Origin of the sequence: Pseudomonas sp. NPDC087185 (assembly GCF_044744955.1) — a bacterium.
In the GTDB taxonomy this organism is placed as follows: Bacteria; Pseudomonadota; Gammaproteobacteria; order Pseudomonadales; family Pseudomonadaceae; genus Aquipseudomonas.
Genome location: NZ_JBIUZK010000001.1, coordinates 340,484 through 393,561, shown reverse-complemented (window position 1 = coordinate 393,561; position 53,078 = coordinate 340,484). Strand labels below are relative to the sequence as shown.

Below are 53,078 nucleotides of genomic sequence, written 5' to 3'. Positions count from 1 at the left end.
CTGAAAATGGCTGAATTGCTGAGCAAGGAACAATACGCGGCCATCGCCGCCGACCTGCAACTGCGCACCCAGGCGTTCATCGACGGTGAATTCCACGATGCCATCTCGGGGCGTACCTTCGTCACCACCAACCCGGCCACCGGCAAGCAACTGGCCGAGGTGGCCGCTTGCGACGTGCAAGACGTCGATGTTGCCGTGGCGGCCGCCAAGCGCGTATTCGAAGACGGCGCGTGGTCCAAGTTGCAGCCCGGCGAGCGCAAGCACATCCTGCTGAAGTTCGCCCAGCTGCTGGAAGACAACAGCCACGAACTGGCGGTGCTGGAAGCGCTGGACAGCGGCAAGCCGGTCAGCGAGTGCCAGAACGTCGATGTGCCCGAAACCATCCATACCCTCCGCTGGCACGCCGAGCTGATCGACAAGATCTACGACAACACTGCCCCCACCGGCAACGCGGCCGTCACCATGGTGGTGCGCGAAGCCATTGGCGTGGTCGGCCTGGTGCTGCCGTGGAACTTCCCGCTGCTGATGCTGGCCTGGAAGATCGCCCCGTCGCTGGCCGCCGGTTGCTCGATCGTGGTCAAGCCCGCCAAGGAAACCACCCTCAGCGCCCTGCGGGTGGCCGAACTGGCCCACCAAGCGGGCGTGCCTGCCGGCGTGTTCAACCTGGTGCCTGGCGGTGGCCGTGAAGTGGGCGAAGCCATCGGCCGCCACATGGACATCCCGATGGTCAGCTTCACCGGTTCCACCGACACCGGCCGCCTGTTCCTGAAGTACTCCGCCGAGTCCAACCTCAAGCGCATTGTCCTGGAGCTGGGTGGCAAGAACCCGGCCGTGGTCATGAACGACTGCGAAGACCTCGACGAGGTGGCCCAGTTCGTCACCGCCGGTGCGTTCTGGAACATGGGCGAGAACTGCTCGGCATCCTCGCGCCTGATCGTGCACAAGGACGTCAAGGATGAGCTGCTGACGCTCATCGGCAAGCACCTGAAAGACTGGAAGCTGGGTGACCCGCTGGACCCGGAAAACCGCCTGGGCGCGATGGTCAGCAAATCGCACTTCGAGAAGGTCAGGTCGTACCTGGAATATGCTGGCGAGCAGAAACTCAACGTGGTGCACGGGGGAGAGACCGAGCAGGGCGTGTTCGTGCAGCCGACCATCGTCGATGGCGTGGCCCGCGACAACAAATTGTTCGTCGAGGAAATCTTCGGGCCGGTGCTGAGCGTGACCAGCTTCGAGACGATCGACGAAGCGATCGAGTTGGCCAACGACACTATCTATGGCCTGGCCGCCTCGGCCTACACCGGCAGCCTGCGCAATGCCTTGCGCCTGTCGCGGGAAATCCGCGCGGGCGTGGTGACGGTCAACTGCTTCGGCGAGGGCGATGCCTCGACGCCGTTCGGTGGCTATAAAGAGTCCGGCTTTGGTGGGCGTGACAAGTCCATCTGGGCCCATGACCAGTACACGGAGCTGAAGACCATCTGGATCAACGCTTCGTGAGCTGACTGCAGGGCGGTGCTGTTCTGACGGAGCTCAGCACCCGGCCGCCTTTGTGGTGTCAGGGCTTGCCGGCGATGAAGCCGGTTCAGACACCCCAACGGCGGCTTTTCTGTTACTTGAACTTGGGCCCCGAACGGGTGTTCAAGCCCTTGGCCATGCGGTCATACAGCACCACATTCACCGTCGCCGCCAGGTTCATGCAGCCCTCGGTGGGGATGTAGATGGTCTCTTCACACCACCCACGCACATCGGCATCCAGGCTGCCATCTTCCGGCCCGAAGATGTAGATGGCGCGATCAGGGTGGGTGTATTCAGGTAGCGGTCGCGCGCCTTCTACCAGTTCCACGGCAACCGGCGTGCAACCCAGCGGGATGATGCGCTGCAGGTCGTCGATGCCGATCAGCGGGATGTCGTAGTGCACACGCTTGGTGTCGGTGACGAAATCACGCGCGCGTTCATAGCGCTTTCCGGTGTAGAACACCGAGTTGACGCCGTAGCAACCCGCTGCGCGCATCACCGAACCGACGTTCTCCGCAGACTTGGGGTTGAACAGGCCGATGCAGCTGTACCGTTTGTTTGCCACGTGCCGGGGCCCTTCGCAAAAAAAGCGCGATTATACGGGCTTGCCGGCGGCAGCGGTGGCTGTATCGACGGTCAGTCTTTCTTCAGTAAACCCGCAAGCCCGGCGAACGGGTTGTGGGTGGCCTTGGCGATGCTCGGGGTGCTGGTGGAGCCTTCGCTGAAGTACTGCTGGTCGGTGTAGCGCGAGTGCTCGTTGTCGTGGCAGTACAGGCACAGCAGCTCCCAGTTGGAGCCATCCTGCGGATTGTTGTCGTGGTTGTGGTCGCGGTGGTGCACGGTCAGCTCGCTCAGGCGCTTGCCGGCGAACTCGCGGGCGCAGCGGCCGCAGACGTGCGGGTACATTCTCAGGGCCTTGTCGCGGTAGCCCATTTCCTTGTCGCGCTTGGCATCGGCCAGGATGCGATCGAGGCGCGCAGTGGCGGCGGCGGAAGAGGTGGAGCTCATGGTGTTTCCTTTGTTCTGATCAGGCAGGTGACGGTTATGCCATTGAGTCTAGCGCGCTTGCAGGGCGGGCGGACAGGCGAAAAGATTCATTAAGGCGTAGCCTGTAGGAATGTTCAGACAGGAGGTTGCAGATGTTTCACGCGCTCCTCGCCGCACTGCTGCTCGCCAGCCTGCCCGTGGCACAGGCCGCCAGCACCCCGCCACGTATCACCACGCCGGTGCCCGGCGCGCCCGGCACCGCGACGCCCACGCCGTACCCACAGATCACCCCGAGTACCCCGCCCAAGGCCTATGACCGCCAGCCCGGTGCGCCGCTGCTGCCGCCCATCCCAGTGCCAGGGCCGCCGAAGGATCAGCCGTTGCCCGGTTTGCGCACCGAGCCTGCCAAACCGGCGGCGGATGACGACTAGAGCGAGAGGCGCTGGCCGTCCTGCATGCGCAGGCGCTTCGACAAGGCCACGGCCAGCGCGCGGATGATCCGAGCGGCGATGCGCGGTGCTTCGTTGAGCATCTTTTCCAGCGAGTCCTTGCCCAGGGTCAGCAGCTGGCAGTCGCTGGCAGCGACGCAAGTGGCCGAGCGGCGCTCGCCGTCGAGCACGGCCATCTCGCCGAACACGCGGCCACTGCGCAGGGTCGCGATTTCTACCTGACTGCCATTGCCGTCGGTCTTGCGTACGGAAACGACGCCGCGGTGCAGGATGCACATGAACGTGCCGGCGTCGCCTTCGTTGAAGATGGTTTCGCCCTCGCTCATGGTGGCGAGGCTGAAATAGCCGGCGGCGGTGAGGCAGTCGCTGGGCTGGAAGGTGTCGAACAGGCCGCAATCCATGAGCATGTCGCGGATTTCGGCGCTGAGGTGGGTTTGGTCGGGCATGTGTTGTTCTTCGTGTTGTCCGGTATCTGTTGAGCCCCTCCCACCCCGGTGGGAGCGGGCAGCATGCCTATGACAACATAAAACGTGTTTTACGCCACGCCCAGCTCATTGAAGACAAACGCATATTCCAGCGCGACATCTTTCAGCCCCTGATACCGCCCACTCATCCCACCATGTCCTGCGCCCATTTCGGTCTTGAGCAGCAGCAGGTTGTCGTCAGTCTTGCGCGTACGCAGGCGCGCCACCCACTTGGCCGCCTCCCAATACTGCACGCGGCTGTCGTTGTAGCCAGCGACCACCAGCATGGCTGGGTAGGCCTGGGCACTGACATTCTCGTAGGGCGCGTAGGCCTTGATCCGTTCAAACACCTCGGGCTCTTCAGGGTTGCCCCATTCGTCGTATTCGGTGACGGTCAGTGGCAGCTCGGGGTCGAGCATGGTGTTGAGCACATCGACGAACGGCACTTCGGCGATCGCGCAGCGGAACAGCGCGGGGCGCAGGTTGAGCACCGCGCCGATCAGCAGGCCGCCGGCGCTGCCGCCGCTGATGGCCAGGCGGTCGGAGGCCGTCACGCCCTGGGCGATCAGGTGCTCGGCGCAGGCAATGAAGTCGTTGAAGCTGTTGTGCTTGTGTTCCTGCTTGCCGGCGCGGTACCACGCTTCGCCCAGCTCGCCGCCGCCGCGTACATGGGCGATGGCAAAGCCCACGCCGCGTTGCAGCAGGCTGAGGCGGGCGTGCGAGAACCATGGGTCGAGGCTTTCGCCATAGGCGCCGTAGCCGTAAAGGTAGAGCGGGACGGTCTTGCCCTGGTCCTGCTTGCGGCGCACCAGGCTGATCGGCACCTGGGTACCGTCTGCGGCCGTGGCCCACAGGCGTTCGCTGACGTAGTCGTCGGCATCGAACTCGCCCAGCACCGGGGTCTGCTTGAGCACCACTTGCGCGCCCGTGGCCAGCTCCAGCTGACGTACCTGGGCCGGGCGGTTGAGTGCCTCGTAGCGCAGGCGCACGCGGCTGCTGGCAAATTCCAGGCTGTCCTGCACGTACAGGCTGTAGGCGGCGTCCGGCAGTTCGACGCGGTAGGCCGGCAGGCCTTGCGGACGCACTTCGATGATCGGCAGGCCGCCTTCGCGCAGGCTCAGGGTCAGCGCGCCGGCATTCAGGCTGAGGCCTTCGAGCATGATGTCGTTGCGGTGCGCCACCAGTACCTGCCATTGCTTGCGGGTGGGCACCTGGTCGGCCGGGGCCTGGTAGAGGGCGAAGTTGATGCCGTCCTGGTTGCTGCGGATGAACCAGCGCCACTGCCCATCGAGCTGGCCGTGGTCGGGGAAGTACTCATGGCCTTCTACACGGGGCGCCAGGCAGGTGAATGCCGCCCGCGGGGTTTCGGCGTCCAGCGCCCAGGCTTCGCTGGTGGTCTTGCTGTTGAGCAGCAGCACCAGCTGTTTTTCCGAACTCGAGCGGTAGCAATGCAGGAAGAAACGGCCGTCGGCTTCCTCGAACACGGTGTGCGCGTCGGCCTCGCCCAGGGTGTAACGGCGCAGGCGCCAGGGGCGGTGGGTGTCGTCCAGCTCGGCGAAGAACAGCGTCTGGCTGTCGTTAGCCCAGGTCAGGCTGCCGTCGCAGTCATCGAAGGGCAGGGCGGTCACGTTGTCGCTGGCCAGGTCCTTGACGTACAGGGTGTAGATTTCGTCGCCGGTGGTGTCGAGGCTGTAGGCCAGTAGGCGGTGGTCGGGGCTGACATTGAACGCGCCGAGGGCCAGGAAACCACCGTTGGCCAGGACGTTGGGGTCGAGCAGCAGCTGCTCCTGGCTTTCGTCCACCGTGTTGGAGTCGTCCGCCGGGCGTGGGCAGCGGTAGTGGCGCGGGTACTCGTCGCCCGCAGTGGTACGGGTGTAGTACAGGTACGGCCCCCAGGGCGAAGGCAGCGACAGGTCGGTTTCGAGGATGCGGCCCTTGATCTCTTCGAACAGCTGCTCGCGCAGGGGCGCCTGATCGGCCAGGCAGGCTTCCTGGTAGGCGTTCTCCGCCTGCAGGTAGTCGAGCACTTCAGGGGTGTCGCGCTGTTGCAGCCAGGCATAGGGGTCGGCGGCCTGGTCCTGGCGGGCAATGGGGGACTGGAGCGCGTTGGGCATCGGGGATCTCTTGGCTAGGGGGCGCCTGCGCCCGGAAAAGTGTTTATCATAGGCAACTCTTTGCCTGGCTTGCACGATCACCATGACCGAGAACGACTATACCCTCGCCTGGGGCCTCTACGCCGTTGCTGCCCTGGGCTGCATCTGGGTGGGTTTCAAACTCACCGGCTGGATGTGGCGCTGGCTGCGTGAGCCGCTGCGGGTGATCCTCGCGGTCCTGCTGCTGACCCCGACCGTGGTCGACCCCGGTAAGGACGCCATGGCCCCGGCCGTGGCCATCACGGCCCTGGACGTCGCCTTCAAGGTCGGCAACAACGCCTGGCGCGCCGTTTCCGACTTCGCCATGTATGGCTTGATCGCCTTTGCCCTTTACATTGCCTTCGTGCTGCTGCGCTGGCCGTTGGAAAAACGCGCCCGCGAGCGTCGCGAACAGGCTGACGCCGCCGCCAAGCGCCAGGCGGCCGAGGACGACGCCTTGGCGGTAGATGCCCCGCTGGCCGGCGAACGTCGCGACCGTTACCGCAATGACCCGCCGCCTGCCGCACCTGCCGGCGGCCGGGTCGAGCCACGTCTGTAAGCCCGGAGACCACCATGTGCGAACTGCTGGGCATGAGTGCCAACGTCCCCACCGACATCGTCTTCAGCTTCACCGGCCTGATGCAGCGCGGCGGGCGCACCGGCCCGCACCGCGACGGCTGGGGCATCGGCTTCTACGAAGGCCGCGGCCTGCGCCTGTTCCAGGACCCGGCGGCGAGCAGCGAGTCGGAAGTGGCCAACCTGGTGCAGCGTTACCCGATCAAGAGCGAAGTGGTCATTGGCCACATCCGTCAGGCCAACGTCGGCCGCGTGTGCCTGTCCAATACCCACCCGTTCGTCCGTGAAATGTGGGGCCGCAATTGGTGCTTTGCGCACAACGGCCAGTTGGGTGAGTTCAGAGGCGAGGCGACCTTCTACCGGCCCATCGGCGATACCGACAGCGAAGCCGCCTTCTGCGACCTGCTCAACCGCATCCGCGCCGCCTTCCCCGAGCCAGTCGAGGTGGAACAGCTGCTGCCGGTGCTGGTCGACGCCTGTGCCGAATATCGCGGCAAGGGCGTGTTCAACTGCCTGCTCAGCGATGGCGACTGGCTGTTCTGCTTCTGCTCGACCAAGCTGGTGCACATTACCCGTCGCGCGCCGTTTGGTGCGGCACGCTTGAAGGATGTCGACCTGATCGTCGATTTTCACACCGAAACTACCCCCAATGACGTGGTCACGGTGATTGCCACCGAGGCGTTGACCGAGAACGAGACCTGGCGGCGCTACGAGCCCGGCCAATGGGCCCTGTGGCGGCACGGAGAGTGCGTTTCGCAAGGCCAGAGCTAAGGAAGCTGCATGTTCAGAAGTTACCTGCGGTTGTTGCTGTTCACCTTCGGCCTGTTGGCCGGTATCCAGGTGCCTGGGCTGGTCAAGGACTACAGCCAGCGGGTCGAGGCGCACCTGTTCGAGTCGCGCCAGGCCCTCGATGGCTTCAAGCAGACTGCCGAGCGCTTCTTCAACGGCGACCTGCAGGCGCTGCTGCGGCATTACCGCAGCAGTGACGACCCGGTATTCAACAGCGATGCCAACAGCATCGAGAGCCTGATGATCCGCAACCAGTTGCTGGAGAACGAGTGGCAGGCGCTGCAGGGCTCGTGGGTCACCACGACCTGGCATGTGCTGGTGCAGCCGGACCCGCAGCTGCGCGAAGAGACGCTGAAGGGGTATAGCTACCAGATTTTGCTGGTGCCGGAGGCGATCGGCTGGGGTGTTGGCGCAGGCTTTGTGCTGGCGTTCGTGGTCGAGAGCCTGTTGCTGGGTGTTGGCTGGGTAATCCTCGGGGGGCGCCGCAAGGCGGTCAAAGAAAGCTGGCGCTGAGCTTCTGCGCCAGCTGTGCCGGCCTCTTTGCGGATTTACCCGAAGAGGCCGGCACATGCACTGCAAAACGATCAGACTAAAACAATCCGCTGGCCACCCACATCCCGCGCATACCGCTCCAGGACCTGCCGGCACACGCCGACCACCTCGTCCACCAGCGCCACCCCGGTCTGCCAGGCGACCACCAGCTCCAGGCTCGGCGGTGGCTGCAGGCCTTGCAGCAACACCAGTTCCCCCCGGCTCAACTCGGCATCCACCAATGCCGGCGGCAGTGCGCCGATGCCGAAGCCATCGCGCAGCAGGCGGGTGATTGCCGCCACCGAGTTCACGCAGTTCAGCCGGGGGCTTTCGACCCCCGCGCCTTGCAACAGGCTGAGCACTTCCTGGTGCGGCCGCGAGTTCTTCGAAAACGTCACGATACGCTCACGGGCAAGTTCGGCCAGCGAAGCGTAATCGCGGTGCTGGGCGCCACCTGCGGCCACCACCCAGCCCATGGGGTAGCGTGCCAGGTCCAGGCTGCGGATCGACTGCTCGCGCAGCAGGTCGGTCTGCAAAATGACATCGAGAAAGCCTTTTTGCAGCTGTTCGCGCAGGTTCAGCGCCGTATCGGCGACCAGCTCGATTTCCATTTGCGGGTAGCGTTCGGCCAGCTCGGCGACCAGTGCGCTCATCCAGGTGTGGATCACCGTGTCCATCACCCCCAAGCGAATACGCCCGACCTTGGCCCGGTCGCTGTCCAGCGACTGCTTCATGGCCTTGGCGGTGTCGAGCATGCGTTCTGCGTACTCCAGCACCTTGCTGCCCTCTGGGGTCAGGCTGACGCCGCGTGAGTCGCGCAGCAGCAGCTTGACGCCAAGGTCGGCTTCCAGCGCGGCGATGCGGCTGGAGACCGACGCCTGGGTGGTGAACAGCTTTTCGGCGGTGAGGCGGAAGCTCTTGAGCCGGGCGACCCAGACGAAGGTTTCGAGGAAACGAAGGTTCATGATCAGTTTTTCTTGTTCCAGACCGGCGGTTTTTCTCGTTGGACGCAGAGGGCGTGGGCTCTGAACATGACGCACAGGCCGCGACGCCAGACGTCGCCCATAAAACAATACCAACAAGCCGAGGCAAGCATGAACCCAAGCGGCGTGCAGCAACAGGTGCAATCCCCACCTTCGACCGGGCCGTTCGCCTGGTACCGCGACATCGACTCCCAGCAACGGCGCACCTTCTGGAGCTGCAAGATCGGCTATGGCCTGGACGGCATGGACACGCAGATGCTCAGCTTCGTCATCCCCACGCTGATCATGCTGTGGGGCATCAGCACCACCGAGGCCGGGCTCATCCACACCAGCACGTTGATCGCCTCGGCCGTCGGCGGCTGGGTCGCCGGCATCCTCTCCGACCGCATCGGCCGGGTGCGCACCCTGCAGCTGACGGTGCTCTGGTTCGCCTTCTTCACCTTCCTGTGCGGCTTTGCGCAGAACTATGAACAGCTGCTGATTGCTCGCACCCTGATGGGCTTCGGTTTCGGCGGTGAATGGACCGCTGGCGCGGTGCTGATCGGCGAAGTGATCCGTGCCCAGGACCGTGGCAAGGCGGTGGGCATGGTGCAGTCGGGCTGGGCGCTCGGCTGGGGCCTGACGGCGATCCTCTACGCGCTGCTGTTCTCCTGGCTGCCGGCGGAGCAGGCCTGGCGCGCGTTGTTCCTGCTGGGGCTGGTGCCGGCGATTTTCGTGATCTTCGTTCGCCGCCTGGTCAAGGACCCCGAGGTGTATCGCCAGGCCAAGGCCGTGGAAAAGGCCGAGGCGCCTGCGCAGTTCTACGAGATCTTTGCCCCTGGCATGCTCTGGACCACGGTGCGTGCTTCGTTGCTGACCACCGGTGCGCTCGGCGGCTACTACGCCATCACCTCGTGGCTGCCGACCTTCCTCAAGACCGAGCGCGGCCTGAGCGTGCTGGGTACCGGCGGGTACCTGGCGATGGTGATTGTCGGCTCCTACGTGGGCTACGTGGTCAGCGCATACCTGTCCGACATCCTGGGGCGCAAGAAGAACTTCATCCTGTTCGCCGTGGGTTCGTTCATCATCGTGCTGCTGTACACGCAGATGCCGGTCAGCGATGGCGTGATGCTGTGGTTGGGCTTCCCGCTGGGCTTCTTTGCCTCGGGCATTTTCAGCGGCATGGGCGCTTTTCTCACCGAACTGTTCCCCACCCGCATTCGTGGCTCGGGGCAGGGCTTCTGCTACAACATCGGCAAGGTCTTCGCGGCGATGTTCCCGTTGTTGATCGGCCTGCTCGGGCAGACGATACCGCTGGGGCTGAGCATTGGTGGCTTTGCCGCAGTGTCCTACGGCGTGGTGATCCTGGCGGCCTTGAGCCTGCCGGAGACCCGCGGCAAACACCTCCAGGCGCGCTAAGGTAGGCACATGAACATCGACACAGGAGCACGCCAGGTGAAACGCCTGCTACTCAATTGCGACATGGGCGAAAGTTTTGGCAGCTGGCGCATGGGCCTGGATGCCGAGGTAATGCCCTATATCGACTGCGCCAACATCGCCTGCGGCTACCATGCCGGCGATCCTGGCACCATGCGCCGCACGGTGGCCCTGGCGCTGCAGCACGGGGTGACCATCGGCGCCCACCCGGCATACCCCGACCTGGTCGGCTTCGGCCGCCGTTCCATGGCCTGCAGCAGCGAGGAGATCCGTGACCTGCTGCACTACCAGATCGGCGCCCTCGATGGCATCTGCAAGGTGCTTGGCAGCCGCGTGGCCTACGTCAAACCCCATGGCGCGCTGTACAACGACATGATGGCCGACCCGCTCAAGCTGCGCGCCGTGCTCGAAGCCGTGGCAGCCTACGACAGCGGCCTGCCGCTGATGCTCATGGCCACGGCCGACGACAGCGCCGCCCAGGCCCTGGGCGATGAAATCGGCGTGCCGCTGTGGTTCGAAGCCTTCGCCGACCGTGCCTACACCGCCAGCGGCCACCTGGTGTCGCGGCGCCTGCCCGGTGCGGTGCACCATGACCCGGCGCTGGTCATTGAACAGGCCCTGCGCCTGGCCCGTGCCGAAACGCTGGTGGCCGATGACGGCAGTGCGCTGCGCCTGCAGGCCAGTACCTTGTGCGTGCACGGTGACAACGACAGTTCGGTGGCGGCAGTGCGGCAGATCCGTCAGGCCCTCGATGCGCTGGAGCAGGCATGAAGTTGCGCATCGAAGCAGTCGCCATCGACAGCTTGATGGTGCGCCTGTTCGACGCCATCGACGAAGCCAACATGCCGTGGGTGCTCGCTGCCGGCCAGCGCCTGGGCGCCGCGTTCGGCGAGCACCTGGTGGACCTGGTGCCGTCCTACACCACGCTGATGGTGCAGTTCGATCTGCCACCAGGGCAGGCGAGGGCGCTGATTACCCAGGCGCTGGAGGGGCTGCAGCCGGATACCGGCAGCGGCGGGCGCCGGCATGAGATTGCCGTGTGGTACGACGCCAGTGTCGGCCCTGAACTGCCTGTACTGGCCGCGCGCAGCGGCTTGAGCGAGCAAGAGGTGATCCGCCTGCACAGCGAACGTGAGTACCCGGTGTTCGCACTTGGCTTTGCCCCAGGCTTCGGCTTCATGGGGCTGGTGGACGAACGCCTGGCGTCCCCGCGCCTGAGCACGCCGCGCAAGCGCGTGGCGGCCGGCAGCGTCGGCATTGCCGAGCGCCAGACAGCAGCCTATCCCGCCGTATCGCCGGGTGGCTGGAACCTGATCGGGCGAACGCCGGTGCGCCTGTTCGACCGCGACCGCGAAGGCTACAGCTTGCTGCAACCGGGCGACCGGGTGCGCTTTGTGGCGGTGACCCATGCCGAGTTCATGGCGCTGGGTGGAGATGACAGCCCGCTGGAGGCACTGGCATGACGCAGTTGAGGATCGAAGCCAGCAGCGCCTTGTGCCAGTTGCAGGACGCCGGGCGCTTTGGTGTGCGCCACCTGGGCGTGACCCAGGGCGGGGCGCTGGATTGGGTGGCGATGCAGTGGGCCAACTGGCTGCTGGGCAACCCACTGGGTGCGCCCGTGGTGGAGGTGGCGTTGGGCGGTTTCACGGTCGTGGCCGAGCAGAACTGCGTGCTGGCCCTGGCCGGCGCCGACCTGGACGCGCGGGTCGACGACCAGCCGCAGGCACCCTGGCGCAGCTTCGCCTTGGCCAAGGGCCAGCGGCTGACGTTGAAGCAGCCCAAGCAGGGGGTGCGCGCTTATCTTGCGGCACCGGGTGGGTTCCAGGGTGAGGTTGTGCTCGGCAGTTGCGCAACTGTTGTGCGTGAAGCGTTGGGCGGCGTCGATGGGCGCGGGTCTGCACTGGGCAAAGGGCAGATGTTGGCCTTTGCCGGCACGTTATCGCCTCTGCGTGAGGTGCCTGAGGCACTGCGTCCACGTTATCCGCAAAAACCTGTACTCGACCTGGTGATGGGCGCACAGATCGGTGATTTCAGTGGCATGAGCCTCTTCGAGGCGTTCAACAGCGACTGGACGCTGGACAGCCGTGCCGACCGCATGGGCATCCGTTTGCTTGGGCCACAGCTGGTTTACCAGGGCACGCCGATGATTTCCGAAGGCATTCCATTGGGTGCGGTGCAGGTGCCGCCGGACGGGCAACCGATCGTGCTGCTCAACGACCGGCAGACCATTGGCGGGTATCCGCGGCTGGGGGCGTTGACGCCGTTGGCATTGGCGCAGCTGGCGCAGTGCATGCCGGGGGCGGCGCTGCGGTTCAGAGCGGTGGTGCAGGATGAGGCGTGGCGGGAGCAGCAGTCTTACCTCGACCGCTGGCGGTGAAGCTACCGGCCCCCACAGTTACTCCACAGGGCTCAAATACAGTGGAGTAACTGTGGGAGCCGGCTTGCCGGCAAAGGGCCGGTGCAAGCGATATCACTTGGACAGGTACCGCATCCCATCCTCCAACCCCTGCAAGGTCAGCGGGTACATCTTGTCCTCGATCAGGTCACGCACCAGGTGCGTCGACGCCGTGTAATCCCAGGCCTGCTTCGGGTACGGGTTAATCCAGATGACCTTCTTGAATTTCTCCATGAAGCGCTGAATCCACACATACCCAGCCTCTTCGTTCCAGTGTTCCACGCTGCCACCCGGCTGGGTGATCTCGTAGGGCGCCATGGCCGCGTCACCGACGAATACCACCTTGTAGTCATCGCCGTACTTGTGCAACAGGTCGAAGGTGGAGAACCGTTCCGAGGTACGCCGCAGGTTGTTTTTCCACACCGATTCATAAACGCAGTTGTGGAAGTAGTAATACTCCAGGTGCTTGAACTCGGTCTTGCAGGCCGAGAACAGCTCTTCGCACACCTTGACGTGGGCATCCATCGAACCGCCGATGTCGAACAGCAACAACAGCTTCACGGTGTTGCGGCGTTCCGGGCGCATCTGGATATTAAGCAAACCGGCGTCACGCGCGGTGTGGTCGATGGTGCCGTCGATGTCCAGCTCTTCGGCGGCGCCTTCGCGGGCGAACTTGCGCAGCCGGCGCAGGGCCAGCTTGATGTTGCGGGTGCCCAGTTCGACCTGGTCGTCGAGGTTCTTGTACTCGCGCTGGTCCCAGACTTTTACCGCTTTGCCCTGGCGTTTGCCCGCCTCACCGACGCGGATGCCTTCGGGGTTGAAGCCGCCCGAGCCGAACGGGCTGGTGCCGCCGGTGCCGATCCACTTGTTGCCGCCGGCGTGGCGTTCCTTCTGCTCTTCGAGGCGTTTCTTGAACTCCTCGATCAGCTTGTCCAGGCCGCCAAGTGACTGGATCTGTGCACGCTCCTCATCCGTCAGCGAGCGTTCGAACTCCTTGCGCAGCCAGTCTTCGGGGATCAGCGCCTCAAGGTGCCGGTCGAGGTTTTCCAGGCCCTTGAAATAGGCGGAGAAGGCCCGGTCGAACTTGTCGAAATGGCGCTCGTCCTTCACCAGGATGGCCCGGGCCAGGTAGTAGAACTCGTCCATGTCGGCGAACACCACGCGCTGCTGCAGGGCGTTGAGCAAGTCGAGCAGTTCGCGTACCGACACCGGCACCTTGGCCGCGCGCATTTCATTGAACAGGTTGAGCAGCATGACCGGCCCCCGTCAGCGGTTGCCGCGCCGGCTCATGAAGGCCAGTCGCTCCAGCAGCTGCACGTCCTGTTCGTTCTTCACCAGGGCGCCGGCCAGCGGTGGGATGGCCTTGGTCGGGTCGCGCTCGCGCAGCACCGCTTCACCGATGTTGTCGGCCATCAGCAGCTTGAGCCAGTCGACCAGCTCGGAAGTGGAGGGCTTTTTCTTCAGGCCCGGCACCTTGCGCACGTCGAAGAACACGTCCAGCGCCTCGCTGACCAGCGATTGCTTGATGTTCGGGTAGTGCACGTCGACGATCTGTTGCAGGGTGTCGCGGTCGGGGAAGGCGATGTAGTGGAAGAAGCAGCGGCGCAGGAAGGCGTCGGGCAGCTCCTTTTCGTTGTTGGAGGTGATGATGATGATCGGGCGTTGCTTGGCCTTGATGGTCTCGTCGATTTCGTAGACGTAGAACTCCATCTTGTCGAGTTCCTGCAGCAGGTCGTTGGGGAACTCGATGTCGGCCTTGTCGATCTCGTCGATCAGCAGGATGACCCGCTCGTCGGCCTCGAAGGCTTCCCAGAGCTTGCCCTTTTTCAGGTAGTTGCGCACGTCGTGGACTTTTTCGGTGCCCAGCTGCGAATCGCGCAGGCGGCTGACCGCGTCGTACTCATACAGGCCCTGGTGGGCCTTGGTGGTGGACTTGATGTGCCAAGTGATCAGGCGTGCGCCGAAGGAGGCCGCGAGCTGCTCGGCGAGCATGGTCTTGCCGGTGCCGGGCTCGCCCTTGACCAGCAGCGGGCGTTCGAGGGTGATGGCCGCGTTGACCGCCAGTTTCAGGTCGTCTGTGGCGACGTAGTCGCGGGTGCCTTCGAACTTCATCGGGAATGTCCTCTGCGCGGTGCCTGTTCCGGCCTATCGCCGGCTTGCCGGCGATAGGGCCCGTTCAGGCACTGTAGGTTTGTCGTTTGTCAGCGACTATACCCCTGCCCTGGGCCGCTGCAAACGCAGACCGGGTATTCAGTCCCTGAATGGCCCGTCACGCACGTTCAGTCGGAATCAGGCTTGGGCTGCTCGTAGCGTGCATTGAAAGCCTGGATAAACCCGTTACGCAAAATCTGCAAAAACGCCTCGATGGCGCTGATGTCCTGCTGGTGCACGCTGCCGCTGAGCTCCACGCGGGTGGCAAACTGGTTTTTTGGCTGGTTCTTCAGCACCGTCTCGCTTGCCCCGACCAATGCTTCCCATACCGAGCGGAAAAAGCCCTTGTTCTTGTTCTCGACATCCTGCTGCCAGTTGAACACGTCGACATCGCGCAGCAGCGGCTTGATGTAGCCGTTGAGCCGGCCGTTTTGCGCCTGCGCCTCGATCACCACATCGCCGTGGCCGGCATTGAAGTCGAACTTGCCGTAGGCGCTGGCGAAGTCGTTGAGTCGGCGCAGTTCGATGCCAGTGGCGCGCAGACGGAATTCGAAGTCATCGAAGTCGCTGAACGGGTCGAAGGTGGCGCGGCTTTCGACCTTGGCGTCGCCCAGCAGCAGCGCGTTGGCGTCGAAGCTGGCATCGCGCCGGCCTTTTTCGTCGCGCACGTTGGTCAGGTTGCGAATGTTGGCATCCAGTTGCGTGGCCTTGAGGTCGACCGGTGGTTTGGAGTTGAAGTTGCGGAAGGTCAACGTGCCATCCTCGATGCGCACGTCGTTGAGGGTGATCGGCAGCAGTTTTTCCAGCTGCTGGCGCCAGTCGGTACCGCGACCGGTCTGCGAGGCCTGTTTGCTGCCGCCGTCGACGAAATTCAGTTCGGGGCGCACGAAGGTCACTTCGGCCACCACAGCCTGGTCGTACCACAGTGAATGCCAGCTCACCGACAGCTCGATCAGCGGCGCATCAAGCAGTGGCACGGGCACCTTGCCAGTGGTCTTGACGATCTTCAGCCCGTTGATCTGGTAAGCACCGCGCCACCAGGCCAGGTCCACATCGGCGACCTGGCCACGGTACTCGCCCATGTTCGCCAGCTTGTCGTTGAGGTAATCGCGCACCAGGTATGGCAGCGCCAGGTGCAGGGCCACCAGCAGCACGACCAGGCTGGCCAGGCCGACCAGCGGCCAGCGATAACGGGCTTTCATCGCGGCGTTCTCCAAGGCGGGTTGTGCGGTTGACCGCAGGCCGCCTGGGCGAGTTCGAACGGGCTTTACGGGCCACCGGGGCAGGCTTACCCTTTAAGTCTTTCCCTGCTATTTCATGCCAAGGACCCTGCCATGAGCCGTATCTACGCAGACAACGCCCATTCCATCGGCAACACGCCGCTGGTACAGATCAACCGTATCGCCCCGCGCGGCGTGACCATCCTGGCCAAGATCGAGGGGCGCAACCCGGGTTACTCGGTCAAATGCCGGATCGGCGCGAACATGGTCTGGGATGCCGAAAGCAGCGGCAAGCTCAAGCCCGGCATGACCATCGTCGAGCCGACCTCTGGCAACACCGGTATCGGCCTGGCCTTCGTCGCCGCCGCCCGTGGCTACAAGCTGATCCTGACCATGCCGGCCTCCATGAGCCTGGAGCGGCGCAAGGTGCTCAAGGCCCTGGGTGCCGAGCTGGTGCTCACCGAGCCTGCCAAGGGCATGAAGGGCGCGATCGAGAAGGCCAACGAGATCGTTGCCTGCGACCCTGCGCAGTACTTCCTGCCGGGCCAGTTCGACAACCCGGCCAACCCGGCCATCCATGAACAGACCACCGGCCCGGAAATCTGGAACGACACCGACGGCGCGGTCGACGTGCTGGTGGCCGGCGTCGGCACCGGCGGCACCATCACCGGCGTGTCGCGCTACATCAAGCACACCCAGGGCAAGTCGATCCTCTCGGTGGCGGTGGAGCCGGTGTCCTCGCCGCTGATCAGCCAGACCCTGGCTGGCGAAGCGCTCAAGCCTAGCCCGCACAAGATCCAGGGCATCGGCGCAGGCTTCGTACCGAAAAACCTCGACCTGTCGATCGTCGACCAGGTCGAGACCGTGACCGACGAAGAATCCAAGGCCATGGCCATTCGCCTGATGCAGGAGGAGGGCATCCTCTGCGGTATTTCCTGTGGCGCGGCCATGGCGGCAGCGGTGCGACTGGCGGAAAAACCGGAAATGCAGGGTAAGACCATCGTCGTAATCCTGCCTGACTCTGGCGAACGCTACCTGTCGAGCATGCTGTTCAGCGACCTGTTCAGCGAGCAGGAAAACCAGCAGTAATCAGCCCTGCCGCTGATCCGGCGCAACGTTCGGCGGCCTGGTTTATTGCAAAATCTTCATGAGTGAGATCCCGCCCAGGTTGTTTTTACATGGGCGGGATGGGTTTATGATGGCCGGATGATTTTTCTGGAGGCAGGCAGCGCTGGCCTGGTTCCATTCCAAGGAGTGTTGCATGACCTTTTCCTTCGTCGCCAAGGCGGGTGTCCTGCTGGTGTTTTTCGGCAGCGTGCTGTACGTGCACCTGCGCGGCAAGGCGCGCCTGCCGGTGCTGCGCCAGTTCGTCAACCATTCGGCGCTGTTCGCCCCGTATAACAGCCTGATGTACCTGTTCTCGGGCGTGCCGTCCAAGCCTTACCTGGACCGCCAGCGCTTCCCTGAACTGGATGTGCTGAAGGACAACTGGCAGGTGATCCGCGAAGAGGCCATGCGCCTGTTCGACGAGGGTTACATCCGTGCGGCCGAGAAGGACAACGACGCAGGCTTCGGTTCGTTCTTCAAGAAGGGCTGGAAGCGTTTCTACCTGAAGTGGTACGACAAACCGCTGCCGTCGGCCGAGGCGCTGTGCCCCAAGACCGTGGAACTGGTCAGCAGTATCCCTAACGTGAAAGGTGCGATGTTCGCCCTGTTGCCCGGTGGCAGCCACCTCAACCCGCACCGCGACCCGTTTGCCGGCTCCCTGCGCTACCACCTGGGCCTGTCGACGCCGAACTCCGACGACTGCCGCATCTATGTCGACGGCCAGGTCTACGCCTGGCGTGATGGCGAGGATGTGATGTTCGACGAAACCTACGTGCACTGGGTGATGAACGAAACCGATGTTACCCGGGTAATCCTGTTCTGCGACATCGAGCGCCCGCTGAGCAGCCCGCTGATGACCCGTATCAACCGCCAGGTCAGCGCCTTCCTCGGCCGCGCCACCGCACCGCAGAACACCGATGACGAGCGCGTGGGCGGGATCAACCAGGCGTATGCCTGGAGCAAGCGCTTCAGCAACAAGATCAGCACCCGCGTGAAGCAGTTCAAGCGCGCCAACCCCAAGGCCTACCGCATCCTGCGGCCGGTGCTGGCGGTGGTGGTGGCGTACCTGCTGTATCACTGGTTGTTCTGAGGTATCGGTGCCTGTTCGGGCCCCATCGCCGGCAAGCCGGCTCCCAGAGGTACTGCACAGGACTCCAAAGCTTTGGCGTACCTGGGGGAGCCTGCTTTCAGGCGATGGGGCCCGATCGGTATCACAGAAGGCCAGCTATTGCCCAGCCTCTGAATCACCGCTATATTCCGGTGCATCCACTTCCCCGAAGACCCTGTTCATGCCAGCCATCCCTTCCACCACACGCTTTGCCATCGCGCCAGTCGCGGGCATGGTCGTGCGTGGCAGCCAGCAGCCGGTCATGATCAGTCATTACCCACCACCTGTCAGTGGCGTCGTCGGCGGCGTAGCTCCGCCTCGCTGCGTGGTCGTGTTGGGCTGATCGGCTTCTGGCCGCATCCCGTCACACGCGCAACCTACTGAACACGGTCGGCTACTTCCCCTAATGAAGGTCACGCCCACCGTTCGGCTTATTTGCCCGAATACAGGTGCAACCATGTCTGTTTTTTGCAAAGCTTCCGTGGCCTCGGCGGCCACTACCAGCCTGTTCGTCCTGCTATGGAGCAGCGGCGCCATCGTTTCCAAACTCGGCCTGGCGCAGGCCAGCCCGTTCGCCTTCCTGCTGCTGCGCTCGGCGCTGGCGCTGACCGGGTTGCTGCTGATCGGCCCGTTGCTGGGATTGCGCTGGCCGCGCACACGGGGGGCGATGCTGCGCGCCCTGTGCACCGGCTGCGTGCTGCTCGGTGCCTACCAGATCTTCTACCTGCTGGCGCTCAATACCCATGTCACCCCCGGTGTGATGGCCACGGTGATGGGCGTGCAACCGATCCTCACCGTGATGCTGATGGAGCGCCAGCACGCCTGGAGCCGGCTGTTTGGCCTGGGCCTTGGGCTTGGCGGGCTGGTGATGGTGGTCTACCAGGGCATCAATCTCGGTGGCGTGTCGCTGGCCGGCATGCTGTTTGCCTTGCTGGCACTGGCCAGCATGACCATCGGCTCGATCCTGCAAAAGCGCATCACCGACAACCCGATGGGCACACTGCCGCTGCAGTACCTGGCAGGGTTTGCCCTGTGCGCGGTGTTCGCGCCGCTGCAACCGCTGCACGTCGAGTGGAGCGCCGGCTTTATCGGCGCGCTGCTGTGGATGGGGCTGGTGGTTTCGCTGTTGGCGACCTTGCTGCTGTACCGGCTGATCGCCAAGGGCAACCTGGTCAATGTCACCAGTCTGTTCTACTTGGTGCCGGCGGTGACCGCGGTGATGGATTTCCTGATCTTCGGTAACCGCCTGGCACCGCTCAGCCTGCTGGGGATGGGCCTGATCGTGGTCGGTTTGCTGTTCGTGTTCCGCAAGCCGGCGGCGCGGTTGGCCGAGGCGTAGGCGCTTAGCGGAACTCTTCGGGGATGGCGTGGCGCAGTACGCCTTCCTCGAAGTCCAGGGTGCCGGCTTCACGCTGAGTCAGCAGGTAGTAGAGCAGGGTGTCGAGTGCACGCATTGGCGGCACTTCGACGGCCAGCATCCTTACCGCCTGTTCGACTTCGCAGGGGCATCCGAAATCTTCCAGTGCAGCGCGGACCTGTTCCAGGTCGCCCGCAGCTTTTACCCGTATGCGGAACACCGAAGCACCACCGCTTTGCTGCAGGGCTTCGAACCAGGACTGCTCGCCGTCTTCACGGATGCTGATGGTGTCACCGGGTGCGATCCCGTAGGCATAGAAGGGGATGCTGTCGACCTGGTAGCCAGCTGCGGTCGGCTTTGCCCAGAGGCCTTCGACCGACGCAGGTGGGTAACCTTGGGCATCCTGCTCCAGGCGCCAGAGCACGATCTTGTAGGCTGGGGTTTGCTCGGGGGGCATGGGGCGTTACGCGTCAGGAGGGCTGCCTATCGTAATGCGGTTTGGTTGTGTTGTCTGTACCGGCCTCATCGCCGGCAAGCCGGCGATGAGGCCGGTACAGACAGAATCAAAATTTCAGAAGTAATAGCCGATGTTGATATTGGTCCGGTAATACCAGTCATTGCTGCCGACCGAACCGGTGCTTGTCCACCCCGTGCCATTTTCCGCCCCACCAAACGGGTTGGCATTGCGCGCCCAGGTCAGGTCGACCCAGGCCATGATCGGCATGGCCAAAAACTGCGCGCCGACGGTGAACATCTGCGAATCGTCCCAGCCATGCTCATCCTTCATCATCCGGCTGTAATCGGTGTAGAGCTTGATCTTCTTCAACTGCCCAAGCTTTGGGGTGAACACGTCATAACCAACGTTGACTGCGGCGATGGTCGCCTTGGCGGCGATCAGGTAGGCCGGGGTCAGGCCGTTGCCGCCCATCAGCACCGTATTGTCGCTGACGCCGGCCGGGTTTTTCGGGTCGTATTCATAGCGGATCGCCTGGCCGGTGACCGTCCATGGGCCCTGGTTGAACAGCGCGTGCACCCCGCCTGCCCAGTAGCTGCCATCGTCATGGGTAGTGGCGTTATACAGCCCGGCAGCGGCAAGCGAAGCACCCAGCTCGGTCTTCCAGCCATCGCCGCTGAAGGTACGGGCTACGCGGGCGTTGACCTGGTTGCGTTTCTCGTTGTCCTGGCGCGACTGGGTGACCGGCACGGCGTTGTCGTTTAGATCGGCATACCGCCCGACTTCCGGCGAATAGCGCAGGCTCGACGGCAGCATGCGCGGGAAGTAGCCCAGTTGCAGGTCCCACTGCGCATCCTTGTAGCTGTACTTCAGCCCCGTGCCGGCGCTGACGCCGTAACCCATGAAGAACGGGATGTGATAACTCCAGCCGAACTGTGGGTAGGGCTCCAGGCCGAAAGGCTTGAACGGGGCACCGAGCTGCAGGTTGGCTTGCGGGCTGAAGCGGTAGCCGAGGTAGCCGCGGTCGATGGAGCGCTTGCCGTCGTCCTGGAACCAGTAGCCGACATCGCTGAACAGCTGGCGATGGCTGGCTTGCACATCGATGCGGAAAGTGTCGAAGAGGAAACGGCCGTTGTTTTCGGTGGTGTCCCAGTGTTCGTCGCGGTAGTTGACGCGCAGGGCGCCGCCGATGTCCAGGCTGCTCTGGCCGTCGTCGCTGCGCCAGGCGATATGCGGGAACGGCTTTTTCGCGGTGGGTGGCTGGTCTGGGGCGGCCGGGCCGGGTTCGGAGGCGATGCTTGCGCAACTGCCGAGAATCAGACCGAGGCTTATCACATATCTATTCATGCCATGCCCTGCAAGGTTGGGTGGTTTTCTGCAGGCAAAGGGGGAGCGTCGCCCGTTGCTGCGGGATTTTTGTTTTATGGGTGATATGTTGTTTAACGCAGGGAATGGAGCAGGTTCTGTGCCAAACTTTCAATTAAATAAAATGTTCAGCTAAAACAATTATTTATATTTGAAACGGCTGGATTTGTGCCGTATCTGGAACAGGCTGGAAGTTTGGTTACTGTTATGCCCAGTCATTGTGCAGCGGTGCACTATTTTGCCTTTGGTGTATCAGTTCGGGCCTCATCGCCGGCAAGCCGGCGATGAGGCCCGACTGAAGAGGACAAATCCAGGCTGAAAAAAACCGGCCTCTGGGGCCGGTCAACATTACGCGTGAGCCAATCATTCACTTCACAGATCAAGCACCAACCGCCGGCTCTTGCACCCGGAAACACACACCATCATCGATGTGTTCGCCGCCCGCTCAGCCTTGGTCAGCACCCCATCGCGGTGGTCCACATCCCCTTCCAGTACCCGAGTCTCACACGAGCCGCACACCCCCTCGCGGCAGCTGTACTCGATATCGCAACCCGCTTCGAGCAGCACATCCAGCAGGTTCAACCCAGGCTCGACACTGACCGTCCTGCCCGACTTGCTCAGCTCGACGCTGTAACTGTCCTGGGCGTCTTCCGACGGTGCCACTTCGGCAGCGGTGAACCGCTCGATATGCGCGTGCGGGTAGCCCAGGCGTTCGCAGGCCTGCTCGAAGGCATCGAGCATCGGCGTTGGCCCGCAGCAGTAGAAGTGCGTGTCGGCAGGGCGCCCGGCCAGGTAACCGGCCAGGTCCGGCAGGCCGCCTTTCTCGTCGTTGAAGTGGTACAGCACCTTCGCACCCAGCCCGCCGATCTCTTCAACCAAGGCCGCCTCGGCGCGCGAGCGGGCACAGTAGATCAGCTCGGCCGAACGCCCCAGTGCCAGCAGCTGGCGGAACATGCAGTAGATCGGCGTGATGCCGATGCCGCCCGCCACCAGCACGCTGTGGCCGGCGCGGGTGTCGAGGGCGAAGTTGTTGCGCGGCTGGGAGATCTGCAGCTGCGTGCCCACCCGCAGTTGCTCGTGAACATAGCGCGAGCCCCCGCGGCTGGCGCGGTCACGCAGGATGCCGACCACATAACGGCCCTGGTCGCTCGGCGCGTTCAGCAGCGAGTAGCTGCGCACCAGGCCGTTGGGCAGGTGCAGGTCGATGTGCGAGCCGGCCTCGAACGGCGTGAACACCGTATCGCCCCACGGGCGCAGCTCGACGCTGATGATGCCTTCGGCTTCATGGCGCAGGGTGTGCACCCGCGCACTGATGGTGGAGGAGTTGGACATCGGTCACCTCAGTTCAGGCCAGTTGCCGGGTTTCGATCAAAGCCAGCTGTTCCTTGGCCTTGCCCTTCAGGTAGCGGCGCAGGCGCACCACGCCCAGGTCGTGCTGGTAGAGGTTTTCGCGTTGGTTGGCGTCGAATTCCATGAATTCCAGCAACACCCGGTCCTGCTCCAGCACCGCCCAGTGGCGCGCTTCCAGGCGGTTCTTGTAGAGGAAGCGCCAGGTGTCGCGCTGCCAGCCGCTCAGCCGCCGGGTGCGCCAGTGAAAGACTGCGGACAGGGCGCGGCTGCTAGGGGTGTAGCTGGCGACGATCGAGAAGTTGCCGCCCGGGCCACCGGTCTTCGGGTAGGGGATTTCCAGGCGCAGCCAATGGCAGCCGTTGTCGAGGAATTCGGTCCAGTCGAAGTTGACCCCGCGCTGGCCTTCCTTCTCGAAGAAGAAGCCCTGGTCGGTATCGCGGGTGACGAACTTGGCAGTGGCTTCGCCCTCGCTCATGGAGTGCGACATCTTGTGCAGGTAGGTGCCGTGCATCGGGTCCATGACGTTGTCGAGCACGTAGCGGTAATCGCCTTTCCACTCGGTGTAGCAGAGGAAGCTGCTCCACTCGGGCGAGCTCAGCTGTTCGGGCAGCACCAGCTCGGGCGGTGTGTCCAGGTTCGGTTCGGTGGCGTTGAACAGGAAGATTGCGCCGGCGGCTTCGCGGGTGTGGAACATCCGCGTCGGGCGGCTGCCTTCGAGCTTGCAGCCGGGGCTGCCGGGCACTTTGGTCACGGTGCCGTCACAGCGCACTTCGACGCCGTGGTACGGGCACTGCAGGCGGTCACCCAGCACCGGCCCCTGGGACAGCGGCGCACCGCGGTGCGGGCAGTGGTCTTCGAGGGCGTGGACGCTACCGTCGTTATCGCGCCACAGGGCGATTTTGTAGCCCAGGCGGCGAATCGAGACGGGTTTTTCGCCGAGCAGCTGCGACGGTAAAACCGGGAACCAGAGGTCTTTCAGGCCGTTGGCCAGGTGGTTTTCAACAGGGTCGACGGTGATCTGCATGTTCATCTTGTTCTACCTCCGGCGGGTCATTCGCCCAGCCGTGCCATCAGGGTTTTGAAAGTGTCTTCGGTCCATTCACCGCTGTTCAGCGGGCAGGGCGGGCCGGCCAGGTTCAGGTGCGCGATCAATTCGCCCAGTTCGCTCACACCATTGCCGTAGGCGCGTTCGATCGAGTCGCCGAGCAGGTCCTCAAACGGCGTATTGGGGCGTTTGCGGGCCTGGTGCGGCTGCAGGTAAACCTCGGATGTGCTCATGGAGTCGGCCTCAGTTGTTCTTGGGTTTGTCGGTGAGGAATTTGCCTTGCGGCGCTTCGGCGTGCTGCTGGCGCCGGGTGTTGCCGTCGATGCCGCCGGCGATCGCCCATTCGGCGAATACCGTGGGGCCGGGCTCGAACTCGCGAGGCTGCCAGTCGCCGGTCAGCTGGTCTTCGTCGGCGTAGTACTCGACCAGGGCGCCAGCAGGGTTCTTGAAGTACCAGAAGAACGCCGACGACACCGGGTGGCGGCCCGGGCCGATTTCGGTGGCCCAGCCGCAGCGGGAGATGTGCATGCCGCCGCCGAACACTTCGTGCAGGTCACGTACGGTGAAGGCCACGTGGTTGAGCCCGGCGCGTGGGGCCGGCAGCTGCAGCATGAACAGGTCGTGGTGGCCGCCTTCCTCGGCAGTGCGCAGGAAGGCGCCGCGGTTGGGGTAGCGGTCGGAGGCCTGGAAGCCGAAACGCTCGTGGTAGAAGGCTTCGCAGGCATTCACATCCTTGACGAAGAACACCACGTGGCCCACTTCGATGGGGGTGGCGCGCTCGTAGACCGGCGCGGGCTTGTTGATCCGGCCTTTGGTCTGCCAGGTGTTGTGGCCGCTGCACTCGATCTCCAGCGCACGCTTGCGGGTGACCTGCAGGCGGATCGCCAGGCCGTTGGGGTCGGTGCAACCGATGCGGCCGTTGCCTTCGAAAAAACCCGGGTCGTTGGCGATGCGCTGGCTGTACAGCGCCAGGTCCGCCTGGCTTTCGACGCCCCACACCACTTCGCGCACGGTCGAGCCGGGTTCGATGGCCGGCGGCAGGCCGGGTTTGTCGATGGCGGCCAGCACCACGCGGCAGCCGTTGAGGGTTTCGAAGACCACCTCGTCGGCCTGCTCGCTGACGTTGTTCAGCCCCCAGTCGGCGAAGAAGCGCGCGCAGGTGGCGAGGTCCTCCACGCCATAGGTGACTTCGTCGATGCCCAGTACGCTCATTGCCCTGCCTCCACGCCGGCCCAGGCCAGCGGTTGTTGGTTCATGCCCCAGTAGAGGCTCTTCTGTTCCATGTACTGCAGGATGCCCAGGCGGCCTTTTTCGCGGCCCAGGCCACTGTCACGCCAGCCGCCGAAGGGCGTCGAGATGGAAAACTGTTTGTAGGTGTTGATCCACACCGTGCCGGCCTGCAGCTTGCGGCCCAGCGCCCAGGCGCGTTTGTAGTCGCGGCTCCAGATGCCGGCGGCCAGCGCGTAGAGGCTGTCGTTGGCCTGGGCCAGCAACGCGTCCTCGCTGTCGAACGGCATGGCCACCAGCACCGGGCCGAAGATTTCTTCCTGGCACACCTGCTGGTGGTTGCCCAGGCCTTCGAGGATGGTCGGCGGGTAGAAGTAGCCCCGGTCGAACAGGCCACCGCTCGGGCGCTCGCCGCCCAGGCGCAGGCGGCCGCCTTCGGCCAGGCCCAGGGCCACATAGCGCTCCACCGATTCGCGGTGGCCGGCGCTGATCAGCGGGCCCATCTGCGTGCGCTCGTCGGCCGGGTCGCCCAGGCGCAGTTGCGCGGCGGCGGCGGTCAGGCGAGCCATGAACGGCTCGTACAGGGCGCGGGCGACGAACAGCCGCGAACCTGCGATGCACGCTTCGCCCGACGAGCTGAAGATGCCATACAGCACACCGGCCACGGCATGGTCCAGGTCGGCGTCTTCAAGGACGATGGTCGGCGACTTGCCGCCCAGCTCCAGCGACACCGGCATCATCTTGTCGGCGGCGATATGGGCGATGTGCTTGCCGGTGCGGGTGCCGCCGGTAAACGACACCCGCTTGACCAGCGGGTGGCGGGTCAAGGCATCACCCAGCAGCGAACCCTTGCCCGGCAGCACGCTGATCAAGCCCTTGGGCAGCCCGGCGTCTTCGCAGATGCGCGCCAGTTGCAGGGCCAGCAACGGGGTGATTTCCGCCGGTTTGATCACCACCGCATTGCCGCCGGCCAGGGCTGGGGCAACCTTTTGCGCCTCGCTGGCGATCGGCGAGTTCCACGGGGTGATCGCCGCGACCACGCCCATCGGTTCGTACACGCTCATGCTGACGAAATCGCCGCGTGACGGGGTGATGGTTTCTTCCAGTGTTTCGCAGGCGGCGGCGAAAAACTGGAAGGTGCCCGCCGCGCTGGCGACCAGGGCGCGGGTCTCGTTGATCGGTTTGCCGTTGTCCTGGCGCTGCAACTGCGCCAGCTCCTCGGCGCGCGCGCGGATCAGCTCGGCAATGCGGTACAGCACGGCGGCGCGCTCATGCGGTTTGCGCTGGGCCCAGCCGCTGTGCAAGTACGCCTGGTGGGCGCCCTGCACGGCGGCTTCGACATCGTCCAGGCTGGCCGCATTGAGCCAGGCCACCGGCTCGCCGGTAGCGGGGTAGCAGGTGGCGTAGCGCTCACCGCCGCCCAGGCGCCAGGTGCCGGCAATACAAATGGGTAAGGTCTGTTCCAGTGTCATTGGCAGTCCCCTAGATGGAAATGGCATGGGCGTGGTTGCCAAGGGCGCGCACCACGCTGTAGACGGTCAGCGCCGAGGTCTTCGGGTTGGCTGCCAGCGGCTTGCCGCGCAGGCTCATCTCGAAGCGGCCAAAGGCGCCGCGGGCGTCGACCTGGTGCACGTTCTCTTCGCTGTGCGGGTCGGCGATCAGGGTCACGCGGGTGCGGTCCAGGCCAAGCCCGGCCAGCGACAGGGTGGCCGCGACGTTGGCGTTCTTTGGGTAGAGCCGCGCCGCTTCTCGGGCGCTGCCGTCGAAGATCACCGTGGCTTCGCTGAGGCTGTCCAGCGTGCACACCTGCTCGGCCGGAGTGTTCTTCCAGGCCTGCGCCGGTTTGCGGCCGGTATAGGTGACCGCATCCAGCCCGCCGACCTTGGCTGCCGACAGGGCGTCGATGCCGCCAATGGCGCCCGGCAACAGTTCGATGCGCGTGTTGCCGCGCGCCGCAGCGGCTTCCAGGCGTTCGACCAGGCCGGGCTCGGACAGCGCGCCGACCGAGACGATCAGGCAGGCAATGCCGCGCTCCAGCGCCGGCAGCACGTGTTCCTCGATGGCCTTGTGCCCGGCGCACTCGACCAGCAGGTCGGGGCGTGCATCGGCGGGCAGGGTGGTGAGCACCCGCGGTGGCTGGCCGAAGCTGGCCAGGCGCTGGCGCACCAGGTCTTCGGAGCCGGCCGAGGCGATCACCGCATCGACGCACAGCTGCGGATCTTGCTCCAGCAGTTCCAGCACACCAACGCCAATGGCGCCGCAGCCGATCATGGTGATATGCAACATGGCGGGGTCCTCAGGCCGTGGCCTTCTGCGCCTTGGTTTCGCTGTTGGGCGGGCCGGCGAACTGGGTGGCGAAGCCGCCGACGCTGAGCATGTCCACTTCCAGCAGGAACGGCCCTGGTTCGCCCTGCGCGCCGTCGAGCACAGTGCCGAAGTGTTTCAGGTCGCTGACCCGGCCGTGGCGCAGGCCGAGGGATTCGGCGAGCTTGCTGTAGTCCGGCGTATGCAGTTCGACGTAGGCGTGGCGGGCGCCGTAGATGGCGTCCTGGATGTTACGGATCACGCCGTAGCGCTGGTCGTTCATCAGCAGGATGACCACGTTGGCTTTCTCCTGCACCAGGGTCGCCAGTTCACCGAGGTTGAGGATGAAGCCACCGTCACCGGCGAGGGCGAACACCTTGCGCCCGGGTGCTGTTTGCGCCGCCGCCACGGCCGCGCCGATGCCCATCGCCAGGCCTTGGCCGATACCGCCGCCGAGCGCGTGCACGCCAGAGAGCGGGTGGTAGAGGTTCAGCAGGCGGTTGCCCCAGATGCTGTTGGACAACGTCACGTCGCGCACCCAGGTGAAGTTGCGCCCGGTTTGTGCCTGCAGTTGTTCGACCAGTGCCGAGTACGGGCCAAGGTCGGCCACCAGTTGCTTGCGGGCTTGCTCGCGCACGGCCTTGAGCTCGGGCAGGAAGTTCGGGTCGAGGTTCAGGCGGCCCTGCAGGCGGTCGGCCAGGCCTTCCAGCGCCAGCGCGGCATCGCCGCAGATGAACAGGTCGCTGGGGTAGCTGCGGCCTTCGATGGCCGGGTTGACGTCGATGCGCAGGGTGGTGCGCGGCAGCTTCAGGGCGTACTTGAAGGTCTCGTTGCTGCGCAGGCGCGAGCCGGCCACCACCAGCGCATCACAGGTCTGCATGAAGCCTTCGACCAGCTTGTTCTGCGAGAACGCGCCCAGGCAGCGTGCGTCGTCTTCGTTGACCACGCCGCGGCCCTGGGTCGAGGTGATCACGCCGACGCCCATGTCGAGCAGGCGCTTGACCTGCGCGCCGGCATGTCGAGCACCGCCGCCCAGCCACAGCAGTGGCCGGGTGGCGCTGGCCAGGCGTTCGGCGACCAGGTCGAGGGCTTCGGCGGCAGGTGCGGCGACCGGGATCGGCAGCGGCGACAGGTCGGTCGGCATGGGGATGAAGGCCGACTGGATGTCGATCGGGATCTCCACGCTGACCGGGCCGGTGGGCGCGGTCAGGGCAGTCTGCACGGCCAGCTTCAGGGTGCTCAGTGCGGTCTCCACGCTGCGCACGCGGAAGGCCGCCTTGGACACGGCCTTGAGCATGGTCAGCTGGTCGCGCGCTTCGTGGATGTAAGCCAGCTCCTGGTCCAGGTATGGCGTTTCGATCTGCCCGGTGATGTGCAGCAGCGGGGTGCCGGCGGTGAGAGCTTCGACCATCGCCCCGGCGGCGTTGCCGGCGGCGGTGCCGGTGGAGGTCAGGCACACGCCCAGGCCACCGCTGCTGCGGGCGTAGGCATCGGCCATGTTGGTTGCCCCGGCTTCACCGCGGGCCATGACGAAACGGATGTTGCCGCGCACGGCGAAGGCATCGAGGATCGGCATGTTGTGGATCGAGATCACGCCGAACGCCGCCTTGACGTCGCATTGCTCGAGAAACGCGGTGATGACGGCACCGACGGTGACAGTGTTTTCGTTACGCATGGCGGGACAGGCCTCCGGATACATCGATATGACTGCCAGTGGTGTAGGCCGACAGGGGCGAGGCGAGGAACAGGATCGCCTGCGCCGCTTCCTTCGGCAGGCCAAGGCGGCCCAGGGGGATTTGTTTGCGTTGCGCAAGCTTCGCGGTCCATTGCGGCCAGTCCAGCTCGCGCTCTTCACGGGCCTCGAAGCGGCGGCGCCATTGGCCCGACTCGACCAGGCCGATGAGGATGCCGTTGACCCGGATGCCGTGTTCGGCGAATTCGAAAGCCATCGAGCGCACCAGGTTCTTCAGCCCCGCACGGGCGGCCGAAGTGGCGACCATGTGCGGTTCGGGCTGGCTGGCCAGCAGCGAGTTGACGCAGACGATCGAGGCATTGGCCTGGCCTTGCAGCTGCGCCATGTACGCGCGCACCGGGTGGATGACCGAGAAGAACTTGAGCTGCAGTTCGTCGTGCCAGGCTTCGTCGGTGGTGCTGGCGAAGGTCGACACGCGGCCTTGGCCGGCGTTGTTGACCAGCACCTGGGCCGGGCCGAGCGCGGCCAGGGTGGCGGCGGCAAAGGCCTGTACCGACTCGGCGTCAAGCACGTCGCACACCAGGGCCAGCAGGCGCGCCTCGGGGAAGCGTTCGCGCAGCCGCGCTTCGGCGCTGCGCAGGCGGTCTTCGTTGCGTCCGCAGAAGGCCACGCGGGCGCCGGCTTCGAGCAACAGTTCGACGCAGGCGTAGCCGATGCCAGATGAGCCACCGGTGACGATCACTGTACTGTCGTGAAGTTGATAGGGGTTCATTTCAGTCCCTCATCAGCGCAGTGACGCGGCCGTGGCCTGCGTTGGGGGTGTAGTTGAGCAGCCGCGACAGCTCATCGGCGCTGCCCCGTACCTGGCCCAGCAGGTTGTCGAAATTGACGTGGCCAATTTGCACGGTCGGGATGGTCAGGCCGAGCGCGGCGACCACCTGGCCGCTGGCATCGCGCACGGGGGCGGCGACGGTGGAGATGGTCGATTCGAAGAACCCTTCGCCGCTGACATAGCCACGCAGGCGGTCGGCCTGGACCAGGTCGAACAGCTCCAGCACGGTCTTCGGCGTGCACGGCGAAAACTGCTCCAGGTGCTCTTCGGGGTACAGCTCGCGCAACTCGCTGAGGCTCAGGTCGGCCAGCAGGATGCGCCCCAGCACCGTGGCATGGGCCGGCAGGCGGGTGCCGACGGTGACGGCGCTGGAGAACACCGACGGCGGCGAGACCTTGGCCACGTAGACGATCGAGCGGCCGTCGCGCACCACCAGGTTGCTCGGGTAGTTGAGGTGGTCGCACAGGCGTGCCAGCAGTGGCTGGCCGAGCTCGGTCAGCTCCAGCGAGGCCAGGTACTCGAAGCCCAGGCGCAGCACCGACATCCCCAGGCGGTACTCGTTGCCGCTGCGGGTGACGAAACCCATGGTTTCCAGGGTGGTCAGCAGGCGGAAGATGGTCGAGCGCGGCAGCGAGAGGCGCCGGGCCAGCTCGGGGGCGGTCAAGGTGCGGTTCTGCCGGCTGAATTCGCACAGCAGCAGCAGGCCGCGTTCCAGGCCCGGGACAATGTACTTGTCCTGGTTTTCCTTCAACGGATCCATATCGTTCATAGCACGCTACCTGTGAGAGAGGCGTCCAGGGCGCGGGCCAGCAGGCCCGTCACCGTGTCGGGTTGTTCGATGGCGCAGGCATGGCCGGCGCCGGGTATCAGCTTGAAAGGCGCGCCCAGGGCATCGGCCAGGGCCCGGCAGTCGTCGGCGCGGGTGATGCCGTCGGCGCTGCCGCCGTGCACTTCGCAGGGCACCGCCAGCGGCGCGTAACGCAACAGGTGGTCACCGCACAGCAGCTCGATGGCCTGGCGGTAGCCGTGCGGCAGCAACCGCCCCATGTTCCACTGCACCCAGGCCCGCGCCTCGTTGCTGGCGCTGGCGGACAACAGGTGCGCGCTGCGTTCACGGGCCATCTGTTCGATGCCCATGTGCTCCAGGCTGTGCAGGCGCTTGCTGCGTACGGCCTGGCCTTGCTCGGGCTGCGCCCCGTAACCGCGTGCCGGGCTGACCAGCACCAGGCGGCTGACGCGGCCCGGGTGGGCTTGGGCAAACGCGGCGGCGGTCAGCGCGCCGAGCGAATGGCCGACCAGCACGCAGCGCTCGATGGCCAGGGCGTCGAGCGTCTGCAGCAGGCGCCCGGCGTAGTCGCGGGCATCAGGCGCGGCCATCGGCAGTGGTGTGGACTGGCCATAGCCCGGGGCGTCCCAGGCGATCACCCGTGCCCGCTCGCTCAAGCCCAAGGCCACCTGCAACCAGCTGGCCGCGCCCGAGCCGATGCCGTGCAGCAGCACGATGGCGTCGCCGCTGCCGGCTTCGCGCACAGCCTGCTGGCCTTGGCCTACGCGCAGCAGGCGGTCGGCGAAGCGCGGGTCGAGTTGCGCGAGCAGCGCAGGGACGGGGGTGATCGGCATCATCGGTTTACCCGCGCTTGATCGACGCCAGCGGGTGCGCTGGCGGGTAGGTCGGGGTCACCGGCTTCTTGGCGCCGAGCATCACGCACATCAGCGCGTCTTCGTCGCCCACGTTGATCTCTTCGCGGTACACCCCGGGCGGCACCGAGATCAGGTCGCGGTCGGTAAGGATGGTCTCGAAGCGCTCGCCATCCTTTTCGATGACCACCTTGAGCTTGCCGCGCAGCACGAAGAACACTTCTTCGACGTCGGTGTGCAGGTGGGGCGGGCCTTCGTGGCCGGCCGGGATGACCATGGTGGAGAAGGTGAAGTGCTCGGACGCGATGGTGTTCATGTCACTGCCAACCCCGGTGCCGCCGGTGCCCACGTAACGCATCTGCGCGCGGCGGAACTTGGGGTCGTAGTCGGCCTGAAACTTCAGCGCGTCCCAGTCGTAGCGGCGGGTCTCGTAGCGGGCGATGCGGGTCTGCATCCAGCTGGCGAGGTCGGCGTTGGCCGGGCGGTCCCAGGATTTCGGGGCGTCTTGCTGTTGGGAAAGGTCGGTCATGGGATTCTCCTTTGCTCAGGGCATGACGAACCCGCCGTTGACCGGCAGGGTTTGTCCAGTGATGAAGCGCGACAGGTCGGACAGGGCGAACAGCACCGCGCCACTGACGTCGTCGGGCAGTTGCGGGCGCTGGATGGCCCGTTGTTCGGTGTACAGGCGGTGGCGGGCCTCGGGCACGTAGGCGGTGGCCTCGACCAGCACCAGCCCGGGAGCGATGGCGTTGACGGTGATGTTGGCGTTGCCCAGCTCGCGGGCCAGGCTGCGGGTCATGGCGATCACCGCGCCCTTGCTGGCGACGTAGGCCAGCAGGTTGGGTGCGCCCCACAGCGGGGTGTCGGAGGCCAGGTTGATCACTGCGCCCCGGCCGCTTTCACGCAGGGCCGGCAGGGCGGCGCGGGTCATCAGCCAGGTGCCGCGCACGTTGACTTGCATGACCTGGTCCCAGGTTTCGATGTCCAGCTCCTCGCAGCTCTTGCCACCGGAGTTGGTGATCGAGGCGTTGTTGACCAGGCCGTCGAGGCCGCCCAGGCGCTTGACCGTTCGTTCGATGCAGGCGTCGATCGAGGCGGGGTCGGCCAGGTCCAGGCTGACCCCGCTGACATCCAGGCCCATGCCGCTCAGCTCGCAGGCGGCCTGTTGCACGCGGCCGGCGAGTACATCGGCGATCACCACCCGGGCGCCGGCCTGGGCGATGGCCTGGGCAAAGGCATAACCCAGGCCGCGGGCGCCACCGGTGACCAGCACGCGGCGGCCTGCGAGAAGGTTGTCGAAGCTGCTCATCATTGGCTACTCAGCATGGCTTTGGGGAGGTAATGCAGGACACGCTTTTCGGCCCAGACCACGGCGCCGTAAGCCAGCACGCCGATCAGCGTGAGCATGACGATGGCGACGAATACTCCGGCGGTGTTGCCCTGGCCCTCGGCATCCACCAGCAGGAAGCCCAGGCCCTGGTTGCCGCCCACCAGCTCGCCGACGGTGACGCCGATCACCGCCAGGGTGGAGGCGATGCGCAGGCCGGAGAACAGCGCGGCCATGGCCGAGGGGAACTCCACCAGGCGGAAGATCTGCCAACGGCTGGCGTTCATGGTGCGCACCAGGTTGATCATGTCCGGGTCGACGGTGCGGATGGCCGAGAGCACGTTGATCATCACCGGGAAGAACACGATCAGGATGGCGATGAGGATCTTCGGGTAGATGGTGTAGCCCAGCCACATCACGAACAGCGGGGCGAAGGCCACCTTGGGCGCGATCTGCAGGGCCAGGATGTACGGCGACAGCATCGCCTCGGCCGAGGGCGACAGGCCCAGGGACACGCCGATGGCCACACCCAGCAGGGCGCCGAGGGCAAAGCCGACGATGATCTCGAAGGCGGTGATCAGGGTGTGTTCGAGCAGGTTGCCGGAGTGCCACATCAGCAGGCTTTCCTGGGCCACGCGGCTCAGTTGCGGCATGACGAATTCGGGCATGCCGACCAGCCCCGGGCCCCATTGCCAGAGCGCCAGGAACAGGACCAGCAGGGCGACGCTGCCGGCCACGGAAGGGTTGAGGTTTCTCATCGGGCGTTTACCTTGTTATGGCCGGGCCGTTACTTGGCCGCGGTGCGGGTTTCGATGAACTGGTTGCTGTAGAGCTCGTCGAGCTTGGGTTCGCGGGGGACGATGCCCTCGTTGACGTAGAACGTGCGCACCGCGTCGAGGCGCGCCGGGTCGATGCGGCCGAGTACTGGCTGGCCGGCGTAGACGTACTCCACGTACAGGCGCAGGGTTTTCTCCAGCGACGCTTCCTTGCTGGCGTAGGCCGGGACCGCGCGGGCAAAGCTGGCGGCAGCGGCTTTGGGGTCGTCGATGATGTCCTGCAGGCCGCGCAGGGTGGCCTGGACCACGCCGCGGACTATCTGCGGGTGGTGCTCGATGGCGTCGTCGGAGGCGAGGATTGCCTGGGCCATGCTCTCGAACACTTGCTCACGCGGGATGAGGGCGTACTTGAGCCCGGCGTCTTCGGCGTTGACCACCCAGTCCGGCACCCCGGCCATGGCCTGGGCCTTGTTGGCCGAGAACAGCTGCCATACGCCCGACGGGCCGGCGGCCTGGATGTCCACGTCGTCCTTGCTCAGCCCGGCCTTGCGCAGCGACGCGAGCAGGGCGTAGTAGGTGGTGTCGGAGTAGGACATCACGGTCAGGGTCTTGCCCTTGAGCTGCTGGATCGACTGGATGTTCTCGCCGGCGTTGGTGGCGATCATGGTCACCCCACCGCCACCCAGCACGGCCACCGCGCGCACCGGGATGCCGTTGGGCCGCACGATGATTGGCGTGTCGCCGATGGCACCGCCGATCAGGGCGTTGCCGGCGCCGATCTGCTTGGCAACGTCCACACCGCCCTTGGCAGCGATGAAGGTCAGGTCCAGGTCCTGCGCTTGGTAGTAGCCCTTTTCCTTGGCGATGATCCAGGGCGCGAACGCCGGCAGGCTGGGAGGTGCAGGCAGCAGGTAGGTGACCTTGGTCGGCTCGGCCTGGGCCTGGGCGGCCAGGCTCAGCGCCAGAGCAGCCAGGGTGGTGTGTGCCACGCGCTTGAGGTAGGTGGTGAACATGCTAACTCCCGAGTTTTGAGTGGGGCGTCGGTCAGTGCAGGTCGAGGTCTTCGCCGACCTTCAGCAGATCCATCAGGCGGCCGGCGAGCGGGCCGATTTCCGGGAGCTTGCGGCGCTCCAGCGGGTTGTTGCGGTGGGGCAGGTCGATCTCGATTTCCTCGATGATCGTGCCGGGGCGCGCGCTCATCACCAGCAAGCGATCGGACAGGGCGATGGCCTCTACCAGGTCGTGGGTGATGAACAGGGCGGTTTTCTTCTCCTCGAACAGCATCTGCGCCAGGTCCTGTTGCAGGATCATCTTGGTTTGCGCATCGAGGGCCGAGAATGGCTCGTCCAGAAACAGCACCTGCGGGTCGATCGCCAGGGTGCGGGCCAGTGCGGCGCGCTGGCGCATGCCGCCGGACAGCTGGAACGGGTAGTGGTCGGTGAAGCCTTGCAGGTGGCAGCGCTTGAGCAGATCCTCGGCGATGACCTTGCGCTGGGCAGCGGGCATGCCCTGGATCTCCAGGCCCAGCTCGACGTTGCGGCGGATGCTGCGCCATGGCATCAGCAGGTCCTTCTGCAGCATGAAAGCGACTTTCGGCACCGGGCCGTTGACGGCTTCGCCGCTGACCAGCACCTCACCTTCGGTGGGGCGGTACAAGCCAGAACCCATGTTGAGAATGGTGCTCTTGCCACAGCCGGAAGGGCCGATGATGGAAACCACTTCGCCGCGACGGATCTTGAAGTTGACACCACGGATGGCGAATGGCGCGTCGGCTTGACCTTTGGCCGGGAAGGCCTTGCCGACGTTGCGAAATTCGATTTCAGTCGTGGCGTCCTGACGCTGCGGTTCATGCCATTGCGGGGCGATTGCGTACATCTCTTTCACAGCCATGGGAATGTTCTCTGGTCTGTTTTATAGGTGATACGCCGTTTAGTGCATGAACAATGCCAGGCGGGAAATTTCTCTGAAATAATTAGAAAGTTGTTATTTTTTAAGACGTTGTGAATTCAGGCGTGATGGCATGTTGTTTTATATATGAAACATGGTTTTTTATATGGCACGAAAATGCCCAGCAACCGCGCATGAATTTGAATTCGTGCGTGGTTGCTGGGCATTTTGGGTAACGCAAAAGGTGGGGGTTTCGCAGGTGAAACGGCGGGCCATTCTGCGCGGGTTAACCCGCTCCCGCAGGGACGTTATCAGGCCTGAACGCGGCGTGCCGGCTTGAGGACGAGCCACAGCGCGGCAGCGATCAGCAGGCCGCCATACAGGTGGCCCATTGACAGCGATTCATCCAGCAGCCAGGCGCCCCATAGCACGCCGAACACCGGGATCATGAAGGTCACGGTACTGGCCTTGACCGGGCCGATCTCGGCCAGCAGGCGGAAGTACAGGATGTAGGCGAAGGCCGTGCACACAAGGCCCAGGCCCAGCAGCGACAACCATACCTGCCAGCCGCCCCAGCTGGCGGGCGGTTGAGTCAGTGCGCTCCAGGTAAACAGCGGCGTCATCAGCAACGTGGCGCCGAGCATGCTGCCGAGCGCCGAGAGGCGGCTGTCCAGGCCGCTGATCCAGCGCCGCGCCAGAAAGCCCGCGAAGCCGTAACAGGTGGTCGCTGCCAGGCAGGCCAGGGCGCCTTGCAGCAGCGCCATGTCCAGTGCGACCGGGCCCGCGCCGCTGAGGATGCCGACGCCGAACAGGCCGAGGAAGATGCCGCACAGTTTGGGTAGCGTAAGCCCCTCACGGAAGAACAGTGCGCCGATCAGCACCCCCATCAGTGGCGTGGTGGCGTTGAAGATTGCCGAGTAGCCGGCCGGCAGCACCTGCGCCGCCACCGAATAGAAGGTGGCCGGGATGCCCGAGTTGATCATGCCCAGCACCAGGCAGGCGCCGAGCTTGCCCTCGAAGTTCCAGCGCACTCGTGCAGCGGCGAGGATGGCGATCAGGCCCAGGCAGGCGATCGACACGCGAAAGAAGGCGGTGGGCACGGTGCCCAGCTCGGGGGCGATGATGCGCATGAACAGAAAGCTCGCCCCCCAGACGGCGGCAAGGGTCAGCAGGCGGGCTAGGGCGATGGGGCTCACGGTGGTCTCCGGGTACAGGGCAGGGCGCGAGTGTACGTGATGGTGGACGAGGGGTTCTTGTCCTTTCTTGCGGTGTGAATCTGTACCGGCCCTTTCGCGGGGCCATGGGTATCAGCTCAAAGTGCCGAGTGCGACTAAGCTGTCTATCTCACCCCGCACCGAGGTGCCCTGCATGACCCAGCACTGGCCGGCCGGCGAGATCGCCCGGATGATCCTCGATGGCTTCGACGACTACCGCGAGCATTTTCGCCGCATCACCCTCGGTGCCCGCGAGCGCTTCGAACAGGCGCGTTGGCAGGATATCCAGCGGGCGGCGGCCGCGCGGATCAACCTGTATGAACAGAAGGTCGGCGAGGTCAACGGCTGGCTGCGTGATGCGTTCGATGACGAGGTGTTGCTGGAGGTGGAGCAGTGGCCGCTGGTAAAAAGTGCCTATATCCGCCTGATCGACCCGCGCCTGGACGATGAACTGTCAGAGACCTGGTACAACTCGTTGTTCTGCAGCCTGTTCAGCCATGACCAGATCAGCGACGGCTGCATGTTCATCCACACCACCCGCCCGTCGATACGTAGCCATCAGCGCGCGGCGCAGACCCGTAGCTATTCCCCGTGCGGTGGCCTGCAGGGGCTGCTGCGGGCGATCTTCGCCGACTATGGATTTGCCTACGGCGACCTTGACGGCGACGTGTCTCGCCTGGAGCAGCAACTCAAGGAATGCCTGCCCGACTGGGTGTGCAAGGACCCGGCCCTGGCCGTGGAACTGTTCGTGCCGGTGCTGTACCGCAACAAGGGCGCCTACCTGGTGGGCCGGCTGTACAACAGCGACGAGCAGTGGCCGCTGGTGATCCCGCTGTTGCACCGCGAACACCATGGCATCGAGGCCGATGCGTTGATCACCGACGAGGCCGAAGTGTCGATCATCTTCTCCTTCACCCGTTCGTACTTCATGGTCGATGTGCCGGTGCCGGCAGAGTTCGTCAACTTCCTCAAGCGCATCCTGCCAGGCAAGCACATTGCCGAGCTGTACACCTCGATCGGCTTCTACAAACACGGCAAGTCGGAGTTCTATCGTGCCTTGATCAACCACCTGGCCAACAGCGATGACCGATTCATCATGGCCCCCGGGGTGCGCGGCATGGTCATGAGTGTGTTCACGCTGCCAGGCTTCAACACCGTGTTCAAGATCATCAAGGACCGCTTTTCGCCGTCCAAGACCGTTGATCGCGCGACGGTGATCGACAAATACCGCCTGGTGAAGAGCGTCGACCGTGTCGGGCGCTTGGCCGATACGCAGGAATTTGCCGACTTTCGCTTTCCTCTGGGCAAGTTCGAGCCTGAGTGCCTGGCCGAGCTGCTGGAGGTGGCGCCGTCCACCGTGGCCCTGGAGGGCGATACGGTGCTGATCCGCCACTGCTGGACCGAGCGGCGCATGACGCCGCTCAACCTGTACCTGGAGCAGGCCAGCGAAAGCCAGGTACTGGAGGCGCTGGAAGATTACGGCCTGGCCATCAAGCAGCTGGCGGCGGCGAACATCTTCCCCGGCGATATGTTGCTGAAGAATTTTGGAGTTACCCGGCATGGCCGGGTGGTGTTCTACGACTATGACGAGATCAGCTACCTGACCGAGGTGAATTTCCGCCACATCCCGCCGCCGCGTTACCCGGAGGACGAGATGTCGGGCGAACCGTGGTACTCGATCGGGCCGCATGACGTGTTTCCCGAGGAATTTCCGCCGTTTCTGTTTGCCGATATGGGCCAGCGACGTTTATTCAGCCGGTTGCATGGGGAACTGTACGACGCGGATTACTGGAAGGGGCTGCAGGCGTCGATCCGTGAGGGCAAGGTGATCGATGTGTTCCCGTATCGGCGCAAGGGACGGTGATTGGGTGGGGCAATGCCGGCCTCTTCGCGGGGCTGGTTCACCCGCTTACCCCTTCAAACACTTGAGCTCACTGAAGTCTGTGCGCACCTTGGCCAGCCGCTCTCGCAGATACTGGCGCTGCGCCGGGCTGCTCTGCTGCAGCAGGTCGATCAACAAGTTGCGGGTCTGCTCCTCGCTGCTTTGAAAGGCAACGCGGTATTCCGGGGTCCACAGGCTTTCCTTGCGCTGCAGCAGTTGCGCCAGACGCGGCTCGAAACTGGCATCGCCGCGCTGGTTCATGGCCAGTACCAGCTGTTGCTGCCAGTGCGCGCGGTTGGCGATCGACTGGCGGTTCTGGTCGCCTAGCGCCTGTGACCAGGCTTGTACGCGTTGGCGCTGGGCCGCGCTGAGTTCCCCGAACCAGGGCGTCAGACGTTTTTCCATGCGCTCAGCACGGCGGGCGATCTGTTTGGGAAGCGGGGTCTGGGCATACTTTTTTTGCCGCTCGCTGATGTCGTCACGGAACGCATCGCGCATTTGCGCGACCTGCGCATCGCTCATGCCGCGCAGCAGTTCGGTGGCTGAAGGCGTGATCGCTTCGGCAACCCGGCCGATCGCCTGGCGGGCTTCGACCGTACGTTGCTGCAGGGCCTGGTCGGTCACCTGGCCCTCGGCAACCATGTCACGCACGCGGTCGAGCCAGTCCAGGTAGCCGGGCAGTTGGGTCTTGCAGTGCCAGGCCAGCTGCTGCTTGAGCCGTTCGTCGAGCAGCGTTTTCTGCTCGCGGTTCATGGCCAGGTAGTCGCTGAGCGACCACGGCACCAGCCGGTCGAGGTTGCGGTAGGCCAGGTCCATTCGGTTGCAGGCTACCAGCGCCAGGGCGAAGGCAGTGGCGATGAACAGGGCTTTAGACACACGTAGAGGCATGTGCTGATCCTTGCAGTGGCAGGCCACTCGGTAGACGCAAGGGCGCGACGACGGTTCCGCCGAATCAGCGGTCGGGCGGCGCGCTGGCTTCAGGTGTAGAATAGCCGCCTTGTCTTGAGGAACATCGGAAATGGCTCTGCTTGGGCGTTACAACAGTTTGCAAATCGTGAAACACGTGGAGTTCGGCCTTTACCTGGACGGCGGCCCCGACGGCGAGATCCTGCTGCCCGGGCGCTACATCCCGAAAAATGCCGAAACCGAGGTCGATGACTGGCTGAACGTGTTCATCTACCTGGACAGCGAAGACCAGCTGATCGCCACCACCGAGAAGCCCAAGGTGCAGGTCGGTGAGTTCGCCAGCCTCAAGGTCAAGGACATCAACGGTGCGGGCATTTTCCTCGACTGGGGCCTGTCCAAGGACCTGCTGATGCCATACTCGGAAGAGGCGCGGCCGCTGAAGATCGGCGATTACTGCGTGGTGCACGTCTACCTCGACAAGCGCACCCGGCGCATCACTGCCACCTCACGCCTGGACCGTTACCTGGACCGTACCCCGGCCGATTACTCGGTGGGCCAGCCGGTCGAATTGCTGGTGGCAGGTGAGACGCCGATGGGCTTCAAGGCGATCATCAACAACCGTCACTGGGGCCTGATCCACAAGAACGAGATCTTCAAATTCATGCGTTCGGGCATGCATGAGAAGGGTTTCATCAAGGAAGTGCGCCATGACGGCAAGATTGCCCTGAGCCTGCAGCCGGTGGGCCAGGCGTTGGCCGATGGCCTGCCTGAGCAGATCATGCAACGCCTGGAAGCCGAAGGTGGGGTGTTGCCGGTGTGCGACAAGAGCGACCCGGAAGTGATCAGCCGCCTGTTCAATGTCAGCAAGGGCAACTTCAAGAAAGCCATTGGCGCATTGTTCAAGCAGGGCCGCATCGTCATCCATGACGATCGCATCGAGCGGACCTGAGGTCAGGCCTGCACGAAGGTGCTGAAATCCAGCTGCTCGCCGCCCGGACGGGTGTCGCGCAGCAGCGAGTCGCGGTCGGCGCTCAGCGCCAGGCTGATGGTCGACCGGCGCTTGCCGGCGTTGCGCACTTCCATCTGCTCCTGATGGGCCTTGATGAAGTTGGTGGGCACTTTGAGGTGCTGCAGTTCATCGCTTTCGGGGGTGTGCAGCAGCAGGTTGACCCAGTCGGGCTGGCCTTTGCGCAGCAGCGCCACCGGCACCTCGAACCACCACAGGTTGCGTTTGCGGTCGAGGATGGCGAACAGGGTGTTGGCACTGGTGAGCACCGGCTTGGTCAGCGCTTCGTTGCGCCGGGCGATGGCGGCGGGTTTGTCGAGTTTCATGCAGGTTCCTGCGGTGTGACGCTATAAAGGCCTGCATTGTGAGGGGTGGCACGGAGCGGGGCAAGGTATGCCGCCCGCTTTGTCCTGGCCGCCCCCTTCGCGGGCTTGTTCCGCGAAGGGGGCGGTTGCCTCACCGACGAACTGGCAGGCTCAACTCGGAGGTCGCGCCGTCTGCGGTAGTGACCGTCGCAGTAAAGCTGCGCATCCCTCCGGCATTTTCCAGCACCTGCGCAAACCGCGCCTGCCCCTTGGCATCGCTGTTCACCAGCACCTCCCCCAGGTACTGCTCTGCTTCAGCCCCCTCAGCCTCGGCATTACCAAACACCTCGACCCGCAGCAGGCTCGACGCCGGCCCCTGCACCTCACCACGCAGCACATTGCCGTTCAGCCCCAGCAACCGTGGCGCCTGTTGGTTATGGTTGGGCAGCGGCTGGCACGGTTTGGGTTCGCCCTTGGCATCGCAGATGATCGCCTGGTCTTTCTTCGGCAGGTCCGCGCCGACCCCGCGCGAGCCCACATACAGCGCATGGGCCTGGGCCGGCACGCCGAACACGATGGCACCGGTACGCTGGCCTGGCACACACGAGCCACCGGCCTCGCAGCGGCGGATGTCCTGGCTGTTGCCCCAGATGCGGTTGCCGGTGAGGCGGGTAGTGGTGACGTCCGGCTCCGGGCGCAAGGCCACACCGATGCGGTTGCCGTGGATCAGGTTGCCGTCGAGGATGTTGCCCTCGCCGGTGACGCTGACGCCAATGGAGTTGCCGCTGAAGGTGTTGGCGCCCAGGTAGTTGCGCTTGCCCCAGTTGATCTGCAGGCCGTCGGAATAGTTCTCGAAGCGGTTGCGCACCACGCTGTTGTCGTTGCCCAGGAGGATCTCGATACCCTGGGACGGCTCCGGGTTGGCGGGCGTCGAGCGGAACAGGTTGTCGGCCACCAGGTTGAACGCCGCGCCGCGTGTCAGCTCCAGGCCATCGCCATTGTCGATCAGCTGGTTGCGCAGCACCTTGTTGTTGTTCGTGGTGGTGGCGGTCGGGTTACCGGCACCGTCGTCGCCGGTCAGCATGATGCCGGCACCGCCCTTGTTGGCGACGATGCGGTTGTCTTCGATGACGTTGTTGCTGGCGCGGTTGACCAGGATGCCGATGCAGAAGTTGCGCACTTCAAGGCCGCTCAGGTGCACGCCCTGGGTGTCGCGCAGCACCAGCCCAGGGTGGGTGGTGGTGCGCACGTTGGTGCCGAACTGGCCGGGCAGGGCGCCAGGGCAGGTGCGCACACCTTGGTCCTTGATGTAGCCGGAGCCGTCGATGGCGATGTACTGGCCGTCGCGCGCCCAGGGCAGCCCGGTGATGCGCACCGGGCCCTTGATTTCCGGCAGCGCACGGGCCGGGCGGATGACATAAGGCGCCTGGCCGACTGCTGCGATGTCGATGCGGTAGTGGCCGGGGTTCTGGTTGCTGGTTTCGATCGCCCACCGCAGGGTGCCGGGCTGGCCATCGTCGGTGTAGCGGTCGACCTTCAGGGTTTCGCTGGCCGGTGCAGCGGCCTGGGCAGAGAGGGGAAGCAGCGGCAGCAAGGCTGCGAGCAGAGGCATCAGACGCATGGGCGGGTTTCCGGAAACTGTTGTTTTTATAAGCTGGCTACCCTCGTCGGGTCGCCGTTTGCCGGCGATTCTAGAGCTGCGGCAGGGATTGTGCAGCGCCAGGGCGGCGGATTGGTGCGGTATTCGCCCGCAGATTTACCGCTCGGCCTGTACCCGGCAAATTGATTGAAACTCTTGGCGAAGGCGCTGGGTCCACCTTCTGTCGACACGGTTCACGTGTCTCAATTTGCAGGAGATTCGCCATGAGCGGCACTAAAGACAAAGCGAAAGGCTTGGCCAACGAAGCCATTGGTAACGTCAAGCAAGGTGTTGGCAAGGTGACCGACAACGACAAGCTGCGCGCCGAGGGCAAGGCCCAGGAACTGAAGGGCGAGGCGCAGCAGATCAAGGGCAATGTCAAAGATGCGGTGAAAAAGCCTTGATGTGCGGTTGATCTTCTCGGCCTCTTCGCGGGCAGGCGCACGTCAGAAGGCGCGCGTTTGCCCGCGAATGCTATGTAGCCATTTTCTTAAAGTCTGGTAGGGAGCAGCACACCAGTCGCGTGGTCTATTAGACTCCTCTGTTGTACTGATCAAGCGGCGAAAGGAGACGCTATGATTTTTCCCAACCTGCGCGGCCTGCCCCTGCACCGCGTGCTGGTGCGCACCGTCACAGAGTTTCTTGACGACGAAATGTCCACCTATGCCTCCGCGCTGGCCTACCAGATGCTTTTTTCGCTGTTCCCGTTCTTGCTGTTTCTGATCGCCCTGATCGGTTTTCTGCATCTCCCCGACTTCTTTTCCTGGCTGCGCCTGCAGTCGGAGCTGGTGCTGCCGCCCCAGGCCCTGGAGCAGGTCAACCCGGTTATCGACCAATTGCAGCAATCCAAGGGCGGGCTGCTGTCGGTGGGTATCGTTATCGCCTTGTGGACCGCTTCGGCGGGTGTGCGCCTGATGATGAGCGCAATGAACGCGGCCTATGACGTACCTGAGGGCCGCCCGGTGTGGAAGCGCATTCCGCTGTCGATCTTCTACACCGTGGGTATCGCCGGTATGTTACTGGCGGCTGCAGCGCTGATGGTGCTTGGGCCGCAGGTGATGGAATGGATTGCCGCCCAGTTCGGCATGCAGGAAGTGATCGTCACGGTATGGACGATATTGCGCTGGCCGGCAATCATCATCCTGATGATGGTCGCGGTGGCGCTGATTTATTACGTGATGCCGGATGTGAAGCAGAAATTTCGCTTCATTACCCCAGGATCGGTACTGGCGGTTGTAGTATGGATCATTGCCTCCCTGGGCTTTGCCTACTACGTGAAGACCTTCGCCGACTACAACGCCATGTATGGCAGCATCGGTGCGATCATCGTGCTGTTGCTGTATTTCTATATTTCCGCTGCCGTGCTGTTGTTGGGGGCGGAGATGAATGCGGTGATCGAGCACATGTCGGCCGAGGGCAAGAACCCCGGCGAAAAGGACTTCGAGGGCGAAAAACCCAAGGAAACCCTCACTGTGCTCGGCCATGAACACCCCGTCGAGCCGCAAACCTCCGAGCCGAATCCGCGATGATCCGTGACATCCTGAAGATGGGCGATGAGCGCCTGCTGCGCGTCGCTCCACCCGTGCCAGAGCACCTGATCGGCAGTGCCGAGTTGCAGCAGTTGATCGAGGACATGTTCGAAACCATGCGCCATGTCGGTGGCGTGGGGCTGGCCGCGCCGCAGATCGGCATCGACCTGCAACTGGTGATCTTTGGGTTCGAGCGCAGCGAGCGCTACCCGGATGCCGAGGCGGTGCCGCAGACCATCCTGCTCAACCCGGTGATCACGCCGCTGTCCACCGAGGTCGAAGACGGTTGGGAGGGCTGCCTGTCGGTGCCGGGCCTGCGCGGCGTGGTGCCACGCTACAAGCACATCAGTTATGCCGGCATCGACCCGCAGGGCAACCCGCTCAACCGCTTCGCCGACGGCTTCCATGCGCGGGTGGTGCAGCACGAGTGCGATCACCTGATCGGGCGGCTGTACCCATCGCGTATTCAGGACTTCGCCAAATTCGGTTACACCGAGGTGTTGTTCCCGGGCTTGGACCCCAGCGACGACTGACCGCGTAGCAGTGCCACCAGGCGTTTGCTGCGCTGGTAGCGCGCCAGGCGGGAGGCCAGAGCGTCGGGCAGGTCGCACGCTGTGGTGAAGCCCAGGCGCTGGTAGAAAGCCTGCAGGTCAGGGTGGCAGAACAGCCAGGTGCAGCCGTGGGCCTGGGCCAATGCCGCTTCCACCAGCCGCGCAGCCACGCCCTGGCTGCGCCACTGAGGCGCTACCAGCAGGCCGGTGAGCCAGTGGCCGCCAGCGACTGGGCTCAGGCTCAGGCCGGCAATGACTTCGCCACTGCGCGCCACCCACAACTCACCGTCACCGGCTGCGCGCATGCGCGAGCCGTGCTGTTTGTAAAAATGATTTAACAATCTTCGTTCGAGGTCGGTGAGCGCAGTGAAGAGTAGGGTAGTCATGGATTTCCAGTCGCCGGCAGCTCTAGCCCAGTGTTTTCAGGCCTTCAAACCGCTTCGCTTTGTCGCAGATTGTTGCAAAAGCTGCAAGGGTGAATGTCCGAGTTCAGGGTTCAACTATTGCAGGCCGAGAGTAGAATTTCACCTATTCCCCCTGGCAGTACGACGAAGCGGGATCGGTACTTCGTGTCATCTTCGCAGTTGATGACAACTTCTCCGCGCCATTGACGGCATATGAAGTCAATCGATCAGCTTGATTGCTTTAAAGGCCAAACATCCATGAAACCCTTACTGATTCTTGCATTGGTCGGTATGTCCTCGTTCGCCTTTGCCGATGAGGTCAAACCCGTCTCCAGCGAGCCTGTGGCACAGCAGTACGACTACACCATGAACCTGGATATCAAACGGGTGATCAACCTGTCGACCATCCCCAATGTCTGCGAAGTGGTGCCTGCGACCATGACCTATGAAGACCATCAGGGCCAGGTGCACACCATTCAGTACCGCGCCATGGGCGAAGGTTGCCAGCAGGGTTGATTGTCTCCGTCAGTGGCCTCTTTGCGCCGGGCTGTTGTGAAGAGGCTGCTGCATCCCACTCGCTTCATGGCCCCGTCATGGCGTGCCGCACCACTTCCAGGCCTCGTTTCAGTTCAGCCCGGCTACTGGCCGCCGACAGGCTGATACGCACGGCCTGCACTTCACTTGCGCCAATAGCGAAGACACTGGCCGGGACGATTTCCACACCCTGCTCACGGCAACGCTTTACCACCCCCTCCGCACCCTGCGGCGTGGGCAGCCATAGGTGGGGTGAGGGCTGACCTGTGTTTTGCATCCCGTCACCCAGCAGCTTGCGCGCCAGGCGCCAGCGCTCGGAAATTTCCTCACGCTGCCAAGCCAGCCGCCGCGCCGCCGTGCCGTCATCGATCCACTGGCAAGCGACATGCAGGCTCAATGGCGACACGGGCCAGTGGCTGGCCTGGGCGTGCGGGTCGACCTGTGCCAGCGACCCTGGGCTGGCCACGATCCACCCCAGTCGCAGCCCTGCGGCCACGGTCTTGGACAGGCTGCTGATGAAGACCCCTTGATCGCCCAACAGCGGGTAGAGCGGCGGCCGGTTGCTGAGCGCGCCATACACGTCATCTTCAATCACCCGCAGCCCCAGGCGTTTGACCACTTGCGCAATCGCCCCGCGCCGGGCGTCATCCATGCAGGCGCCAGTAGGGTTGTGCAGGGTCGGCGTGGTGACCAGCACACGGGCACCGCTGGCGCGCGCGACCCGGTCCAGGTCTTCTGGCTGCAAGCCCTGGCTGTCGAGCGCCACGCCATGCACGGGCAGGCGCAGTTGCCGGCAGGCCGCCTTGATGCCCGGTGCGGTCAGGGCTTCGAGCATCACCGGCTCACCGGCGTGGCAGAACGACTGCAGTGCCAGCGCCAGTGCCTGCTGGGCTCCGCCGCACAGCAACAGATCGTCCGCTGAAAGCGCCAGGCCGCGGTTGGCCAGCCATTGCGCGCCATGGATGCGGCCCAACAACAACTGCGCGGGGCCCAGGTAATTATCGAGCAGGCCGCTATCGTGCCGCTGCAGCAGGCTGCGCAGGCTGTCGTGCAGATCATGGTTGTGCGGATCGGCCACAGGGACGTTGGTCGACAGGTCGATCAGCGTTTTTTGCCCGACCTGGTACTTGAGATGAAACAGGGTCGCTTCATTGCTGCCGGCCAGCACGTAGGTGCCGCGACCGACTTCCCCGGCCACCAGGTGGCGAGCGGCCGCTTCGCGGTAGGCCTGCTGGGTGGTACTCGGGTTCAGGCCGAGCTTCCAGGCCAGGCGGCGTTGCGGTGGCAAGCGGTCGCCGACCTTGAGTTCGCCGCGTTCAATCGCCATGGCGATGGCATCGACCAGTGCCAGGTAGCGGGGTTGTTCATCGTCGACGAGCTGCGGGATCCACACAGAATTGCTACCCATGCAATATAAGGTTGTACCCATACAATGCCCGGCGCTTAGGATCGGATCAACCACCGACCGATGAAGGATTTATCGCCATGTTCGACCTTGCCGCCCTGCGCGAAGCCGCCGATTTCGTCCACCAGCATGTACCCGCCACCCCTCAGCACGCCTGGCCTTTGCTGGCCGAACGGCTGGGCTGCCAGGTGTGGGTGAAGCACGAGAACCACGCGCCTACCGGGGCGTTCAAGGTGCGTGGCGGGTTGGTGTATGTGCGTTCACTGTTGGCGAGCGGCGAGCCACCCCGCGGGCTGGTCACGGCCACTCGCGGCAATCATGGCCAGAGCATGGCCTTGGCGGCACGCCAGGCTGGCATACCTCTGGTGATCGTCGTACCTGAAGGCAATTCCAGGGAGAAAAACGCTGCCATGCGTGCACTGGGAGCCGAACTGGTGGAGCACGGTGTCGATTTTGACGTGGCCCGCGAGGAAGCCGCCCGGCTGGCAGGCGAACTGGGGTATGCGATGGTGCCATCGTTCCACCCGGAACTGGTACGTGGGGTAGCCACCTATGCCTTGGAGCTGTTCGAGGCGGTGCGAGACCTGGACTGCGTGTATGTGCCGATCGGCATGGGCTCGGGGATCTGCGGGCTGATCCAGGCGCGTAACCTGCTGGGCCTGAACACCGAGATCGTCGGCGTGGTGTCCAGCGCCGCCGATGCCTATGCGCAAAGCGTCGAGCAGGGCCGCATCGTCACCACTGCCACCGCCGAGACTTTCGCCGATGGCATGGCCTGCCGGGTGCCGCACCAGGAGGCCTTTGCACTTGTGCGTGAACACGCCGCGCGAATCGTGCGGGTTACCGACAATGAAGTCGCCGCAGCCATGCGGGTTTACCACGAAGCCACGCACAACACCGCCGAAGGGGCGGGCGCTGCTGCGCTGGCGGCACTGATGCAGGAGCGTGGGCGGCAAACGGGTAAGCGGGTGGCAGTGGTGCTGAGCGGGTCGAATGTGGATCGGACCCTTTATGCGCGGGTGCTGGCAGGTATCGATTGATGCAGGCGTGAGGTGGGTGGCCTGAGCCCTGTCGTTTATAGGGTCCAGGCCGCTAGCTGAAACTGTCCACCTTTCTGGGGGCAGTTCAGGTTTCGTGCCGCGCTTGGGCATTTACGCTTCCAATCCCGCGATCACTCGTGGCAGGCTCTACCGCGCCCAATTGGCCGGTCATCGAGTACTCAATGCCTTTCTCCAACGGTTTTCTCCTCAGCCTGTCCCTGTGCCTGGATATCGGCATTGCCAATATCGCCATGATCACCCTCGCGATGCAGCGCGGCTTCCTGCAAGGCTTCTGGCTCGGCCTGGGGACGTGCGTAGGCGACCTGGTCTACGCCATCGCAGCGCTGGCCGGCATGACCGTGCTGCTGCAGTTCGAAAGCGTACGCTGGACCCTGTGGCTGGGCGGTTCGGCGCTGCTCGTGTGGTTCGCGTTGAAGATGTTGCTGGCGGCCTGGCGCGGCGGGCATATGGAGGCGCGCAGCGAGGTGGTGGTGGAGTCGGCCTGGCGCGAGTTCTTGCGCGGCATCTTCCTGGCCATGTCATCGCCCACCGCCATTTTGTGGTTTGCCGCTGTCGGCGGGGTACTCATTTCCCGCTCAGGCGGTGGCAGCTTGCTCGATGCGGGATTGTTCCTTGGCGGCTTCTTCGCCGCTGGATTGGTCTGGTGCATGAGCATTTGCGGTATTGCCAGCCATGGCGGGCGCTTGCTTGGGGACCGACTGCTGACCTGGTCGTACCTGCTGTCGGCGGCGATCTTCTGCTATTTCGCGGTGTACGTGATCGTTTCGGGCTACCGTGAATTCATACTCGTGAGCCCGGCGGTGTAGGCAGGCAGTTGCGGGGGAGGACGGCCACCGTCTGTCGGCCGCTTCCCACCGGGTGTCGATTCCCCGCCACCCCGTTCGACCAGTGTTGAAGGCGCTGCAAACCCGGCGCCCCTCACCACTTAGGAGAGAACACCCATGAACTCCCAAGCCGAACGCGAAATCCGCCAACTGATCGAGCGCTGGATGCAGGCCGTGCGTGACCGCGACATCCAGGGCATCACCGCCCCCTATGCCGAAGAGATCGTCGCCTTCGATGCCATCAAAGCACTGCAATTCAAGGGCAAGGCCGTGTACCAGGCACACTGGGAAATGTGCATGGGCTTGTGCACCGGCCCGATGGTCTTCGAACTGGCCCAGTTGACCGTGCATGCCGATGGCGACCTGGGCCTGGCCCATTGGCTGAACCGCTGCGGCCCTTCGGATGACGAGAGCCAATGCGGCTTCATGCGCGTCACTGTCGGCTACCGCAAGGTCGGCGGGCAGTGGCAGGTGATCCACGAACACTGGTCGGCACCCTTCGACATGGAAACCCAGAAAGCACTGTTCGATCTCAAGCCCTGAGCCGCTATCGCCAAACGTACGAAGCCAACGCCGTGGAGACGATCATGAAATACCTGTGCCTGGTCTATTGTGACGAAGGGCTGCTGCACAGCCTGCCGGACAGCCCGGAAGACGCCGAATGTATGGCTTACGCCGAGTCGCTGCAGGGCTCAGGGCGCATGCTCGCGGCCGAAGCGCTGAAACCGGTGCAGACCGCCACCACGGTGCGCATGCGGGGTGGCCGCATGAGCCTGACCGATGGCCCGTTCGCCGAAACCAAGGAGCAGCTGGCGGGCTTTTATCTGGTCGATGCCCGCGACCTCAACGAGGCATTGAACATCGCCAAGGGCATCCCGGCCGCACGGGTCGGCAGCGTTGAAGTACGGCCAGTGCGCGAACTGCAACCCTGACAGCAACGGAGAACAACAAGAATGAGCCTTGCCCAACCTGCGCAAGCGCAGCACGAGTTGTCCATCAGCCGCCTGATCGACGCCCCGCCCGCCAAGGTGTTCCGTGCCTGGACCGAGCCCGAGTGGCTGATGCAATGGTGGGGGCCGCACGGCATGACCACCCCCGAATGCGAAATGCAGCTCTGGGTCGGCGGCCTGTTCCGTACCCTGATGCGCGCGCCCGATGGCACCGAGTACCCGACCCAGGGCGTGTTCCTGGAAATCGCCGCGCCGCGCCGGCTGGTATTCACCGACGCCTTCGGGCCCGGCTGGGTGCCTTCGGCCAAAGCCTTCATGACCGCGGTGGTGACCTTTGACGAGGAGCAGGGCAAGACCCGCTACACCGCCCGTGCCTGGCACTGGAGCGCCGCCGACAGCCAGGCCCATGAAGAAATGGGCTTTCACCAGGGCTGGGGAGAAAGCCTGGATCGCTTGGTGGAGGTCGTCACCCAGCGGATGCCGGACTGATGACGACGCTGGCGCAGGTGCGCGCCGAAGTCGAGGCGGTCTACCGCCGTGATTCACGGCGCATCCTGGCGACGCTGATCCGCCTGCTGGGCGATTTCGACCTGGCTGAGGAGGCCATGCACGATGCCTTCTTCATTGCCGTCGAGCGTTGGCAGCGCGACGGCATCCCGCACAGCCCACGGGCGTGGCTGGTGTCGACCGGCCGCTTCAAGGCCATCGATGCCGTGCGGCGGCGCGCGCGATTCGACCGTTCGCAGGCAGACCTGATCATGCTCATCGAAGGCCAGGGGCAAGACCCGAGCGAGGAGGAGTTGCTGGCTGACGACCGCCTGCGGCTGATCTTCACCTGCTGCCACCCGGCCCTGGCGGCCGATGCCCAGGTGCCGCTGACCCTGCGTGAAGTCTGCGACCTGACCACCGAGCAGATCGCCCGCGCCTTTCTGCAGACCCCGGCCACCATTGCCCAGCGCATTGTCCGCGCCAAGGCCAAGATCCGTGATGCGCGCATCCCGTATCAGGTGCCAGAGCTGCATGAATTGCCTGAACGGCTGGAAAGCGTGCTGCGGGTCATCTACCTGGTATTCAACGAGGGATACTCGGCTTCCTCGGGCGAGGCGTTGCTGCAACAGGAATTGAGCGACGAGGCGATCCGCCTTGGCCGTTTGCTGGTGCAACTGTTGCCGGACCCGGAGGCGGTTGGTCTGCTTGCGCTGATGTTGTTGCAGGCCTCACGTCAGTGCGCACGCAGCGACGCCGAGGGCAACCTGGTGCTGCTCGACCAGCAGGATCGCAGCCTGTGGGACCGTGCGCAGATCAGCGAAGGTTGCGAGCTGGTGCGGCTGGCGTTGAGTAGCCGGGCGATCGGTGCCTATACGGTGCAGGCGGCGATAGCGGCAGTGCATGCCGAGGCGGCCACGGCAGAAGAGACGGACTGGGCCGAGATTGTCGGGCTGTACGATGTGCTGTTGCGGCACTGGCCGTCAGCGGTGGTGGCGCTCAACCGCGCGGTGGCGCTGGCCAAACGGGATGGGCCGCAGGCGGGGTTGGTAGCGGTTGAAGCGATTCTGGCGGGGGGAGAGTTGGGCGATTATCACCTCGCGCATGCGGCGCGGGCGGAGCTGCATCAGCAGCTGGGTCATGTCGAAGAAGCGCGTGAGGCTTGGCGGCAGGCATTGGTGCTGACCCGACAGCAGCCGGAGCGCAGGCATATCGAACGGCGGTTGCGGGCGTTGGACTGAATCGGCCCCTTCGCGGGCAAGCCCGCTCCCACCGGTTCAGCACGGGGCCAAGGGGTGGCGCTGTGCCTGTGGGAGCGGGCTTGCCCGCGAAGAATCAAGCCCACCTATCAGCTGGCCACGAAGTTCGGCGGCGATACCAGCTCGACGGTCTGCTGCTTGCGCGGCGCCAGAATCTCGGCCTCGCCCTGGACCACCAGTTCATCGTTCTGGTTGTACACGTTGGTGGCGATGCGCACCTTGAACTTGGGCAGCTTCTCGAGGATTTCCAGGCGCACGGTCAGCGTGTCGCCGATTTTCACCGGTTTCTGGAAGCTCATCTGCTGCCCCAGGTAGATGGTGCCAGGGCCAGGCAGGGTGCAGGCAACCGCCGCACTGATCAGCGCGCCGCTGAACATGCCATGGGCGATGCGCTCGCGGAACATGCTCTTGGCTGCGAATTCGGCATCCAGGTGCACCGGGTTGTGGTCACCGGACATCGCGGCGAACAGCTGGATGTCGCGTTCTTCAACAAACTTTTCGTAACTGGCTTTCTGCCCGACTTCTAGAGCTTCGTAAGGCGTGTTGGTGACCTGGGTCATTGGCGTTTCCTTGATAGGCGGACAAGGCCGACATCATTCACTGCGGACAGGGCGGCCAAGGGCCAGCGCCTGCTCCAGCCACGCGAGAATATCGGCGGTGACCTCGTCCCGATTGAGTTCGTTGAGCACTTCGTGCCGCGCCTCAGGATAGACGCGCAGCTGTACATGTCGATTGCCGGTCGCGCGCAGGGCGTCGGCAAGATGGGTGAGACGCTTGCCGGCACTCACCGGATCACATTCTCCGCCAATCACCAGCAACGGCAGGTTCGGATCGATCTGCGCCAGGTTGCTTTTCAGGCTGATCTGCGCCAGGCCCTGTAGCAGGTCTAGCCACAGCTGGTTGCTGCAACGAAAGCCGCACAGTGGGTCGCTTACGTACTTGTCGACCTCCGCGGGGTTGCGGCTGAGCCAGTCGAACGCCGTGCGGTTGGGCTTGAAGGCCTTGTTGAACGAGCCGAACGACAGCCAGTCGATCAACGCGCTTTTGCCCAGTGGGCCCTGACGCCAGGCCTCCAGGCGGGCGATCAGGCGCGCGGTGCGGTACAGCGTGGCCGGCTGGAAGTTGGAGCCACTGAGAATCGCCCCCTGCACGCTGCCACTGTGGTGCATCAGGTAGGCCTGGGCGATGTAGCTGCCCATGCTGTGGCCAAAGAGGAACAGTGGCGTGCAGGGGAACTGCTGGCCGATGTGCTGGGCCAGCAGGCCGAGGTCGTTGACCACGGCATTCCAGCCATGTTGCCGGGCGAACAGGCCGAGGTTGCCCAGTTCGGCGGTGCGGCCGTGGCCGCGCAGGTCAGCGGCGATCAGGGCGAAACCGGCGGTGCTCAGTGCTTGGCCAAGGTGCTGGTAGCGCCCGGCATGTTCGGCCATGCCATGCGCCAGCAGCACCACGGCCTTGACCGGCGTGGCCGGCAGCCATTGATGCACGTACAGGCTGCAATGCTCGCTGGCGGGCAGCCAGAAGGCGTCGTGTGGCATGGCGGGTCCTTTGCGCAGGGGTACGAGCACAGTGTATGCACAAGCGGCCGGATTGCAGGAAGGGCACAAATAAGATTCACAATGTTAATGGCGGCACTTGGCGTATATGCCGCCTTGGGCTTACCTGCTAACGTCGGTTCAACGCCTTTTTGCCACCAGGCAAAGGGATTAGAGGCTCAAAGCGGCACCAGGCAGAGGAACAATAATAAATGCAAGCCGACTTCTGGAATGACAAGCGCCCGGCGGGCGTGCCTTCCACCATCGACATTCATGCGTACAGCTCGGTGGTCGAGGTGTTCGAGCGCTCCTGCAAGCGCTTCGCCGACCGCCCGGCGTTCAGCAACCTTGGCGTGACCTTGACGTATGCCGAACTGGAGCGCCATTCGGCGGCGTTCGCGGCCTGGCTGCAGCAACACACCGACCTGAAACCGGGCGACCGCATCGCGGTGCAGATGCCCAACGTGCTGCAGTATCCCATCGCCGTGTTCGGCGCGTTGCGCGCCGGGC

At 64.4% G+C, this 53,078-nt stretch carries 60 protein-coding genes (2 of these 60 running past the window's edge); 27 read left to right on the top strand and 33 right to left on the bottom strand.

The features are described from left to right. Positions 1–4, top strand: partial view of a dihydrodipicolinate synthase family protein gene (locus tag ACIPIJ_RS01805; RefSeq protein WP_401072159.1) — the 3' end only. The gene continues 899 nt to the left of window position 1, outside the view; the window shows 4 of its 903 coding nt (coding positions 900–903); the start codon falls outside the window, past its left edge; it ends in the stop codon at positions 2–4. 2 nt (positions 5–6) lie between these two features. Then, a complete protein-coding gene (locus tag ACIPIJ_RS01800; RefSeq protein WP_401072157.1) occupies positions 7–1,497 on the top strand; it encodes an aldehyde dehydrogenase in 1,491 nt (496 codons plus the stop codon). A gap of 112 nt (positions 1,498–1,609) precedes the next feature. On the opposite strand, the gene ACIPIJ_RS01795 is transcribed toward ACIPIJ_RS01800, so the two are convergent. Both ACIPIJ_RS01795 and ACIPIJ_RS01790 read right to left on the bottom strand, forming a co-directional pair. Continuing rightward, on the bottom strand, positions 1,610–2,080 hold the full coding sequence (locus tag ACIPIJ_RS01795) for an RNA methyltransferase (RefSeq protein ID WP_401072155.1): 471 nt from the start codon (positions 2,078–2,080) through the stop codon (positions 1,610–1,612). 71 nt (positions 2,081–2,151) lie between these two features. Next, on the bottom strand, positions 2,152–2,523 hold the full coding sequence (locus tag ACIPIJ_RS01790; protein WP_401072153.1) for a YajD family HNH nuclease: 372 nt from the start codon (positions 2,521–2,523) through the stop codon (positions 2,152–2,154). A gap of 131 nt (positions 2,524–2,654) precedes the next feature. Here ACIPIJ_RS01790 and ACIPIJ_RS01785 point away from each other — a divergent pair, with 131 nt between their 5' ends. After that, positions 2,655–2,933, top strand: coding sequence for a hypothetical protein (locus ACIPIJ_RS01785; RefSeq protein WP_401072151.1), 279 nt, complete (start codon positions 2,655–2,657; stop codon positions 2,931–2,933). Here the strand turns inward: ACIPIJ_RS01785 and ACIPIJ_RS01780 are convergent. Next, complete coding sequence (locus tag ACIPIJ_RS01780) at positions 2,930–3,397, bottom strand: cyclic nucleotide-binding domain-containing protein (RefSeq protein WP_401072149.1); 468 nt, start codon at positions 3,395–3,397, stop codon at positions 2,930–2,932. The genes ACIPIJ_RS01785 and ACIPIJ_RS01780 overlap by 4 nt on opposite strands. Before the next feature lie 89 nt (positions 3,398–3,486). Beyond that, complete coding sequence (locus tag ACIPIJ_RS01775) at positions 3,487–5,529, bottom strand: S9 family peptidase (protein ID WP_401072147.1); 2,043 nt, start codon at positions 5,527–5,529, stop codon at positions 3,487–3,489. Between the two features lie 82 nt (positions 5,530–5,611). Between ACIPIJ_RS01775 and ACIPIJ_RS01770 the strand changes: the two genes are divergently transcribed. Genes ACIPIJ_RS01770 through ACIPIJ_RS01760 form a run of 3 tightly spaced genes read left to right on the top strand, consistent with a single transcriptional unit; the run spans position 5,612 to position 7,425 of the window. Then, positions 5,612–6,106: an MFS transporter gene (locus ACIPIJ_RS01770; protein WP_401072145.1), complete on the top strand. Its 495-nt coding sequence runs from the start codon at positions 5,612–5,614 to the stop codon at positions 6,104–6,106. 14 nt (positions 6,107–6,120) lie between these two features. Continuing rightward, positions 6,121–6,894 carry a class II glutamine amidotransferase gene (locus ACIPIJ_RS01765; RefSeq protein ID WP_401072143.1) on the top strand — a complete coding sequence of 258 codons (774 nt, stop codon included), beginning with the start codon at positions 6,121–6,123 and terminating at the stop codon, positions 6,892–6,894. A gap of 9 nt (positions 6,895–6,903) precedes the next feature. Further along, positions 6,904–7,425, top strand: coding sequence for a DUF2937 family protein (locus tag ACIPIJ_RS01760; protein ID WP_401072141.1), 522 nt, complete (start codon positions 6,904–6,906; stop codon positions 7,423–7,425). Between the two features lie 71 nt (positions 7,426–7,496). Here the strand turns inward: ACIPIJ_RS01760 and ACIPIJ_RS01755 are convergent, their stop codons facing one another. Then, entirely contained in the window at positions 7,497–8,408 is a 912-nt protein-coding gene (locus ACIPIJ_RS01755; RefSeq protein ID WP_401072139.1) for a LysR family transcriptional regulator, read from the bottom strand. Between the two features lie 129 nt (positions 8,409–8,537). On the opposite strand from ACIPIJ_RS01755, the gene ACIPIJ_RS01750 reads away from it, so the two are divergent. Genes ACIPIJ_RS01750 through ACIPIJ_RS01735 form a run of 4 tightly spaced genes read left to right on the top strand, consistent with a single transcriptional unit; the run spans position 8,538 to position 12,219 of the window. Further along, positions 8,538–9,824, top strand: a complete 1,287-nt coding sequence (locus ACIPIJ_RS01750; protein WP_401072137.1) for an MFS transporter — start codon at positions 8,538–8,540, stop codon at positions 9,822–9,824. 9 nt (positions 9,825–9,833) lie between these two features. Beyond that, positions 9,834–10,613 (top strand): 5-oxoprolinase subunit PxpA, encoded by a 780-nt coding sequence (locus tag ACIPIJ_RS01745; RefSeq protein WP_401072135.1) that lies wholly within the window; start codon positions 9,834–9,836, stop codon positions 10,611–10,613. Then, the gene (gene pxpB, locus ACIPIJ_RS01740; RefSeq protein ID WP_401072133.1) at positions 10,610–11,305 is read left to right on the top strand and encodes a 5-oxoprolinase subunit PxpB; all 696 of its coding nucleotides are present in this window, start codon (positions 10,610–10,612) and stop codon (positions 11,303–11,305) included. The genes ACIPIJ_RS01745 and pxpB overlap by 4 nt, the downstream gene beginning before the upstream one ends. Then, entirely contained in the window at positions 11,302–12,219 is a 918-nt protein-coding gene (locus ACIPIJ_RS01735; RefSeq protein WP_401072131.1) for a biotin-dependent carboxyltransferase family protein, read from the top strand. Before pxpB ends, ACIPIJ_RS01735 begins: the two co-directional genes overlap by 4 nt. Before the next feature lie 93 nt (positions 12,220–12,312). Here ACIPIJ_RS01735 and ACIPIJ_RS01730 read toward each other — a convergent pair whose 3' ends face one another. From ACIPIJ_RS01730 to ACIPIJ_RS01720, 3 genes are all read right to left on the bottom strand, one after another. Continuing rightward, on the bottom strand, positions 12,313–13,491 hold the full coding sequence (locus ACIPIJ_RS01730; RefSeq protein WP_346611652.1) for a VWA domain-containing protein: 1,179 nt from the start codon (positions 13,489–13,491) through the stop codon (positions 12,313–12,315). A gap of 12 nt (positions 13,492–13,503) precedes the next feature. Continuing rightward, a complete protein-coding gene (locus tag ACIPIJ_RS01725; protein WP_401072129.1) occupies positions 13,504–14,349 on the bottom strand; it encodes an AAA family ATPase in 846 nt (281 codons plus the stop codon). A gap of 167 nt (positions 14,350–14,516) precedes the next feature. Next, positions 14,517–15,590, bottom strand: coding sequence for a DUF748 domain-containing protein (locus ACIPIJ_RS01720; RefSeq protein WP_401072127.1), 1,074 nt, complete (start codon positions 15,588–15,590; stop codon positions 14,517–14,519). A 132-nt stretch (positions 15,591–15,722) separates the two neighbouring features. On the opposite strand from ACIPIJ_RS01720, the gene cysK reads away from it, so the two are divergent. The 4 genes from cysK to ACIPIJ_RS01700 all read left to right on the top strand — a co-directional run bounded on the left by cysK (position 15,723) and on the right by ACIPIJ_RS01700 (position 19,162). Then, positions 15,723–16,697, top strand: coding sequence for a cysteine synthase A (cysK, locus tag ACIPIJ_RS01715; protein WP_401072125.1), 975 nt, complete (start codon positions 15,723–15,725; stop codon positions 16,695–16,697). 172 nt (positions 16,698–16,869) lie between these two features. Then, positions 16,870–17,805 (top strand): aspartyl/asparaginyl beta-hydroxylase domain-containing protein, encoded by a 936-nt coding sequence (locus ACIPIJ_RS01710; RefSeq protein ID WP_401072123.1) that lies wholly within the window; start codon positions 16,870–16,872, stop codon positions 17,803–17,805. A gap of 199 nt (positions 17,806–18,004) precedes the next feature. Beyond that, positions 18,005–18,166, top strand: coding sequence for a hypothetical protein (locus ACIPIJ_RS01705; RefSeq protein WP_401072121.1), 162 nt, complete (start codon positions 18,005–18,007; stop codon positions 18,164–18,166). Between the two features lie 114 nt (positions 18,167–18,280). Further along, positions 18,281–19,162: a DMT family transporter gene (locus ACIPIJ_RS01700; RefSeq protein ID WP_401072119.1), complete on the top strand. Its 882-nt coding sequence runs from the start codon at positions 18,281–18,283 to the stop codon at positions 19,160–19,162. A gap of 4 nt (positions 19,163–19,166) precedes the next feature. Here the strand turns inward: ACIPIJ_RS01700 and ACIPIJ_RS01695 are convergent, their stop codons facing one another. From ACIPIJ_RS01695 to ACIPIJ_RS01610, 18 genes are all read right to left on the bottom strand, one after another. Beyond that, positions 19,167–19,637: a DUF4265 domain-containing protein gene (locus tag ACIPIJ_RS01695; protein WP_401072117.1), complete on the bottom strand. Its 471-nt coding sequence runs from the start codon at positions 19,635–19,637 to the stop codon at positions 19,167–19,169. 114 nt (positions 19,638–19,751) lie between these two features. Continuing rightward, positions 19,752–20,981, bottom strand: coding sequence for a hypothetical protein (locus tag ACIPIJ_RS01690; RefSeq protein WP_401072115.1), 1,230 nt, complete (start codon positions 20,979–20,981; stop codon positions 19,752–19,754). A gap of 390 nt (positions 20,982–21,371) precedes the next feature. Further along, complete coding sequence (locus ACIPIJ_RS01685) at positions 21,372–22,331, bottom strand: PDR/VanB family oxidoreductase (RefSeq protein ID WP_401072113.1); 960 nt, start codon at positions 22,329–22,331, stop codon at positions 21,372–21,374. A 13-nt stretch (positions 22,332–22,344) separates the two neighbouring features. Beyond that, the gene (locus ACIPIJ_RS01680) at positions 22,345–23,379 is read right to left on the bottom strand and encodes a Rieske 2Fe-2S domain-containing protein (RefSeq protein ID WP_401072111.1); all 1,035 of its coding nucleotides are present in this window, start codon (positions 23,377–23,379) and stop codon (positions 22,345–22,347) included. 20 nt (positions 23,380–23,399) lie between these two features. Then, the gene (locus tag ACIPIJ_RS01675) at positions 23,400–23,627 is read right to left on the bottom strand and encodes a recombinase-like helix-turn-helix domain-containing protein (RefSeq protein ID WP_401072109.1); all 228 of its coding nucleotides are present in this window, start codon (positions 23,625–23,627) and stop codon (positions 23,400–23,402) included. A gap of 10 nt (positions 23,628–23,637) precedes the next feature. Next, positions 23,638–24,606, bottom strand: coding sequence for a VOC family protein (locus ACIPIJ_RS01670; protein WP_401072107.1), 969 nt, complete (start codon positions 24,604–24,606; stop codon positions 23,638–23,640). Continuing rightward, the gene (locus ACIPIJ_RS01665; protein ID WP_401072105.1) at positions 24,603–26,093 is read right to left on the bottom strand and encodes an aldehyde dehydrogenase; all 1,491 of its coding nucleotides are present in this window, start codon (positions 26,091–26,093) and stop codon (positions 24,603–24,605) included. Before ACIPIJ_RS01665 ends, ACIPIJ_RS01670 begins: the two co-directional genes overlap by 4 nt. A gap of 10 nt (positions 26,094–26,103) precedes the next feature. Beyond that, positions 26,104–26,907, bottom strand: a complete 804-nt coding sequence (locus ACIPIJ_RS01660; protein ID WP_401072103.1) for an aspartate dehydrogenase — start codon at positions 26,905–26,907, stop codon at positions 26,104–26,106. A gap of 10 nt (positions 26,908–26,917) precedes the next feature. After that, on the bottom strand, positions 26,918–28,600 hold the full coding sequence (locus ACIPIJ_RS01655; RefSeq protein ID WP_401072102.1) for a thiamine pyrophosphate-binding protein: 1,683 nt from the start codon (positions 28,598–28,600) through the stop codon (positions 26,918–26,920). After that, the gene (locus ACIPIJ_RS01650) at positions 28,593–29,390 is read right to left on the bottom strand and encodes an SDR family oxidoreductase (protein ID WP_401072100.1); all 798 of its coding nucleotides are present in this window, start codon (positions 29,388–29,390) and stop codon (positions 28,593–28,595) included. Before ACIPIJ_RS01650 ends, ACIPIJ_RS01655 begins: the two co-directional genes overlap by 8 nt. 1 nt (position 29,391) lies before the next feature. Next, positions 29,392–30,210 (bottom strand): IclR family transcriptional regulator, encoded by an 819-nt coding sequence (locus tag ACIPIJ_RS01645; protein ID WP_401073394.1) that lies wholly within the window; start codon positions 30,208–30,210, stop codon positions 29,392–29,394. A gap of 5 nt (positions 30,211–30,215) precedes the next feature. Then, complete coding sequence (locus tag ACIPIJ_RS01640) at positions 30,216–31,073, bottom strand: alpha/beta fold hydrolase (RefSeq protein ID WP_401072098.1); 858 nt, start codon at positions 31,071–31,073, stop codon at positions 30,216–30,218. 4 nt (positions 31,074–31,077) lie between these two features. Beyond that, positions 31,078–31,617 (bottom strand): cupin domain-containing protein, encoded by a 540-nt coding sequence (locus tag ACIPIJ_RS01635; protein ID WP_401072096.1) that lies wholly within the window; start codon positions 31,615–31,617, stop codon positions 31,078–31,080. 15 nt (positions 31,618–31,632) lie between these two features. Then, the gene (locus tag ACIPIJ_RS01630) at positions 31,633–32,397 is read right to left on the bottom strand and encodes an SDR family oxidoreductase (RefSeq protein WP_401072094.1); all 765 of its coding nucleotides are present in this window, start codon (positions 32,395–32,397) and stop codon (positions 31,633–31,635) included. After that, positions 32,397–33,173, bottom strand: a complete 777-nt coding sequence (locus ACIPIJ_RS01625) for an ABC transporter permease (RefSeq protein WP_401072092.1) — start codon at positions 33,171–33,173, stop codon at positions 32,397–32,399. The genes ACIPIJ_RS01630 and ACIPIJ_RS01625 overlap by 1 nt, the downstream gene beginning before the upstream one ends. A gap of 29 nt (positions 33,174–33,202) precedes the next feature. Next, positions 33,203–34,204, bottom strand: a complete 1,002-nt coding sequence (locus tag ACIPIJ_RS01620; protein WP_401072090.1) for an ABC transporter substrate-binding protein — start codon at positions 34,202–34,204, stop codon at positions 33,203–33,205. Between the two features lie 31 nt (positions 34,205–34,235). After that, positions 34,236–35,081, bottom strand: a complete 846-nt coding sequence (locus tag ACIPIJ_RS01615) for an ABC transporter ATP-binding protein (protein WP_401072088.1) — start codon at positions 35,079–35,081, stop codon at positions 34,236–34,238. Positions 35,082–35,389: 308 nt separating this feature from the next. Then, positions 35,390–36,274: a DMT family transporter gene (locus ACIPIJ_RS01610; RefSeq protein ID WP_401072086.1), complete on the bottom strand. Its 885-nt coding sequence runs from the start codon at positions 36,272–36,274 to the stop codon at positions 35,390–35,392. A gap of 172 nt (positions 36,275–36,446) precedes the next feature. Here ACIPIJ_RS01610 and aceK point away from each other — a divergent pair, with 172 nt between their 5' ends. Beyond that, positions 36,447–38,156, top strand: coding sequence for a bifunctional isocitrate dehydrogenase kinase/phosphatase (gene aceK, locus ACIPIJ_RS01605; protein ID WP_401072084.1), 1,710 nt, complete (start codon positions 36,447–36,449; stop codon positions 38,154–38,156). 45 nt (positions 38,157–38,201) lie between these two features. Here aceK and ACIPIJ_RS01600 read toward each other — a convergent pair whose 3' ends face one another. Beyond that, complete coding sequence (locus ACIPIJ_RS01600; RefSeq protein ID WP_401072082.1) at positions 38,202–39,062, bottom strand: DUF6279 family lipoprotein; 861 nt, start codon at positions 39,060–39,062, stop codon at positions 38,202–38,204. A gap of 130 nt (positions 39,063–39,192) precedes the next feature. Between ACIPIJ_RS01600 and ACIPIJ_RS01595 the strand changes: the two genes are divergently transcribed. Beyond that, positions 39,193–40,029, top strand: coding sequence for a S1 RNA-binding domain-containing protein (locus ACIPIJ_RS01595; RefSeq protein WP_401072080.1), 837 nt, complete (start codon positions 39,193–39,195; stop codon positions 40,027–40,029). 2 nt (positions 40,030–40,031) lie between these two features. Here the strand turns inward: ACIPIJ_RS01595 and ACIPIJ_RS01590 are convergent, their stop codons facing one another. Beyond that, positions 40,032–40,412, bottom strand: coding sequence for a hypothetical protein (locus ACIPIJ_RS01590; RefSeq protein WP_401072079.1), 381 nt, complete (start codon positions 40,410–40,412; stop codon positions 40,032–40,034). A gap of 130 nt (positions 40,413–40,542) precedes the next feature. Then, on the bottom strand, positions 40,543–42,012 hold the full coding sequence (locus ACIPIJ_RS01585) for a nitrous oxide reductase family maturation protein NosD (RefSeq protein WP_401072077.1): 1,470 nt from the start codon (positions 42,010–42,012) through the stop codon (positions 40,543–40,545). 242 nt (positions 42,013–42,254) lie between these two features. On the opposite strand from ACIPIJ_RS01585, the gene ACIPIJ_RS01580 reads away from it, so the two are divergent. The 3 genes from ACIPIJ_RS01580 (at position 42,255) to def (ending at position 44,092) form a co-directional block, all read left to right on the top strand. After that, the gene (locus ACIPIJ_RS01580) at positions 42,255–42,434 is read left to right on the top strand and encodes a CsbD family protein (RefSeq protein ID WP_003254639.1); all 180 of its coding nucleotides are present in this window, start codon (positions 42,255–42,257) and stop codon (positions 42,432–42,434) included. Positions 42,435–42,605: 171 nt separating this feature from the next. After that, entirely contained in the window at positions 42,606–43,559 is a 954-nt protein-coding gene (locus ACIPIJ_RS01575; protein ID WP_401072075.1) for a YihY/virulence factor BrkB family protein, read from the top strand. After that, complete coding sequence (gene def / locus ACIPIJ_RS01570) at positions 43,556–44,092, top strand: peptide deformylase (protein ID WP_401072073.1); 537 nt, start codon at positions 43,556–43,558, stop codon at positions 44,090–44,092. The genes ACIPIJ_RS01575 and def overlap by 4 nt, the downstream gene beginning before the upstream one ends. Here the strand turns inward: def and ACIPIJ_RS01565 are convergent. Beyond that, on the bottom strand, positions 44,047–44,496 hold the full coding sequence (locus tag ACIPIJ_RS01565) for a GNAT family N-acetyltransferase (protein WP_401072071.1): 450 nt from the start codon (positions 44,494–44,496) through the stop codon (positions 44,047–44,049). The two genes, def and ACIPIJ_RS01565, sit on opposite strands and share 46 nt — an antisense overlap. A 276-nt stretch (positions 44,497–44,772) precedes the next feature. On the opposite strand from ACIPIJ_RS01565, the gene ACIPIJ_RS01560 reads away from it, so the two are divergent. Next, entirely contained in the window at positions 44,773–45,030 is a 258-nt protein-coding gene (locus ACIPIJ_RS01560; RefSeq protein ID WP_401072069.1) for a DUF2790 domain-containing protein, read from the top strand. Positions 45,031–45,094: 64 nt separating this feature from the next. Here the strand turns inward: ACIPIJ_RS01560 and ACIPIJ_RS01555 are convergent, their stop codons facing one another. Beyond that, the gene (locus ACIPIJ_RS01555; protein WP_401072067.1) at positions 45,095–46,456 is read right to left on the bottom strand and encodes a PLP-dependent aminotransferase family protein; all 1,362 of its coding nucleotides are present in this window, start codon (positions 46,454–46,456) and stop codon (positions 45,095–45,097) included. Positions 46,457–46,533: 77 nt separating this feature from the next. On the opposite strand from ACIPIJ_RS01555, the gene ACIPIJ_RS01550 reads away from it, so the two are divergent. From ACIPIJ_RS01550 to ACIPIJ_RS01525, 6 genes are all read left to right on the top strand, one after another. Continuing rightward, entirely contained in the window at positions 46,534–47,493 is a 960-nt protein-coding gene (locus ACIPIJ_RS01550; RefSeq protein ID WP_401072065.1) for a threonine dehydratase, read from the top strand. 182 nt (positions 47,494–47,675) lie between these two features. Next, complete coding sequence (locus tag ACIPIJ_RS01545; RefSeq protein WP_401072063.1) at positions 47,676–48,320, top strand: LysE family translocator; 645 nt, start codon at positions 47,676–47,678, stop codon at positions 48,318–48,320. A 135-nt stretch (positions 48,321–48,455) separates the two neighbouring features. Beyond that, the gene (locus ACIPIJ_RS01540) at positions 48,456–48,881 is read left to right on the top strand and encodes a YybH family protein (protein ID WP_401072061.1); all 426 of its coding nucleotides are present in this window, start codon (positions 48,456–48,458) and stop codon (positions 48,879–48,881) included. Between the two features lie 44 nt (positions 48,882–48,925). Next, the gene (locus ACIPIJ_RS01535) at positions 48,926–49,270 is read left to right on the top strand and encodes a YciI family protein (protein ID WP_401072059.1); all 345 of its coding nucleotides are present in this window, start codon (positions 48,926–48,928) and stop codon (positions 49,268–49,270) included. A 21-nt stretch (positions 49,271–49,291) separates the two neighbouring features. Next, positions 49,292–49,777 carry an SRPBCC family protein gene (locus tag ACIPIJ_RS01530; protein ID WP_401072057.1) on the top strand — a complete coding sequence of 162 codons (486 nt, stop codon included), beginning with the start codon at positions 49,292–49,294 and terminating at the stop codon, positions 49,775–49,777. Next, positions 49,777–51,015: an RNA polymerase sigma factor gene (locus ACIPIJ_RS01525; RefSeq protein ID WP_401072055.1), complete on the top strand. Its 1,239-nt coding sequence runs from the start codon at positions 49,777–49,779 to the stop codon at positions 51,013–51,015. The genes ACIPIJ_RS01530 and ACIPIJ_RS01525 overlap by 1 nt, the downstream gene beginning before the upstream one ends. 107 nt (positions 51,016–51,122) lie before the next feature. On the opposite strand, the gene ACIPIJ_RS01520 is transcribed toward ACIPIJ_RS01525, so the two are convergent. Further along, positions 51,123–51,593, bottom strand: a complete 471-nt coding sequence (locus ACIPIJ_RS01520) for a MaoC family dehydratase (protein ID WP_401072053.1) — start codon at positions 51,591–51,593, stop codon at positions 51,123–51,125. 33 nt (positions 51,594–51,626) lie between these two features. Then, positions 51,627–52,571: a lysophospholipase gene (locus ACIPIJ_RS01515; protein WP_401072051.1), complete on the bottom strand. Its 945-nt coding sequence runs from the start codon at positions 52,569–52,571 to the stop codon at positions 51,627–51,629. Between the two features lie 209 nt (positions 52,572–52,780). Here ACIPIJ_RS01515 and fadD2 point away from each other — a divergent pair, with 209 nt between their 5' ends. Then, positions 52,781–53,078: the start of a long-chain-fatty-acid--CoA ligase FadD2 gene (fadD2, locus tag ACIPIJ_RS01510; RefSeq protein ID WP_401072049.1), read on the top strand. It continues 1,391 nt past the right edge of the window; the window shows 298 of its 1,689 coding nt (coding positions 1–298); its start codon is at positions 52,781–52,783; its stop codon lies off the right edge, out of view.

What these genes read in the sequence shown, in the direction of transcription:
- ACIPIJ_RS01800 (WP_401072157.1), top strand. Translation starts at nt 7, where the DNA reads ATGGCTGAATTGCTGAGCAAGGAACAATACGCGGCCATCGCCGCCGAC.
- ACIPIJ_RS01790 (WP_401072153.1), bottom strand. Translation starts at nt 2,523, where the DNA reads ATGAGCTCCACCTCTTCCGCCGCCGCCACTGCGCGCCTCGATCGCATC.
- ACIPIJ_RS01785 (WP_401072151.1), top strand. Translation starts at nt 2,655, where the DNA reads ATGTTTCACGCGCTCCTCGCCGCACTGCTGCTCGCCAGCCTGCCCGTG.
- ACIPIJ_RS01780 (WP_401072149.1), bottom strand. Translation starts at nt 3,397, where the DNA reads ATGCCCGACCAAACCCACCTCAGCGCCGAAATCCGCGACATGCTCATG.
- ACIPIJ_RS01775 (WP_401072147.1), bottom strand. Translation starts at nt 5,529, where the DNA reads ATGCCCAACGCGCTCCAGTCCCCCATTGCCCGCCAGGACCAGGCCGCC.
- ACIPIJ_RS01770 (WP_401072145.1), top strand. Translation starts at nt 5,612, where the DNA reads ATGACCGAGAACGACTATACCCTCGCCTGGGGCCTCTACGCCGTTGCT.
- ACIPIJ_RS01765 (WP_401072143.1), top strand. Translation starts at nt 6,121, where the DNA reads ATGTGCGAACTGCTGGGCATGAGTGCCAACGTCCCCACCGACATCGTC.
- ACIPIJ_RS01760 (WP_401072141.1), top strand. Translation starts at nt 6,904, where the DNA reads ATGTTCAGAAGTTACCTGCGGTTGTTGCTGTTCACCTTCGGCCTGTTG.
- ACIPIJ_RS01755 (WP_401072139.1), bottom strand. Translation starts at nt 8,408, where the DNA reads ATGAACCTTCGTTTCCTCGAAACCTTCGTCTGGGTCGCCCGGCTCAAG.
- ACIPIJ_RS01750 (WP_401072137.1), top strand. Translation starts at nt 8,538, where the DNA reads ATGAACCCAAGCGGCGTGCAGCAACAGGTGCAATCCCCACCTTCGACC.
- ACIPIJ_RS01745 (WP_401072135.1), top strand. Translation starts at nt 9,834, where the DNA reads ATGAACATCGACACAGGAGCACGCCAGGTGAAACGCCTGCTACTCAAT.
- pxpB (WP_401072133.1), top strand. Translation starts at nt 10,610, where the DNA reads ATGAAGTTGCGCATCGAAGCAGTCGCCATCGACAGCTTGATGGTGCGC.
- ACIPIJ_RS01735 (WP_401072131.1), top strand. Translation starts at nt 11,302, where the DNA reads ATGACGCAGTTGAGGATCGAAGCCAGCAGCGCCTTGTGCCAGTTGCAG.
- ACIPIJ_RS01730 (WP_346611652.1), bottom strand. Translation starts at nt 13,491, where the DNA reads ATGCTGCTCAACCTGTTCAATGAAATGCGCGCGGCCAAGGTGCCGGTG.
- ACIPIJ_RS01725 (WP_401072129.1), bottom strand. Translation starts at nt 14,349, where the DNA reads ATGAAGTTCGAAGGCACCCGCGACTACGTCGCCACAGACGACCTGAAA.
- ACIPIJ_RS01720 (WP_401072127.1), bottom strand. Translation starts at nt 15,590, where the DNA reads ATGAAAGCCCGTTATCGCTGGCCGCTGGTCGGCCTGGCCAGCCTGGTC.
- cysK (WP_401072125.1), top strand. Translation starts at nt 15,723, where the DNA reads ATGAGCCGTATCTACGCAGACAACGCCCATTCCATCGGCAACACGCCG.
- ACIPIJ_RS01710 (WP_401072123.1), top strand. Translation starts at nt 16,870, where the DNA reads ATGACCTTTTCCTTCGTCGCCAAGGCGGGTGTCCTGCTGGTGTTTTTC.
- ACIPIJ_RS01705 (WP_401072121.1), top strand. Translation starts at nt 18,005, where the DNA reads ATGCCAGCCATCCCTTCCACCACACGCTTTGCCATCGCGCCAGTCGCG.
- ACIPIJ_RS01700 (WP_401072119.1), top strand. Translation starts at nt 18,281, where the DNA reads ATGTCTGTTTTTTGCAAAGCTTCCGTGGCCTCGGCGGCCACTACCAGC.
- ACIPIJ_RS01695 (WP_401072117.1), bottom strand. Translation starts at nt 19,637, where the DNA reads ATGCCCCCCGAGCAAACCCCAGCCTACAAGATCGTGCTCTGGCGCCTG.
- ACIPIJ_RS01690 (WP_401072115.1), bottom strand. Translation starts at nt 20,981, where the DNA reads ATGAATAGATATGTGATAAGCCTCGGTCTGATTCTCGGCAGTTGCGCA.
- ACIPIJ_RS01685 (WP_401072113.1), bottom strand. Translation starts at nt 22,331, where the DNA reads ATGTCCAACTCCTCCACCATCAGTGCGCGGGTGCACACCCTGCGCCAT.
- ACIPIJ_RS01680 (WP_401072111.1), bottom strand. Translation starts at nt 23,379, where the DNA reads ATGAACATGCAGATCACCGTCGACCCTGTTGAAAACCACCTGGCCAAC.
- ACIPIJ_RS01675 (WP_401072109.1), bottom strand. Translation starts at nt 23,627, where the DNA reads ATGAGCACATCCGAGGTTTACCTGCAGCCGCACCAGGCCCGCAAACGC.
- ACIPIJ_RS01670 (WP_401072107.1), bottom strand. Translation starts at nt 24,606, where the DNA reads ATGAGCGTACTGGGCATCGACGAAGTCACCTATGGCGTGGAGGACCTC.
- ACIPIJ_RS01665 (WP_401072105.1), bottom strand. Translation starts at nt 26,093, where the DNA reads ATGACACTGGAACAGACCTTACCCATTTGTATTGCCGGCACCTGGCGC.
- ACIPIJ_RS01660 (WP_401072103.1), bottom strand. Translation starts at nt 26,907, where the DNA reads ATGTTGCATATCACCATGATCGGCTGCGGCGCCATTGGCGTTGGTGTG.
- ACIPIJ_RS01655 (WP_401072102.1), bottom strand. Translation starts at nt 28,600, where the DNA reads ATGCGTAACGAAAACACTGTCACCGTCGGTGCCGTCATCACCGCGTTT.
- ACIPIJ_RS01650 (WP_401072100.1), bottom strand. Translation starts at nt 29,390, where the DNA reads ATGAACCCCTATCAACTTCACGACAGTACAGTGATCGTCACCGGTGGC.
- ACIPIJ_RS01645 (WP_401073394.1), bottom strand. Translation starts at nt 30,210, where the DNA reads ATGGATCCGTTGAAGGAAAACCAGGACAAGTACATTGTCCCGGGCCTG.
- ACIPIJ_RS01640 (WP_401072098.1), bottom strand. Translation starts at nt 31,073, where the DNA reads ATGATGCCGATCACCCCCGTCCCTGCGCTGCTCGCGCAACTCGACCCG.
- ACIPIJ_RS01635 (WP_401072096.1), bottom strand. Translation starts at nt 31,617, where the DNA reads ATGACCGACCTTTCCCAACAGCAAGACGCCCCGAAATCCTGGGACCGC.
- ACIPIJ_RS01630 (WP_401072094.1), bottom strand. Translation starts at nt 32,397, where the DNA reads ATGAGCAGCTTCGACAACCTTCTCGCAGGCCGCCGCGTGCTGGTCACC.
- ACIPIJ_RS01625 (WP_401072092.1), bottom strand. Translation starts at nt 33,173, where the DNA reads ATGAGAAACCTCAACCCTTCCGTGGCCGGCAGCGTCGCCCTGCTGGTC.
- ACIPIJ_RS01620 (WP_401072090.1), bottom strand. Translation starts at nt 34,204, where the DNA reads ATGTTCACCACCTACCTCAAGCGCGTGGCACACACCACCCTGGCTGCT.
- ACIPIJ_RS01615 (WP_401072088.1), bottom strand. Translation starts at nt 35,081, where the DNA reads ATGGCTGTGAAAGAGATGTACGCAATCGCCCCGCAATGGCATGAACCG.
- aceK (WP_401072084.1), top strand. Translation starts at nt 36,447, where the DNA reads ATGACCCAGCACTGGCCGGCCGGCGAGATCGCCCGGATGATCCTCGAT.
- ACIPIJ_RS01600 (WP_401072082.1), bottom strand. Translation starts at nt 39,062, where the DNA reads ATGCCTCTACGTGTGTCTAAAGCCCTGTTCATCGCCACTGCCTTCGCC.
- ACIPIJ_RS01595 (WP_401072080.1), top strand. Translation starts at nt 39,193, where the DNA reads ATGGCTCTGCTTGGGCGTTACAACAGTTTGCAAATCGTGAAACACGTG.
- ACIPIJ_RS01590 (WP_401072079.1), bottom strand. Translation starts at nt 40,412, where the DNA reads ATGAAACTCGACAAACCCGCCGCCATCGCCCGGCGCAACGAAGCGCTG.
- ACIPIJ_RS01585 (WP_401072077.1), bottom strand. Translation starts at nt 42,012, where the DNA reads ATGCGTCTGATGCCTCTGCTCGCAGCCTTGCTGCCGCTGCTTCCCCTC.
- ACIPIJ_RS01580 (WP_003254639.1), top strand. Translation starts at nt 42,255, where the DNA reads ATGAGCGGCACTAAAGACAAAGCGAAAGGCTTGGCCAACGAAGCCATT.
- ACIPIJ_RS01575 (WP_401072075.1), top strand. Translation starts at nt 42,606, where the DNA reads ATGATTTTTCCCAACCTGCGCGGCCTGCCCCTGCACCGCGTGCTGGTG.
- def (WP_401072073.1), top strand. Translation starts at nt 43,556, where the DNA reads ATGATCCGTGACATCCTGAAGATGGGCGATGAGCGCCTGCTGCGCGTC.
- ACIPIJ_RS01565 (WP_401072071.1), bottom strand. Translation starts at nt 44,496, where the DNA reads ATGACTACCCTACTCTTCACTGCGCTCACCGACCTCGAACGAAGATTG.
- ACIPIJ_RS01560 (WP_401072069.1), top strand. Translation starts at nt 44,773, where the DNA reads ATGAAACCCTTACTGATTCTTGCATTGGTCGGTATGTCCTCGTTCGCC.
- ACIPIJ_RS01555 (WP_401072067.1), bottom strand. Translation starts at nt 46,456, where the DNA reads ATGGGTAGCAATTCTGTGTGGATCCCGCAGCTCGTCGACGATGAACAA.
- ACIPIJ_RS01550 (WP_401072065.1), top strand. Translation starts at nt 46,534, where the DNA reads ATGTTCGACCTTGCCGCCCTGCGCGAAGCCGCCGATTTCGTCCACCAG.
- ACIPIJ_RS01545 (WP_401072063.1), top strand. Translation starts at nt 47,676, where the DNA reads ATGCCTTTCTCCAACGGTTTTCTCCTCAGCCTGTCCCTGTGCCTGGAT.
- ACIPIJ_RS01540 (WP_401072061.1), top strand. Translation starts at nt 48,456, where the DNA reads ATGAACTCCCAAGCCGAACGCGAAATCCGCCAACTGATCGAGCGCTGG.
- ACIPIJ_RS01535 (WP_401072059.1), top strand. Translation starts at nt 48,926, where the DNA reads ATGAAATACCTGTGCCTGGTCTATTGTGACGAAGGGCTGCTGCACAGC.
- ACIPIJ_RS01530 (WP_401072057.1), top strand. Translation starts at nt 49,292, where the DNA reads ATGAGCCTTGCCCAACCTGCGCAAGCGCAGCACGAGTTGTCCATCAGC.
- ACIPIJ_RS01525 (WP_401072055.1), top strand. Translation starts at nt 49,777, where the DNA reads ATGACGACGCTGGCGCAGGTGCGCGCCGAAGTCGAGGCGGTCTACCGC.
- ACIPIJ_RS01520 (WP_401072053.1), bottom strand. Translation starts at nt 51,593, where the DNA reads ATGACCCAGGTCACCAACACGCCTTACGAAGCTCTAGAAGTCGGGCAG.
- ACIPIJ_RS01515 (WP_401072051.1), bottom strand. Translation starts at nt 52,571, where the DNA reads ATGCCACACGACGCCTTCTGGCTGCCCGCCAGCGAGCATTGCAGCCTG.